We start from the raw sequence: 57,671 nt of genomic DNA, 5'->3' as shown, positions 1-57,671 counted from the left end.
CGGTTTTTCGACATGATGCCCCGCAATTCAGTGTCCGCCACGCATGCCCGCGCAGACTCCCAGCCGCTGACGTTTCGAAGTCGACGTCCTGCAACGCCTCCGCCTGTTTGATCTTTCAGCCGTTTCCGGCATCGCTTCGCGTTGCGCGTCCGTCCGGCGTTCCCGCGGCGCCTGCCGCGCGCACGGTACGCAACGCGCCCGTGCGGCGTCTCGATCCTGATAGAATTCGGCGATGACCTACCAAGTTCTGGCCCGCAAATGGCGCCCCCGTGATTTTTCGTCCCTCGTCGGACAGGATCATGTCGTCCGCGCATTGACCCACGCGCTCGACCAGCAGCGCCTGCACCACGCCTATCTGTTTACCGGCACGCGCGGCGTGGGGAAGACCACCTTGTCGCGGATCCTTGCGAAGGCGCTCAATTGCGAGACCGGCATCACGTCGCAGCCGTGCGGCGTGTGCCGGGCGTGTCGCGAGATCGATGCCGGACGTTTTGTCGACTACGTCGAGATGGATGCCGCGTCCAATCGCGGCGTCGACGAAATGGCCGCGCTGCTCGAGCGGGCGATCTACGCGCCGGTGGATGCGCGCTTCAAGGTCTATATGATCGATGAAGTGCACATGCTGACGAACCACGCTTTCAACGCGATGTTGAAGACGCTCGAAGAGCCGCCCGCGCACGTCAAGTTCATCCTGGCGACCACGGACCCGCAGAAAATTCCGGTCACCGTGCTGTCCCGATGTCTGCAGTTCAATCTCAAGCAGATGCCCGCGGGCGACATCGTCGGTCATCTCGACAAGGTGCTGCGCGCCGAAGGGATCGATTTCGAGCCGCAGGCCTTGCGTCTGCTCTCGCGCGCGGCCGACGGCAGCATGCGCGATGCGCTGTCGCTGACCGACCAGGCGATCGCCTATGCAGCGGGCGCGGTGAACGAGGAAGCCGTGCGAGGCATGCTGGGGGCGATCGATCAGCATTACCTGATGCGCCTGCTCGATGGCATCGTCGCCGGCGACGGCGCCATGGTGCTGGCCGTGGCCGACGAGATGACATCGCGCAGCCTGTCGTTCTCGATGGCGCTCCAGGATCTCGCGCAGTTGTTGAACCGGATCGGCTGGGCGCAGTTCGCGCCGGCGTCGGTGCTCGAGGAATGGCCGGAGGCGGCGGAAATCCGCCGCTTCGCGCACAGCCTGAGCGCCGAACAGGTGCAGCTGTATTATCAGATTGCGACGATCGGGCGGAGCGAGCTTGGTCTGGCCCCCGATGAGTACGCGGGCTTCACGATGACGCTGCTGCGGATGCTGGCGTTTCGCCCGTTGACGGGCGCGAGCCCGGTGGGCGGGGGTGAGCTGCAACGCTTGCCGACGCCGACGCCGACGCCGACGGTCGTGCCGACGCCGACGCCGACGGTCGTGCCGACGCCGCGGGCTATGCCGGCCGTGGCGCCCGCCGCATTGTCGGACGCGTCCCCGTTCAACGCGCCGACCGCGGCGCTTCCCGCTGCCGCCCACGCTGGCGCGGCGCGTTCCGTTCCTCGAGGGTCACCTTCGCAAGCCGGGGCGCCACCGCCTGCTGCGCGCTCCGACGCGCCAGTGCCCGCCGTGCGCTCCGATGTGCGCTCCGATGCGCGGTCTTTCGCCGGGAGTCCGAACGTACCGGCGGACGTATCGGCGCCCGCGGCGCGCGCCGGCGCCGCGGCACGGGACAGCGACGACGCAGCGCTGCTCGATGCCTTCGGCGATCCGTTCGAAGATTCGTTCGCCGCTGCCGCCGCCGTGTCGCCAACCGCCCGGGCGCCTGCTCTCACGCCGGCGGCGTCGCCTTCGTCGGTTCCGGCAGCGGACCGGCCTTTCGCAGAAGACGCGCGGGCCTCGACAGGCACGGGCGCGAACACCTCGCCCGCGCGGACCGGGCCGGCGGACTTGCCGTCACGCGCTTCCGAGGAAGTGACCCAGACGGCGCAGGCCACGCGGAGCACGCCCTCGGTCGACGATGCGCCGGCGCGCGCCAGTTCGCCGGCGCGCGCGGCGCTGGAAGCGCTGGGCGCGCTGCGTGGCGGCGCCGCCAAAATGGCGTCCGCGCGCGCGCCGGCCCCGGGCGGTGTACGCGGGCGTGCGGCGGTATCCGGCGCAGCGCCGGCGCTCGCGTCGCCAGGTTCGGCGAATGCGCCGCGCCCGGCTCCGGGGGGGCGGCCGGGTAGCCCGGCACCCCAAGCGGCGGTAACGGCCGATGACATGCCCGCCTGGGACAATGCGCCCTGGGAGGATGATGGCGCTGCGGCATTTCTGTCGTCCGCGCACCCGATGCCGGACAGGTCGGGCGCAGCGTCGGGCGCCGCAGCGCCCGACGCGCCGTCGGGTCGCCGAGGCGGTGCATTATCCGCCGCGCGCGATGACGGTGTCGGTTTCGAAACGCCGCGACCGGTCCTGCCACCGATGCCCGACGCCGTGAGTCTGAGCGGGGTAGGCTTCGATGAAGACTGGCCCGCGCTGGCCGCGCGGCTCGATGTGAAGGGACTCGCGCAGCAGCTCGCGTTTCAGAGCGAACTCGTGTCGCTCGACGGCGCCTGCCTGTCGTTGCGCATCCCGATGGCGCAACTGGCCAGCGGTCCGCACGTCGAGAAGGTCGTCGCAGCGCTTGGCGAAACGCTTGGCCGGCCGGTGGAATTGCGTATCGAGATCGGCAAGGCCGAGCGCACGGCTGCCGTGCTCGAAGCGGCGCGCAAGGCCGAGCGGCAATGGCACGCGGAGCAGTCGATCCACAGCGACCCTTTCGTGCAGGCTCTGCTCAAGGAGTTCGACGCCGCGATCCTCCCAGGCTCGATCCAGCCGCTGGCCGCTGCGTTGGGCGCCATCGCGGACACATCCCCGGGAACCGCCACCGGTTTCCCGGCAACACCCCAATCCCATACCGAATCCAGGAGTCGATGACATGATGAAGGGCCAAATCGCCGGGCTGATGAAGCAGGCGCAGCAGATGCAGGAAAACGTCAAGAAAATGCAGGAGAAGCTGGCCGCCTCCGAAGTGACCGGCGAATCCGGCGCGGGTTTGGTCACGGTGCTCATGACCGGCGACCATACCGCGCGACGCGTGACGATCGACCCCAGCCTGGTCGCCGAAGACCGCGACATGCTGGAGGATCTGATCGTCGCCGCGTTCAACGACGCCAAACGCAAGGCCGATGAACTGTCGCAGCAGATGATGGGCGGCGTCACCGGCGGCATGCCCATGCCGCCGGGCTTCAAGCTGCCGTTCTGAGCGACCTTGCCACCGGTGTCCGACACGCGTGCGCGCCGCCGCGCCAGTTCTCTTTCGCTGAAAATGCCATGAAGCCGCCCTCCGCCCTGTCTTTATTGGTCGACGCATTGCGGGTGCTGCCGGGCGTCGGTCCGAAATCCGCGCAACGCATGGCCTATCACCTGATGCAGCATGACCGCGAGGGTGCCGAGCGGCTCGGCGGGGCGCTGCTGGGCGCCACGCGCCGGCTGCGGCACTGCGAGCGCTGCAACACCTTTACGGAAGCCGAAGTCTGCGAGATGTGTCTGGACGAGGAACGCGACCCGTCGCTGCTATGCGTCGTCGAGACGCCGGCCGACCAGATCATGCTGGAGCAGACGCTGACCTACCGGGGGCTGTACTTCGTTCTGATGGGACGCCTCAGTCCGCTCGACGGCATCGGTCCGCGCGAGATCCACTTCGACAAATTGCTGCAGCGTGCCACCGACGGCGTGGTGCGCGAAGTCATGCTGGCGACCAACTTCACCAACGAAGGCGAGGCGACCGCGCATTATCTCGGGCAGACGCTGAAAGCCCGGGGGCTGGTGGTGACCCGGCTCGCGCGGGGCGTACCCGCAGGCGGCGAGCTGGAGTACGTCGATGCCGGCACGATCGCGCGGGCGGTGCTGGATCGTCGCACGGTGTGAAGGGATGGCACACCCGGCATGAAGGGAATGTCGCGGGACAGGCCATCCGGCGCCGTCGTGAGATGCCCGCGCGAAGCGCGGTCGTGAAGCGGTGTCGTAGCGCGCGCCGAATCGCGCGCGATGCACGCCGGCGTGCCCCGCAACCTCGGTTACAATCGTCCCCATGCATATATTGCTGAGCAACGACGATGGCTACCTCGCGCCCGGGCTGGCAGCGCTGCACGACGCGCTGACGCCACTGGGCACCGTGAGCGTCGTCGCCCCTGAAAAAAATTGCAGCGGTGCGTCGAATTCCCTGACGTTGTCGCGGCCCCTGACCGTCTCCACGGCGGCGAACGGCTTCCATTTCGTCAACGGCACGCCGACGGACTGCGTGCATATCGCCTTGACCGGTTTGCTGGAGCGTCGGCCCGATCTCGTCGTGTCCGGCATCAACAACGGGCAGAACATGGGGGAGGACACCCTGTACTCGGGAACGGTGGCTGCCGCGACCGAGGGCTTTCTGTTCGGCGTGCCCGCGTTCGCGTTTTCGCTGGTCGATGCGGGCTGGGAACACCTCGACGCAGCGGCGCAGGTCGCCGCCGCGCTGATCGGCCATTTCGCGAGCGCGCCGCTGGCCGGGCCATTGCTGCTCAATGTCAATATCCCGAATCGCGCGGCCGGGGAGCATCGTGCCTGCCGCGTGACCCGGCTCGGCAAGCGGCATCCGTCGCAGCCGGCGATCCGGCAGACCGATCCCCGCGGCCGGCCGATCTACTGGATCGGCGCGGCGGGCGAGGCGAGCGACGCCACGGCGGGAACGGATTTTCATGCGGTCGCGCAGGGGCATGTATCGATGACGCCGCTGCAACTGGACTTGACGCACACGCGGCAATTGCCGGTCCTGCAGGCATGGGCGGCGGGCCTGGAGCACGTCGCATGAGTGCCGGGCCGGTCAAGCGTTTTCCGTTGACCCTGTCGGATCTCGAAAAGGATCCGGCGCTGCCGCGGCAGGCGGGCGGGGCCGGGCGGGGAGGAGCGAAGGTCGCTGGAACGGCGCCCCTCGGCCGCGGACCCGTGTCCGTGCGCGCCGCCCCCGCCGGCACCAGCGCGACGGCGGGGGCGGCGCCAGGATATGGCGCGCCGCGCGCCGCGCCCGCCCGGCCGATCCTGGGGGCGCATCTGACATTGACGTCGGACCGGGTACGCGAACGGATGGTCGAGCGGGTCAGGGCGGCGGGCGTGCGCAATGAGCGCGTGCTGGCGGCGCTGCGCGCGGTGCCGCGGCACGGTTTCGTCGATGCCGCGCTCGCGCCGCAGGCGTACGAGGAAGCGGCGCTGCCGATCGGCCATCGCCAGACGATTTCCAAGCCCGGCGTCGTCGCGAAGATGATCGAGATCGCCTTGAATGGCCGCGCCTCGCTGCGCCGCGTGCTGGAAGTGGGCACGGGATGCGGCTATCAGGCGGCGGTGCTGGGCCGCGTGGCCGAAGAAGTATTCTCGATAGAACGCATCAAGCCGTTGCATGAACGTGCGAAGCGCAATCTGCGGCCGCTGCGGGCGCCGAACATCCGTCTGCATTATGGCGACGGAAGGTTGGGCCTGCCGGCGAGCGCCCCCTTCGACGCCATCATCGTCGCGGCCGCCGGGCTCGACATTCCGCCGGCGCTTGCCGAGCAGCTGGCGATAGGTGGACGGTTGATCGCGCCGGTGGGCGGCGATTCGCAAGTACTGACGCTGGTCGAACGGATCTCCGCCCATCAGTGGCGAGAGACCGTGCTGGACCGCGTTTTTTTTGTTCCTTTGAAATCCGGAGTGATCTGATACCGATGAGTACGCTGATAAGAGACGGCGGCCGCTCCCTGTGGCCGAATTTTCAGCGTGGCGCGTGCGTGCTGGCGCTGTCTGCGCTGAGCGCGTGCGCGTCGCGGATGGACGGGGCGCCGGTGGTCGATCGCTCGAGCGCCGCACCCGGGTTCGCCAGCATGGCGCCCGCCGACCAGCCGCCCGGCCCGCCGCCGCCAGGGTTCTACCGCGTGAAGCCGGGCGACACGCTGTACCGCGTCGCCCTCGAAAACGGCCAGAACTATCGTGACATCACGAACTGGAACAACCTGACGAATCCGAACCAGATCGAGGTCGGGCAACTGTTGCGGGTCGCACCGCCGGGCGCGAATCCGCCAATGAATTCGCCGTTCGTGTCCAGCACGCCGGTGGGTGGCGCGCCCGTGCAGACCGCGCCGCTGGGCGCTCAGCCGGGTCCCGCGAGCCCAAGCGGTTACGTGTCGCCGTACGCGAGCGCGCCGGGTCCCGCGCCGACGACGGGCGCGCCTTATCCCTCGCCCTATGCGCCGCCGCCGCCGGGCTCGCTGGCGGCGGACGGGGCGGCGGCGGGCTTGACGCCGGCCGCGCCGGCGCCTGCGTACGCACCGCCGCCGTCCGCGCCGTCCTCCTCGACGCCGCCGGTGGCAAGCGGCCCCGTGACCTTTATCTGGCCGGTTCGCGGGCAGATCGTCCGCCAATTCAACGGCAGCACGAGCAAGGGCATCGACATCGCCGGCACGGCCGGAACACCGATCGTCGCGGCCGCCGCCGGCCGCGTGCTGTACGCCGGCAACAGCCTGCGCGGGTACGGCAATCTGATTATCATCAAGCATGACAACACCTTCCTGACCGCCTACGGCCATAACCGCAGCCTGCTGGTCAAGGAAAACGACGTGGTGACGAAGGGTCAGGCGATCGCCGAAATGGGCGACACGCAGGCGGACCGCGTAATGCTGCATTTCGAAGTCCGCCAGGACACCAAGCCTGTCGACCCGATGAAGTTTCTGCCGTCTCAATAAGGGACCGTCATGCCGAAATCGAAACGTCCGACGATCGGCCGGCCCGCCCCACCGGACGCAGCGTCGGCCGGGAAGGAGGAGGGGACGGCGGAAGACGTTTCGGCAGGCGGGAATCGACGGCGCGGGTCCCGTCCTGCGGCGGGGTCAAACGGCAGCGCGTCGCCGGTGCAGGATCGCGGCGCGTTGCCGGCAGGGGTCCCGCCGGCATTTCCGACGGAGGCCGAAGACGAGGCGGATGGGGCGGCCGACGCTGAAGCCGATGAGATCGATGAGATCGATGAAGCCGATGACGAGGCCAAGGGGGTCCACGACAGCCTCGCTGCGGAGAACGGTGAACAGGGCGCCGCCGCGCGGGAGCGTACGGCGTCCGGGCGCCCGGTTTCCGCCGAGGCGTCATCCGACCCGGGCGAGTTCCGGACGCTGCTGCATGCCGAGCTGACCGCCGACACGATCCAGCACTATCTGAATCGCATCAGCGTCAAGCCCCTGCTCAGCGTCGAAGAGGAGCAGCACTATGCGCGGCAGGCGCGTGCCGGGGAATTCGCGGCGCGGCAGATGATGATCGAGCGCAACCTGCGTCTCGTCGTCAGCATCGCCAAGGCATACTCGAACCGGGGCGTGCCGTTGCTCGACGTGATCGCCGAGGGCAATCTCGGATTGATGCACGCGATCGAGAAATTCGAGCCGGAACGGGGTTTCCGGTTTTCGACCTATGCGACCTGGTGGATCCGCCAGAGCATCGAGCGCGCGATCATGAACCAGGCGCGCACCGTGCGGCTGCCGGTGCACGTGATCCGAGAATTGAATCAGGTCTTGCGCGCGAAGCGCCATCTGGAGAAGAGCGCGCTGGCCGAAAACGCGGGCGAACGCCGCGACGCGAGTGCCGACGATATCGCCCATCTGACCGGCAAGACGGCGGAAGAAGTGACCGATATCCTGGCGCTCAACGAACACACCACCTCGCTCGATGCGCCGCTCGACCTGGATCCCGGCAGCAGCCTGCTCGACCTGCTGTCCGACGACCAGACGCACGCGCCCGATGCCGAAGTCCAGCATCGCGAAATCGAGGTGCTGACGCGGGTCTGGCTGTCGCGGCTGTCGGACAAGCACCGCTACGTCGTCGAGCGGCGCTTCGGTTTGAACAATCTGGAACCGGCGACGCTCGAACAGCTCGCCGAAGACATGCGCCTGACCCGCGAGCGGGTGCGGCAGATCCAGCAGGAAGCCCTGCTGCGGCTCAAACGGTATTTCGCGTCGAATGGCGTGGGCAAGGATTCGGTATTGTGAGCGAGGCGATGAATTCAGTGCTGGTGTTCGACATCGAAACGGTCCCCGACGTGGCCGGGTTGCGCCGGCTTGGCGATATCGATGCCGCGTTGAGCGACGAAGCGGTCGCCGAGCTGGCGTTCGCCGCACGGCGCGAGAAAACGGGATCCGATTTCCTGCAACATCATCTGCAGCGCATCGTGGCGATTTCCTGCGTGTATCGGGATCGCGAAGGGTTTCGGGTGCGCTCGCTCGGCCAGCCCGATGATCGCGAAGGTGCGCTGATCCAGTCGTTCTTCAAGGTCATCGAGCGCTACGCGCCCCAACTGGTGTCCTGGAACGGCGGCGGCTTCGATCTGCCGGTCCTGCATTACCGTGCCCTGATCCATGGCGTCAGCGCGCCGCGCTATTGGGACATGGGACAGGTCGATCGCGAATTCAAATTCAACAACTACATCAGCCGCTATCACACGCGTCATACGGATCTGATGGACCTGCTGGCACTGTATCAGCCGCGCGCCAGCGCGCCGCTCGACGCGCTGGCCAAACTCTGCGGTTTCCCCGGCAAGATGGGGATGGATGGCGCGCAGGTCTGGCCGGCCTATCGCGACGGCAGGATCGACGAAATCCGCAATTACTGCGAGACCGACGTCGTCAATACGTACCTGATGTACTGCCGTTTCCAATTGATGCGCGGCGACCTCTCGGCACCGGAATACGAGGAAGAGATCGGCATCGTCAAGGCCGCGCTTGCCGAGAAACCCGAGCCGCACTGGCAGGATTACCTCGGCGGCTTCGACAACGTCGCCTGATCGCTCGCGATTGCACTACAATCTCGGCTTTCGCCAGCTGTCAGGACATTTTCGTGGCCCCATCCTCACCAAGCACCCGTCTTCCCACCGTGATCGATATCGATTCGCTCGACATGGACGCCCGCGGCGTGGGCCGCCTGCGCGAGGAGGACGGCAGCGCCGGCAAGGTCATCTTCGTCGAGGGGGCGCTGCCGGGGGAACGGGTCGAATATTCGAGCTACCGTAAAAAACCGTCGTACGAGCAGGCCACTCTCGGCGCGATCCTGCGCAGGAGCGTGCTGCGCACCACGCCGCGCTGCCCGTACTTCGGTGTGTGCGGGGGATGCTCGATGCAGCATCTGGACGTGCGGGCGCAGATCGCAGTCAAGCAACGCGTGCTCGAGGACGATCTGGCGCATATCGGCAAACTGCGTCCCGAGACCGTGTTCCGCCCGATCCACGGTCCTGCATGGGGGTATCGATACCGTGCGCGCCTGAGTGTGCGTCTGGTGAAGAAAAAGGGCGGTGTGCTGGTCGGTTTTCACGAGCGCAAGAGCGCCTTCGTCGCCGACATGCGCAGTTGCGAGGTCCTGCCGCCCGCGATCTCGGCGATGCTGGTGCCGCTGCGACATCTGGTCGAGAGCCTGTCGATCCGCGAGCGTCTGCCGCAGATCGAACTGGCGATCGGCAGCACCGTGACCGCGATGGTCCTGCGCGTGATGGACCCGATCACCGAGGCGGATGGCGTGCTCCTGCGCGCGTTCGCCGACGAACATCGCGTCCAGTTCTGGCTGCAGGCGAAGGGTCCGGACACGGTCGTGCAGTTCTATCCGGACGCGTCGGATCCTGCCGCGCAGCTCGACTATCGGCTGCCCGAATTCGACATTCGGATGCCGTTCCGGCCGACGGATTTCACCCAGGTGAATCACGCGATCAATCAGGTGCTGGTGTCGCGGGCGCTCGGGTTGCTCGCGCCCACCCGGGAGGATCGCGTCGTCGATCTGTTCTGCGGCCTGGGCAATTTCACGCTGCCGCTGGCGCGCCGCTGCCGCGAGGTGTTCGGCATCGAGGGCAGCGAGACGCTGGTCAGCCGCGCGCTGGACAACGCCCGCGCGAATGGCGTGGACGCCCATACCGGTTTCGCCTGCCGCAACCTGTTCGAGATGACCGCCGCAGACTGGCGCGCCCTCGGGCCGTTCGACAAGGCCCTGATCGACCCGCCGCGGGAAGGGGCGCATGCGCTCGCCCAGGTGCTGGCGGAGCTCGCCGCCGCCGGGGACACCGTCTTTCTGCCGCGCCGCATCGTCTACGTGTCGTGCAACCCGGCGACGCTGGCGCGCGACGCCGGCATCCTCGTGAACGGAGCCGGCTACCGGCTGTGCGGCGCGGGAGTGGTGAACATGTTCCCGCAGACCTCCCACGTCGAATCGATCGCGCTGTTCGAGCGCGACGCGTCCCCCCAGGGCGTCATCCAGACCGCCTGAACGCTGTTCGACCGCATGAAAAAAGCCTGCCTCCCGAAGGAGCGCAGGCTTTTTTCATGCGCCTCCCCACGGCGGGGAGGCGGGCGCCGGATCAGTTCCGGTTGCCACCGAAAATGCCGAGCAGGCTCAACAGGCTCGTGAAGACGTTGTAGACGTCCAGATAGATCGCGAGCGTGGCGGTCACGTAGTTCGTTTCGCCGCCGTTGACCACACGCTGCACGTCGACCAGCATGAAGGCGGAAAAGATCACGATCGCGAGTACCGACACGGTCAGCATCATCGCCGGCATCTGCAGGAAGATGTTGGCCACCGAGGCGAGGATCAGCACCAGCACGCCCATGAACAACCACCGGCCGAGCCCGCTGAAGTCGCGCTTCGAAACCGTGGCGATCGTCGCCATCGACGCGAAGATCACGCCGGTGCCGCCGAAGGCCATCATGATGAGCGACGCCCCGTTCGAGAAGCCCAGGATCATGCCGATCAGGCGCGACAGCATCAGCCCCATGAAGAACGTGAAGGCGAGCAGCAGGAGCACGCCGATGCCGCTGTCCTTGAAGCGCTCGATCGCGAACATCAGACCGAAGGCGACCGCGAAGAACAGCAGCAGGCTCATGCCCGGGCTCGTCGCCGCGAACATCGAGAAGCCGCTTACCACCCCCAGCCAGGCACCGAACACGGTCGGCACCATCGACAGGGCCAGCAGCCAGTAGGTATTGCGCAGCACGCGGTTGCGCACAGCCACGGTTGTCGCCTGACCACTGCGGCCAAAACCGACGCTACGGAAATCGCTCATTGTCATTTCTCCTTGCACACGTTACCGGGCCCGCGCGGCCATCGTACGGATGACGACGCGCGCCCCACACTCAGATCATAACCGGCCGGAAGGCCGGGTCGCGGGGAAATTCTTTGATGCTTACAATGCTGTAAGGTTTCCACCAAATGATACCTCTGAACGTGCTATAATGCCAGACTCATTTTAGCGACCTAACCCCTTCATTTCTTGGAGTTTTCATGGCAATCGAGCGTACTCTGTCCATTATCAAGCCGGACGCGGTGGCGAAAAACGTGATCGGGCAGATCTACAGCCGTTTCGAAGGCGCGGGCCTGAAGATCGCCGCTGCACGGATCGCGCAACTGTCGCGCGCCGACGCGGAGAAATTCTACGCGGTGCACAGCGCCCGCCCGTTCTTCAAGGATCTGGTTGATTTCATGATCTCCGGCCCGGTCGCGATCCAGGTTCTGGAAGGCGAGAACGCCATTGCGAAGCATCGCGACCTGATGGGCGCGACGGATCCGAAGAAGGCTGAAAAAGGCACGATCCGCGCCGATTTCGCCGACAGCATCGACGCCAACGCGGTGCACGGTTCCGATGCCGCCGAAACGGCACAGACCGAGATCGCCTTCTTCTTCCCGGAAATCAACATCTACTCGCGTTGATCGCACGTCGGTCGCCGGCGCGGCATTTTGACGCGCCAGCGACCGCGACAGCCAGCCGAGCACACCGCGCGCCGGTGGCGACCACGGGGTCCCATCGGTCGCGTCCCCGGCAACGGGGTGGTATTGACACATATTGATCACACGGTGATCACGCCGCCTGTGCGTTCTTTCTCCGGCACGACTCCCCGCGCGGCGCGATCCGCGGGGGGAGACGGCGAAAGGCGATCCAGGCGGCGCCTCAGGAAGACGGACGGAATGGCAGGTTGGAAAGTCGTCGGTCGATCCTGGTGGTAGTGGCGCCGTACGCGCGCGCCGGCAGGATCCATTGCATAGACCTCTTTTACCTCACAGGTGAGTGGATGACCCAAGACACCTTCGTCAACCTGCTCGATTTCGATGTCGCCGGACTGGTCGCGTACTGCGACTCGCTCGGCGAAAAATCCTTTCGCGCGAAACAACTGCAACGCTGGATTCACCAATCCGGCGAAGCCGATTTCGAAAAAATGACCGATCTCGCGAAGTCGTTGCGCGGCAAGCTTGCCACGCGCGCGCGGGTCGGCGTGCCGCCGGTCGCGAGCGATCACGTCTCGGCGGACGGCACGCGCAAGTGGCTGATCGACGTCGGAGCCGGCAACGCGGTCGAAACGGTGTTCATTCCCGAAGCGCGCCGCGGCACGTTGTGCATCTCGTCGCAGGCGGGCTGCGCGGTAAATTGCCGGTTCTGCTCGACGGGCAAACAGGGGTTCAACCGCAATCTGTCGACCGGCGAGATCATCGGCCAGCTCTGGATGGCCGAATTCGCGATCCGCCGCGCCCGTTCGGCGGCGCTCGCCACGGGCGCGAAGGCCGGCGAGCCTGCCACCGGGGACGGCGTCGCGCCAGCGGAGCAGCGGGCGGTGACCAACGTCGTGATGATGGGCATGGGCGAGCCCTTGCTGAATTTCGACAACGTCGTCGCGGCGATGCGCCTGATGCTCGACGACAATGCCTATGGCTTGTCGCGGCGCCGGGTCACCCTGTCGACCTCCGGCGTCGTGCCGATGATGGACCGTCTGGCGGCCGAGTTGCCGGTCGCGCTCGCGGTATCGCTGCACGCGCCGAACGACCGCCTGCGCGACGAGTTGGTGCCGTTGAACAAAAAGTATCCGCTGCGTGAACTGATGGCCGCATGCGAGCGCTACCTGCTGGTCGCGCCACGGGAATTCATCACGTTCGAATACTGCATGCTCGATGGCGTCAACGATACGGAGGCGCATGCGCGTGAACTGCTCGCCGTCACGCGTGACGTGCCCTGCAAGTTCAATCTGATCCCGTTCAATCCTTTCCCCGATTCCGGCCTGAAACGCTCCCGTAACGAACGGATCAGGCGTTTTTCCGAGATATTGCTCGAGGCGGGTGTCGTGACGACGGTGCGCAAGACGCGCGGCGACGACATCGACGCCGCTTGCGGGCAGCTCGCGGGCGCGGTGCAGGATCGTACGCGTCTGGCCGAACGCAGCCGGATCGTGCCGATTATGGAAGTGCATCCGGTATGATGCGCTTCGCGGGGCTGGCGACGGCGTTCGCGTTGGCGGCCTGCGCGCTGCCGCCGGCGGAGGAGAATGGGGACGCGGAGCAGCGGCGGGAGCGGGCGCAGCGGCACGGTCGTCTGGCGCTGGCCTATCTGTCGCATCGGCGTCCCGGCATCGCCCGCGAGGAAGCCGCCGCCGCGCTGGCGCTGGCGCCCGGAGATCCGGAGGCCCTGCATGCGGCGGCATTGGTCGAGCTGGCTGCGGGGCGTCTGCCGGCGGCATTGCCGTATCTGGCCGCGGCGGCGCGGGAAGCGATGGCCATGCCCGGATGGCGTGACGATCCGCGGGCCGGAGCGATCCTGTCCAATTATTCGGTCGCGCTGTGCGATGCCGGCCGGATCGGCGAGGCGCGGCGCTGGCGGGAACGCGCGGCCGCGGTTGACCGGGCGGCCGCCGGGACGGGGCGGAACCGGGCGCCGGGATGGTGCGGGGCGGACAGGGCAACGCACGAGGAAGCGGATGGGGGAAGTTGACGCAGGCCATGCGACGAATGCTGCCGCACGCGTGGGAAAGGCTTCAGGATGCCGCCACTGTCCTGAAGGCATGGGGCAGGGCGCGTGACAAAGTTGAACCAGGACCTTGGTATGAACAAGAGCAAAGATGAGGGCATGTCGCCGGCTCCAGGCGCAAGCGGGCGCGATGCCGTTCAGGGGGGCGCCTCGGCTCACCCGGCCGTCGCCGTCGGGGCGCGACTCGCGGCGGTGCGGACCGAGAAGGGGCGTTCGATCGACGAGATGGCCTCGCGCCTGAAAGTGCCGCCCGCCAAGGTCGCGGCCCTGGAGGCGGGAGACCTGTCGCAATTGCATGACGCCGCTTTCGCGGTGGGTCTGGTGCGCAGCTACGCCAAGGTCCTCGGCATCGAGCCCGATCCGCTGACCGACGCGTTGCGCGGCGTGCGCCGGCAGGCACCCGACCTTGCCTTGCCGGGCTCGTCGACGAAGCCCACGAATATGCGCCGCGCCAACGTGCCGCTCAGTTGGAGCACCCGCCGCTCGGATCGTCGGTCCTGGCTCTGGGGCGGCATCGCGGCGGCGATCGTGCTGATCCTGCTGGTGGTCTGGCGCGTGGGGAACGAACCCAATGGCTGGCTGCAGCGCTTCAAGGGCGGGGCGCCGGGCGCCGACGGTATCGCCGCCGGTGGCGAGACGGCTTCCGGTTCGGTGGTCTCGGCCCTGCCGCCGGTGACGGGGTCCGGGAGCGGTGTGAACGGTGCGAGCGACACGGTCACGGCGGCGCTGGCCGGTCCGACGACGGCAGTGCCGGAGGCGGGCTCCACGGCGGCTGCGACGCTCGCCGCGGTGTCGTCCTCGAACGGCAGCGCTCCGGGATTCGCGCCGGACGGGGTCGCCAGCGGCACCGCAGGCGCGGCGGCCGGTTCGGCGCCGGTCGCGCAGGGCATGTCGCGGATGACGATCCGCGTCAACCAGAACACGTGGATGAGCATCAAGGGTGCCGACGGGCGCAGCGCCTTCTCCGGCGTCGTGCGCGCCGGCCAGTCGGAGACGGTCGACGTGCCGCGTCCCATGCGTCTGGTGGTGGGAAACATGACCGGGGTCGACGCGATCGAACAGGATGGGCAGGCGGTGGACCTGAAGCGTTTCGCTGGTGGCGGCAAGAACGTCGCCCGGTTCTCCCTGCCTTGAACGGCGCCGCGCTGCGCGGGACGCGTGGCGCCTCGTGTGGCGGCCGCGCCCTGCATCCGCACGCGCGAGTGCGCGACGCGCGATAATGCGAGCCGTGCCCCGCAGCGGCGCACGGTGGTTTTCCATACAACGTCATGCCAATAGGCCCTACGCAAATGCAGCTCGAACATGATCTCGTCTTTGGCGGTCCTGCGCCGCGGCGCCAGTCCATACCGGTGGACGTGCGCTGGGGCGAGAACGTCGTCACGGTGGGTGGCGGCGCGCCGGTGCGCGTGCAGTCGATGACGAACACGGACACGGTCGATGCGATCGGCACGGCCATCCAGGTCAAGGAACTTGCCCAGGCCGGTTCCGAAATGGTGCGCATCACGGTCAACACGCCCGAAGCGGCGGCCGAGGTGCCGGCGATCCGCGAGCAACTCGACCGCATGGGCGTCGACGTCCCGCTGGTCGGCGATTTCCACTACAACGGCCATATCCTGCTGAACCAGTTTCCCGACTGCGCGGCGGCCTTGTCGAAATACCGGATCAACCCCGGCAACGTCGGCTACGGCGCGAAGCGCGACACCCAGTATTCGCAGATGATCGAGGCCGCCTGTCGTTACGACAAGCCGGTGCGGATCGGCGTCAACTGGGGCAGTCTCGATCAGGACCTGCTCGCGCGCATGATGGACGAGAACGCGCAGCGTCCGACGCCATGGGACGCGAAGCGCGTGATGTACGAGGCGCTGATCAGCTCCGCGGTGGGGTCCGCGGAGCGCGCGGTGGCGCTGGGTCTGCCGGCGAACCGCATCATCCTGTCGTGCAAGGTCAGCGACGTGCAGGACCTGGTGGCCGTCTACACCGAACTCGGCCGGCGGTGCGATTACGCGCTGCACCTGGGTCTGACGGAGGCCGGCATGGGTTCGAAGGGTATCGTCGCCTCGACCGCGGCGCTTGCAGTGCTGCTGCAGCGCGGCATCGGCGACACGATTCGCGTGTCGCTGACGCCGGAGCCGGGCGGCGCGCGTACGGGCGAGGTGGTGGTCGCCCAGGAGATCCTGCAAACGATGGGGCTGCGCTCCTTCACCCCGATGGTCATCGCCTGCCCGGGTTGCGGACGGACCACCAGCACCGTGTTCCAGGAACTGGCGTCGAAGATCCAGGATTACCTGCGCGCGCAGATGCCGTTGTGGCGCGATACCTATCCGGGCGTCGAGGACATGGACGTGGCCGTCATGGGCTGCATCGTCAACGGGCCGGGCGAGTCGAAGCACGCGAACATCGGCATCAGCCTGCCGGGTTCCGGTGAATCGCCCGCCGCGCCGGTGTTCATCGACGGCGAAAAGGTCAAGACCTTGCGGGGCGATCGCATCGCCGAGGAATTCCAGCAGATCGTCAGTGATTACGTTGCCCGCCGCTATGGCCGCGCGGCCTAGAACCGAGAAGTCATGTCCGAACAGAAGAAGAAAATCGAGCGCCTGACGGGCGTCAAGGGAATGAACGACATCCTGCCGGCGGATGCGCCGCTGTGGGAGTTTTTCGAGGCGACGGTCCGCTCGCTGCTGAAGTCCTACGGGTATCAGAACATCCGCACGCCGATCGTCGAACATACCCAGCTCTTCACGCGCGGAATCGGCGAAGTGACCGACATCGTCGAGAAGGAAATGTACAGCTTCACCGACGCGTTGAACGGGGAAAAGCTGACGCTGCGCCCGGAAAACACCGCGGCCGTGGTACGCGCATCGATCGAGCACAATCTGCTCTATGACGGTCCGAAGCGTCTCTGGTACGTCGGCCCGATGTTCCGTCACGAACGCCCGCAGCGCGGCCGTTACCGGCAGTTCCACCAGGTGGGCGTCGAAGCCCTGGGTTTCGCCGGACCGGACGCCGATGCCGAAATCATCATGATGTGCCAACGGCTCTGGGACGACCTCGGCCTGACCGGCATCCGGCTGGAGATCAATTCGCTCGGGCAGGCCGACGAGCGCGCCGCGCACCGGCGGGAACTGATCGCCTATCTGGAGCAACACGCCGACCGGCTCGACGAGGACGGCAAACGCCGCCTGCATACCAATCCGCTGCGTGTGCTGGACACGAAGAATCCGGCGATGCAGGAACTCGTCGACAACGCGCCGCGGCTGCTGGACTTCCTGGGCGAGGCGTCGCTGGCGCATTTCGAGGGATTACAGCGGCTGTTGCGCGAGAACAATATTCCGCACAAGATCAACCCGCGGCTGGTACGCGGCCTGGACTATTACAATCTGACCGTCTTCGAGTGGGTGACGGATCAACTCGGATCGCAGGGCACGGTCGCCGGCGGGGGGCGCTATGACCCGCTCGTCGAGCAGCTGGGTGGCAAGCCGGCGCCGTCGTGCGGCTGGGCGATGGGCGTGGAGCGCATCCTGGAGTTGTTGAAGGACGCACAGCGCGTCCCCGAGCCGGACGGCTGCGACATCTACGTCGTGCATCAGGGCGAGCCGGCGCGCATCCGCGCCTTCATCGCCGCGGAACGTCTGCGGGATGCGGGCCTCGATGTGATCCTGCATTGCAGCGCCGATGGCGGCCCGGCGAGCTTCAAATCACAAATGAAGCGCGCGGATGCGAGCGGCGCCGCCTATGCGGTTATCATTGGCGACGACGAAGTGGCCGCGGACAACGCCACCGTCAAGCCGCTGCGCGGCGCGCAGGCGGGCGATGCCGATGCCGCCGGTGCCAGCCAGCAGCAGAGCGTCGCATTCGATGCGCTCGCCGAGCATCTGATCGAACGCATGACGGCCTGAGCGCGCGGGGCGCGTTTCCGGCGCGGCGGTACTGCCGGCGGAACGCGGGCCCCCTGCGCCGGGCGAGGCAAACGAAATACGGGACAAGATGAGTTATCACGAAGAACAAGAGACACTCGACAGCCTGAAGGCCTGGTGGTCGAACTGGGGCAACGCGCTCACCTGGGTGCTGCTGGCAATCCTGCTCGTGCTGGCGGGCTGGAGCGGCTGGAATTACTGGCAACGGCGTCAGACGACCGAGGCCGCGCTGCTGTACGAGCAGTTCCAGCAGGCGGCGACAGCGAGTGATCTCGCGCACGTCAAGCGCGTCGCGGCCGATATGGAGCAGTCTTTTGCGCGCACGCCGTACGCGCAGATGAGCGCCCTGGGCGCGGCCACCGCGCTGTATCGCAGCGGCGACGCGGCGGGCGCGAAAGCGCAACTGCAATGGACGATCGATCACGCTTCCGACGATGCATACCGCGAAATCGCCCGGATCCGTCTGGCCGGCGTGCTGCTTGACGAGAAAGCCTACGATGCCGGTCTCAAGCTGGTGGATGCGACGCGCCAGGACCCGTTCGCCGCGCTGCGCGCGGACCGGCGCGGCGATTTGCTGGCCGCGGCCGGCAAGCCGGACGATGCGCGCCGCGCTTACCAGGATGCGTTGAAGCAACTGGCGGCAGCGGATACGCCCGCGCACGATCTGATTCAGTTCAAGCTCGACGCGCTGGGCGGCTAGCCCGCCCGAACGGCCTGTTCCCGGCGGTTCCGGCTTGCGCGCCGGTGTCGTCGCGGGACCGGCGGCGTGCCTTGCCGGCACCCTCACTCACCGCTTTCCCGTTTCTTCTCGCGGAGTACATCGAATAATGCTGCACCTCAAGACCCCCTCACTCCGTCGTGTCGGTCGCACGATGGTCTTGGCCTCTTTGGTCGCGGTCCTGGGCGCCTGTTCGGCGACGAAGGATATCCGCCGCGTACCGACGCCGCTGACCGATATCAAGCCGGTGCTCGAGGTGAAGCAGGCCTGGAAGGCCAGCGTCGGCAAGGGCGGCCGCTACCTGTTCCAGCCCGCGGTCGCCGACGGCGCGGTGTTCGCGGCGGGCGCCAACGGCTCGGTGGGCAAGTTCGACGCACAGACCGGCAAGACCCTCTGGAAGATCAAGATCGGCTCGGATCTGTCGGCAGGCGTGGGCACCGACGGCAAGCTGTCGGCGGTCGGTTCGGTCGATGGCACGCTGTTCGTGCTCGACGCCGACGGCAAGGTGTCATGGAAAGCCAACGTCAGCGGCGAGATCCTGTCCGCGCCGCTGGTGGGCAACGGTTTCGTCATCGTGCGCACCGTCGATGGCCGGGTGACGGCGTTCGACGCGCAGACCGGGGAACAGAAATGGGTCTTCCGCAACCGGGCGGTGCCGCTGAACCTGCGCACCACGCTCGGTCTGACCTTCGCCGGCACCAATGCCGTGCTGGCCGGCTTTCCCGGTGGCGCGCTGGCCGCGATCAGCCTCGCGAACGGCGACGCATTCTGGCAGTCGCCGGTGTCCTTCCCGCAGGGCGTGACGGAAGTCGAGCGTATCAACGATGTATCGGGAACGCCGCAGCTCGTCGGCCGTCTCGCCTGTGCCGGCACCTTCCAGGGAAAGATCGGATGTTTCGACGTCGAATCCGGACAACCGGTGTGGGCGCATGCGTTCTCCACGTATAGCGGCGTCGCGGAAGACGATCAGACCGTGGTCGCCGCCGACGACTGGTCGGTCGTCAAGGCGTTCGATGCGAACAGCGGCAAACAGCTGTGGGAGAACACGCAGCTCAAGAGCCGCGATCTGAATCGTCCGGTGCTGCTCGGCCGCACGGTGGTCGTTGGCGATTACCAGGGTTTCGTGCATTTCCTGTCGCGCGACACCGGCGAGTTCGTCGCCCGCATGAAGACCGACAAGAGCCCCATCACCGCGCCGGCGGTGGTGGCCGGCCCCTCTCTCGTCGTCCAGACCAAGGACGGCGACCTGTACGCTTTCCAGCCCCAGTAAGGCTGGTGTTGACGCCAACGGCCGGCGCTCCCTGCCGGCCGTCGTCGTTTTGAGAACAGTATTATGAAACCCGTGATAACGCTCGTCGGGCGTCCCAATGTCGGTAAATCGACCCTATTCAATCGTCTGACGCGTTCGCGCGACGCGCTCGTGGCGGACCTGCCCGGCCTGACCCGGGACCGTCACTACGGCGAGGGACGGGCGGGTTCGCGTCCGTATCTGGTCGTCGACACGGGCGGTTTCGAGCCGGTGGCGAAAGAAGGCATCCTCTACGAAATGGCGCGCCAGACGCGCCAGGCGGTCGAGGAGTCCGACGTCATCATCTTCCTGGTCGACGGCCGGCTCGGCCTGGCCCCGCAGGATGCGGCGATCGCGTCCTACCTGCGCAAGACCGGGCGCCCCGTGTTCCTGGTCGTGAACAAGGCCGAAGGCATGCGCTATGGCGCGGTGGCCGCCGAGTTCTACGAACTGGGGCTGGGTGACCCGCGGGCGATTTCGTCCGCGCACGGCGACGGCGTGACCGAGTTGATCGAGGAGGCGCTGGAAAAAGCCTACGCGGGCCGCCCCGAGGAGGACGAGGATGCAGCCGCGCGCGGCACGAAGATCGCGATCGTCGGGCGGCCCAACGTCGGCAAGTCGACGCTGGTCAATACGCTGCTGGGCGAAGAGCGGGTGATCGCGTTCGACATGCCGGGTACCACGCGCGATTCGATCTACATCGACTTCGAACGCAAGGGCCGGCCCTACACGCTCATCGACACCGCCGGCATTCGCAAGCGCGGCAAGGTCTTCGAGGCCATCGAGAAGTTTTCGGTGATCAAGACGCTGCAGGCGGTGTCCGATGCGAACGTCGTGATCCTGCTGCTCGATGCCCGCCAGGACATCAGCGAGCAGGATGCGCACATCGCGGGTTTCATCGTCGAGCAGGGCCGTGCGCTGGTGGTGGGCGTGAACAAGTGGGACGGGCTCGACGAGCATGTGCGCGAGCGCGCGAAGGCCGATCTGGCGCGCAAGCTGCGCTTTCTGGGCTTCGCGAAGAACTTCTTCGTCTCGGCGACCGAAAAGACCGGCATCGGCCCGCTGATGCGCGCGGTCGACGAAGCGTATGCGGCAGCGATGGCGAAGCTGCCCACGCCCAAGCTTACCCGCGCGCTGATCGAGGCCGTCGAACACCAGCAGCCGCGCCGCAAGGGGCCCGTGCGGCCGAAGCTGCGCTATGCGCACCAGGGCGGTCAGAATCCGCCGATCATCATCGTTCACGGCAATGCGCTGGACGCAATCACCGATTCGTACAAACGCTATCTCGAGGGCCGATTCCGTGAAACTTTCGGCCTCGTCGGCACTCCATTGAGAATCGAGTTCCGTTCGGGCGACAACCCCTACGATCCGAAGAACTGAGACAAATCGAAGCACCGGCACCTGCCTGTTCGGAGAATAAAATCAGATATAGTGTCTAAGACTGGTCACACAAATCCTCTGGCCGTTACCACCTTCTAAACCCCGAAAACAACAGGGAGTCTGCTATGAGTCAAAACAACAAAGGGCAACTGCTTCAGGACCCATTCCTCAATGCGCTGCGCAAGGAACATGTACCGGTCTCCATCTATCTGGTCAATGGCATCAAACTGCAGGGACAGATCGAATCGTTCGATCAGTATGTGATTCTGCTGCGCAACACCGTGACCCAGATGGTCTACAAGCATGCCATTTCGACCGTTGTGCCGGCGCGCGCCGTGACGCTGCCGCCGCCCGAACCGCGTAACGACTAATTCCACCGTTGGGCGGCCGTTTGCACCGTTTGCGGCGCCGCTCACTTCAGAAGTGATAATTTGACACGCGCAGCACTTGTGAATGTGGATTTCGGCAAGGCCGATTTCCAGGCCAGCCTCGAAGAACTGGGCCTGCTCGCCACCAGCGCGGGCGCCGAGCCCGTCGTGACCCTGTCCGGCCGACGCGCCAGTCCCGACGCCAAGCTTTTCATCGGCAGCGGCAAGGCCGAAGAACTGCGCGCCGAGATCATGGCCCAGGGCGTGGATCTGGTCATCTTCAATCATCCGCTTTCCCCGGCGCAACAGCGCAATCTCGAACAGGTGCTGGAGACGCGCGTGATCGACCGGGTCAGCCTGATCCTGGACATCTTCGCCCAACGCGCGAAAAGCGCCGAAGGCAAGCTGCAGGTCGAACTCGCGCAACTTCAATATCTGTCGACGCGGCTGGTGCGGGCCTGGACTCACCTCGAGCGCCAGAAGGGCGGCATCGGCCTGCGCGGTCCCGGCGAAACCCAGCTCGAAACCGACCGCCGTTTGTTGGGAGAACGGGTCAAGTACTTGCGTGGGCGCCAGCACAAGCTGGCGAAGCAGCAGGGCACGCAGCGACGCGCCCGCGAGCGCAGCCAGACGTTTTCGGTATCCTTGGTGGGCTACACGAACGCCGGGAAATCCACGCTCTTCAATGCGATGACGAAGGCGCAGAGTTATGCGGCCGACCAGCTGTTCGCCACCCTCGACACCACCTCGCGGCGTGTGTACCTCGGCGACGCCGGCACCATCGTGCTGTCGGATACCGTGGGTTTCATCCGCGACTTGCCGCACGCCCTGATCGCGGCGTTTCGCGCGACCCTGCAGGAGACCGCGCATGCCGACCTCCTGCTGCATGTCGTCGACGCGTCCAATCCCGCCCGGCTGGAGCAGTCCGCCCAGGTCAACAAGGTCTTGCGCGAAATCGGCGCCGACAAGGTGCCCCAGCTGCTGGTCTGGAACAAGATCGACGCGGCGCCTGAACTGAATGACGTTAAGGTAGTCGAAAGGAATGAGTATGGTAATATTTCCCGCGTTTTCGTCAGTGCGCGGGAGGGCCGCGGTCTCGACGGGCTGCGCGGCGCCATTGCCGAGGCCGTCATCGCCCGGGACATGGGCGAGGAACCGGGCAAGTCGGACGGGGACGCGACGCCCGATCCGCGCGACCTCCCGGAAGTTCCATCGGTCGGCGACGATCCGCAACGCTAGATTCGCGCTCCCGCATTGACCTTTTCACGTTTGACGTCACCCGATGCGCATGGACAGGTGCCGCGCCCCCCGGCCGCGCACGGGTCGCGAATGGCGCCATGGATTTCGCGTTCGGCGCGCGGTTCGTCTCTGGACGGCGGCACGATGTCGATCCCTTTCGTTACAGCAATAACCGGCTGCTTCATGGTGAAAAATCATAAATTCGGTACCGTATGGCAGCGCGCCCTGGCGGTCTTTTCGCTGAACGATCCGGGATGGGGTCGCGGCGCGGGCAAGGATGGCGAATCCGGCACCCCGGGCAAAGAGCACGACAAGGGCGAACGCGCCGGCGAGCGTCCCGCCCGAAACGAGCAGAACCGTCCGCCCAATGGCGGCCGCGAGGGCGGCGGGCCGCCGGACCTCGACGAGCTGTGGCGCGATTTCAACCAGCGCTTGAACCGGCTGTTCAACCGCAAGGGCGGCGGCAGCGGGGGCAAGCCTTCGCTCGACGGCGGTGGCCCGTCCCGGCGCGCCGGGACGATCGGCGCGCTGGTGCTGCTCTGCCTCGCCGTGCTGGTCTGGCTGTGCAGCGGCATCTATATCGTGCAGGAAGGGCAGGCTGGCGTCGTACTGCGCTTTGGCCGCTACGTCTACACGACGCCGGCCGGCATTCAGTGGCGCGCTCCCTATCCGTTCGAGGCGAACGAGATCGTCAACATGTCGCAGGTGCGCTCGATCGAGATCGGCCGTAACGGCACGATCCGCGAGACGAATCTGAAGGATTCGTCGATGCTGACGTCCGATGGCAACATCATCGACGTGCGGTTCGCCGTGCAGTACCGCATCAAGGATGCGTCGGACTTCCTGTTCAACAACGCCGACGCCGAGGCGAACGTCGCGCAGGCGGCGGAGACCGCGGTGCGGGAGATCGTCGGCAAGAGCAAGATGGATTACGTGCTGTATGAAGGGCGCGAGCAGGTCGCGATCGAATTGGCGGCCTCGATCCAGCGCATTCTCGATGCGTACGCGACCGGCATCCTGGTGACCAGCGTGACGATGCAGAACGTGCAGCCGCCCGAGCAGGTACAGGCCGCCTTCGACGATGCGGTGAAAGCGGGCCAGGATCGCGAGCGGCAGAAGAACGAAGCGCAGGCCTATGCGAACGATGTCGTGCCGCGCGCGCGCGGTACCGCGGCGCGGATGCTGGAGGAAGCGCAGGGCTACAAGGCACGCATCGTCGCGCAGGCCGAGGGCGACGCCGCGCGCTTCGACGCGGTGCAGGCGGAATACGCAAAGGCGCCCGCCGTCACCCGCGAGCGTATGTACCTGGATACGATGCAGCAGATCTATTCGAAGTCGTCGAAGGTACTGGTCGACAGCAAGGCCAACAACAGCATGCTGTATCTGCCGCTCGACAAGCTGCTCGCGCAAACCGCACAGCCGGGACCGGCGCCGCGCGACCGTGCGCCGGCCGCCGCCGCGCCCGCCGACGGCGCGTCCGATGCAGCCGTGAGCGACAACGATCTGGCCGCCGCGCGCGCGAGCGCCGGCGTCGACCCCCTGCGTTCGCGCAGCCTGTTCCGCAGCCGCGGACGCAGCGAAGAACTGCAAGACATACGATAAGGTGACGATCAGATGAACCGGATTATTGCTGCGATCGTCGCACTCGTCGTGGTCCTGACGATTGCGTCATCGATGTTTTTCGTGGTCGATCAGCGACGCTTTGCGATCGTCTTCGGTCTGGGCGCGGTCAAGAAGGTGATCAGCGAGCCGGGCCTGTATTTCAAGCTGCCGCCGCCGTTCGAACGGGTCGTCTCGATCGACAAGCGCATCCAGACGATCGATAACGCCGAGCCGGACCGCTACATCACCGCCGAGAAGAAGAACCTGCTGGTCGATCTGTTCGTCAAGTGGCGCGTCGCCGACCCGCGCAAGTACTTCATCTCCTTCAAGGGCGACGGTTCGCTCGCGGAAGACCGGCTCAAGCAGATCATCCGCGCGGCGCTGAACGAGGAGTTCGCCAAGCGCACGGTGAACGAAGTCGTGTCCAACGAACGGGAAGTCGTCATGCAGGCAGTGCAGCGCAAGGTCGCGCGCGACGCAGCGGCGATCGGCATCGCCATCGTCGATGTGCGGCTCAAACGTGTCGATCTGCTGGCGGAAATCAGCGAATCGGTCTACCGTCGCATGGAAGCGGAACGCAAGCAGGTCGCCAATCAATTGCGTTCGACCGGTGCGGCGGAAGCCGAGCAGATCCGGGCCGATGCCGACCGGCAGCGGGAAGTGCTCTTGTCGGCGGCCTACAAGCAGACCCAGCAGGTGATGGGCGACGCCGATGCGCAGGCATCGGCGACCTATGCGGGAGCGTTCGGCCGCGATCCGTCGTTCTACGAGTTCTACAAGAGCCTGGAAGCCTACCGCGCATCGTTCCGCAGCCGCAGCGACGTCATCGTCGCCGACCCGAACAGTGCGTTCTTCAAGTATCTGCGCGCCCCCGATGGCGCTCCCGCGCGGACGGCGCCCGCGACGCGCTGACGGTTCCTGCCGATGGGACCCGCTGATGGCGCGTTCCGCATCGATTCTCGTGCGGATTCGCCCCAAAGCGTGTAAGTTTCCGTAGAATTGCGACCTGTTTCGCGACGGGCGCGGCGCCAGGCCGGGAGGGCGCACGCGCGCTTCGCGCCGGTTCACTGCCCGACAGGCGCAAAAAACCGGTGCCGTCGATCTCGCTTCGTTCCCATCGCTGCCAGACCACCGCACTGGATTGAAAGGATATCGACAATGTCGATTTGGTTGTTACCCGAGAGCATCGCCGACGTGCTGCCATCGGAAGCGCGCAAGAGCGAGAATCTGCGCCGCGCGTTGCTGGACCGTTTCCGGGTCTATGGCTACGAGATGGTCATGCCGCCGCTCCTCGAATATCTGGAGTCGTTGCTGGCCGGCGGAGGCGAGGATCTCGGGCTACGCACGTTCAAGCTGGTCGATCAGTTGTCGGGCCGCACGATGGGGGTGCGCGCCGATATCACGCCGCAGGTGTCGCGCATCGACGCGCACTTGCTCAACCGCCCCGGCGTGACGCGTCTGTGCTATGCGGGCAGCGTGCTGGAGACGCGTCCGCGCGGATTGCACGCCACGCGTGAGCCGTATCAGATCGGCGCCGAGTTGTACGGACACGGCGGCATCGAGGCGGATCTGGAGATCCAGCAATTGCTGCTCGACAGCGTCGCGCTGGTGGGCTTGCGGGATGTGCGGCTGGATCTGGGTCACGCCGGTATCCTGAGTGCCTTGTTCGAATGGGCACCGGCGGCCGCGGTGCATGCCTACGAGATCTTCAGCGCGCTTGCCGGCAAGGACGTGCCACGGCTGCACGACGTCACGGCATCGCTGGCGCCGCAGGCCCGCGACGCGTTGCGCGCGCTGCCCACGCTCTATGGCGAACGTGAGGTGCTCGAGCGGGCGCGCCATGTCCTGCCCCCGCTGCCGGCGATCGGCCGCGCGCTCGACGACCTGGATTGCCTGGCCGCGCAGGCCGTGTTGCCCGCCCCGGGCGCCCGGGGCGGCGAAGTCGCGCAGGTGCAGTTCGACCTCGCCGATCTGGGCGGCTCCTACCAGTATCACACCGGGGTGATCTTTTCGGCCTACGTCGCGGGCGTGCCGAACGCGATCGCCCGGGGCGGACGTTACGACCGGATTGGCCGGCTGTTCGGCCGTGACCGGCCGGCGATCGGTTTTTCGCTCGATCTGCGCGAACTGGCCCGCATCTCGCCGGTCGAGGCGCGTTCGAGCGCGATCTTCGCACCGTGGACACGCGATGCGGCGTTGTCGGCGCGCATCGCGGCGTTGCGTGATGCGGGCGAGATCGTGATCCAGGCGCTGCCCGGGCATCCGCACGATCTCGATGAATTCGCATGCGACCGCGAACTCGTCGCGCGCGATGGGGAGTGGATCCTCGTCGCGCGCCAAATTATCTAAGGTTCCCGCGACGCGGGTAGAATACGTTTTTAACCAGGCCAGAAAACAACATGTCCGGTAACGCATCGAACCAGGGGCGGAACGTCGTCGTCGTCGGCACCCAGTGGGGTGACGAAGGCAAAGGCAAGATCGTCGATTGGCTGACCGATCACGCGAAAGGCGTCGTTCGCTTCCAGGGCGGGCACAATGCAGGCCACACGCTGATCATCGGCGGCAAGAAAACCATCCTCCGGCTGATTCCCTCGGGGATCATGCGCGCGGAAGTCGCCTGCTACATCGGCAACGGCGTGGTGCTGTCGCCCGAGGCGCTGTTCAAGGAAATCGGCGAGCTGGAAGCCGCGGGCCTGAACGTGCGCGAGCGGCTGTTCATCTCCGAAGCCTGCACGCTGATCCTGCCCTCGCACGTGGCGATCGACCAGGCGCGCGAGCGCCGCCGCGGCGTCGACAAGATCGGTACGACGGGGCGGGGCATCGGTCCGGCGTACGAGGACAAGATCGGTCGTCGCGGCCTGCGGGTACAGGACCTGTTCGACCGCGCGCACTTCGCCGAACGTCTTGCCGAAGTGCTCGAATACCATAATTTCCAGCTGACCCAGTACCTGGGCGCGCCGGCGGTGGATTTCCAGGAAACGCTGGACACGCTGCTGGGCTTCGCCGAACGGCTCGCGCCGATGTGCGCCGACGTGTCGTCGCGGCTCGCGGCGGAAAATGCGCGCGGCGGCAGCCTGCTGTTCGAGGGCGCGCAGGGCACCCTGCTCGACGTCGACCACGGCACCTATCCGTTCGTCACGAGCAGCAACTGCGTCGCGGGTGCGGCGTCGGCGGGGGCGGGCGTCGGTCCGCAGAAGCTCCATTATGTGCTGGGCATCACGAAGGCCTATTGCACGCGCGTGGGCAGCGGCCCGTTCCCGAGCGAACTGTACGATGCGGACAATGCCGCGCGTCAGGACCCGGTCGGACTGACGCTGGCGACGGTCGGCAAGGAGTTCGGTTCGGTGACCGGACGCCCGCGGCGTACCGGCTGGCTCGACGTCGCCGCATTGAAGCGCTCGATTCAGATCAATGGCATCTCGGGTCTGTGTCTGACCAAGCTGGATGTGCTCGACGGGCTGGAGACGGTGTCGCTGTGCGTGGGCTATACGGTGGCGGGCAAGGCGCTGGACCTGCTGCCGCGCGGTGCGGCGGCGGTGGCCGCGTGCGAGCCGATCTACGAAGTGTTCCCCGGCTGGCAGACCAGCACCGTGGGCATCCAGCAATGGGATGCGCTGCCGGAGAATGCGCAGAACTATTTGCGCCGCGTCGAGGCGCTCGCGGGCGTGCCGATCCACATGATCTCGACCGGTCCCGACCGCGACGAGACCATCCTGCTGCACCACCCGTTCGCAGCCTGAAGAACTTCTCGAAAAATCGTTCTCATGAATGTTCCGAAGACCGACGACCAGCATCTGTGGGTGAGCTGGGATGCGTATCACCGGCTGATCGAACGCCTGGCCCTGCAGATTCACGAATCGGGCTGGAAGTTCGATTTCATCCTGTGTCTGGCCCGGGGCGGTCTGCGGGTGGGCGACCAATTGTCGCGTATCTATGACCTGCCGCTCGCGATCCTGGCGACCAGTTCCTACCGTGAGGCGGCGGGCACCCGTCAGGGGTCGCTCGACATCGCCCGTTACATCACGATGACGCGCGGCGACCTGTCGGGCAATGTCCTGCTGGTCGACGACCTGGTGGATTCGGGCGTGACGCTCGCCCGCGTGCAGCAGCATCTCGCGGAGCGCTTTCCGGCGATTACCGCGGTGCGCTCCGCGGTGCTCTGGTACAAGGGCTGTTCGGTCACGCGGCCGGACTACCACGTCGAGCATCTGCCGCTGAATCCATGGATTCACCAGCCGTTCGAGGAATGGGACGCCGTGCGCCCGCACAATCTCGCGTCGTGGATCAAACGCGGCAAGAGCGGCGAGGCGAAGCGCGCCGAAGCAATGCGTGGCGAAGCCGACGACGGTGCGGACGCGGCGACTCGCGTGCCGGCCCCCGCGGCACCGCACCTGCCGGACGCCGCGGCGCCGGCATCGGCCCCGGCGATACGCACGGACGAAACCGCATCCTGATGGCACGCGTCATCGTCCGCCGGGCCGGGGGCGATGAACCGAGTTCACTCCTTTCTTTTTCAGGCTGACCTTGGCTACTACGCACCCGGCACATCCGCATTCCGCGAAACAGTCCCCAACGGCGCTGGTGACGGCGGCGATCGGCATCGTCTTCGGCGATATCGGCACCAGCCCGCTGTACGCGATGAAGGAAGCGTTCAGCCCGGGCCACGGCATCACGTTCAGCGAGGGCTCGATCATCGGTGTGGTATCGCTGCTGTTCTGGGCGATCGTGCTGGTCGTCGCGGTCAAGTACGTGCTGTTCGTGATGCGTGCCGACAACAACGGCGAAGGCGGCGCGCTGGCACTGATGGTGTTGTCGCTGCGCAATGTACGCCGGGGCGGGCGCTTCGCGCAGACGCTGGTGATGCTCGGGCTCTTCGGCGCATGCATGTTCTACGGGGATGCGGTGATCACGCCGGCGATGTCGGTGATGTCGGCCGTCGAAGGGCTGAAAATCGCCGCGCCGCAGCTCGGCGGCTATGTGCTGCCGATCACCCTGGTCGTCCTGATCCTGCTGTTCTGGCTGCAAAAGCGGGGTACCGAATCGGTGGGCAGGCTGTTCGGTCCGGTCATGCTGCTCTGGTTCATCACGCTGGCGGTCTTGGGCGTGTATCACATCATCGCTTCACCGATCATCATCGAGGCGGTCAACCCGATCCACGCGATCCGCTTCATCTCGCGGCATGCATTGCAGGCGTATATCGTCCTCGGCTCGGTCTTCCTGGTGCTGACGGGCGCCGAGGCGCTGTACGCGGACATGGGACATTTTGGCGCACGGCCGATCCGCATCGGCTGGTACGCGATCGTGATGCCGGCGCTGGTCCTGAACTATTTCGGGCAGGGCGCCTTGCTGATCCGGGACCCGACGGCGATTCAGAACCCGTTCTTCCTGATGGCGCCGGACTGGGCGACGCTGCCGCTGGTGCTGCTGGCGACGGCCGCGGCGGTCATCGCCTCGCAGGCGGTGATCTCCGGCGCGTTTTCGCTGACGAGTCAGGCGATCCAGCTGGGCTACGTGCCGCGCATGAAGATCCAGCACACCTCGGCCAGCGCGATCGGCCAGATCTACATTCCGCTGGTCAACTGGCTGCTGCTCGCGATCATCGTCTGCATCGTGCTCGGTTTCAAGAGTTCCGACAATCTCGCCGCGGCCTACGGCATCGCCGTGACGACGACGATGGTGATCACGACGATGCTGGTCGGGGTCGTGATGCTGCGGGTCTGGAAGTGGAAGAAACGTTTGGTGATTCCCATCATCGCGCTGTTCATGGTGATCGATCTCGCTTTCTTCGGCGCCAATCTGATCAAGATCGAGGAGGGCGGCTGGCTGCCGCTGGGCGTGGGTGCGGGCCTGTTCTTCCTGCTCACCACCTGGTCCAAGGGGCGGCAGATCGTCAAACAGCGCACCGCCGTCGACGGCATCGCGCTGCAGCCGTTCCTGAAAAGCCTGCTCGCGCATCCGCCGCACCGTGTCTCGGGCACCGCGATCTATCTGACCGGTAGCGAGTCGCTGGTGCCGGTCAGTCTGCTGCACAATCTCAAGCACAACAAGATCCTGCATGAACGCACGATCTTCATGACCTTTCTCACGCGTGACGTGCCGTATATCGACGATGCGAAGCGCTTCCAGGTCAAATCGTTCGATGGCGGCCTGTTCCTCGTGAAAGCCGTCTACGGTTTCAACGAGACGCCGGACGTCGATGGCGTGCTGGACTATCTCGGCCGCGAACACGACATGGCGTTCGAGCTGATGGACACCTCGTTCTTCCTCGCGCGCGAGACCGTGGTGCCCACGCAATTGCCCGGCATGTCGGTATGGCGCGAACGGGTATTCGCCTGGATGCACCAGAACGCCGCGAAGCCGACCGATTTCTTCAGCATTCCGGCAAACCGCGTCGTCGAGCTCGGCACGAAGATCGAAATCTGAACGCGACGTGGCGCGACATGGCGCGATGCAACGCGGTGCGCCAAGCACGGCGCAGGGCTGCCTGCTATCCTGATTTCCTGAGGCGCCCCCGCTTTCTGGGGGCGCGACGATTTCCTGGAGATTTTGTGAAAGCCATCATCCTGCGCACGCCCGGCGGCCTCGCCAACCTGACGCCCACCAGTCTGTCCGACCCGGGTGCGCCGAAAGCGAACGAGATCCGCGTGCGGCTGCATGCCAGCTCGCTCAACTACCATGATTACGGTGTCGTCACCCGTCCCGACTGGCCTTTCGACCGCCGCATTCCGATGTCGGACGGCGCGGGCGAGGTCGAGGCGGTGGGTGCCGACGTCACCGATTTCACGCCGGGCGACGCGGTGGTTTCATGCTTCTTTCCGACATGGCACGACGGGCCCGCGCGCCTCGGCGATTTCGCGACCGTTCCGGGCGACGGCATCGACGGCTACGCACGCGAGATCGTGACCTTGCCGGCGACCCACTTCACCCCCGCACCGAAAGGTTTCACGCACGAGGAAGCCGCGACGCTGACGACCGCCGGCCTCACGGCCTGGCGCGCGCTGGTCGTCGAGGGCGATATCAAGGCCGGTGACACGGTGCTGGTGCTGGGTACGGGCGGCGTATCGATCTTCGCGCTGCAATTGGCGAAAAGCATGGGCGCCACCGTGATCGTCACGTCGTCGTCCGACGAGAAGCTCGCCCGCGCGCGCGCGCTCGGTGCCGACCACACGATCAACTATCGCACCCATGCGGACTGGGGCAGGCGCGCGAGCGACCTCGCCGGCGGTACGGGCGTGGATCATGTGATCGAGGTCGGCGGACCGGGCACGCTGCCGCAGTCGATCGCCGCGGTGCGCGTGGGTGGCCGCATCGCGCTGATCGGCGTGCTGACCGGACGCGGCGGCGAGGTGCCGACGGCCGCGCTGATGGTGAAGCAGGCGCGTCTGCAAGGTTTGATCGTGGGCAGCCGGCGCGAGCAGCAGGACTTCGTGCGTGCGATCGACACGCTCGGCCTGAAGCCGGTGATCGATCGCACGTTCGGTCTCGACGAAATGCCCGAAGCGTTCCGCTACCAGGAAAGCGGCGCGCACTTCGGCAAGATCTGCCTGAGTTTCTAGATGCGCTTCCGGATGCGCTCCTAGGCGCGCCTATTTACGCCTGAGTTTGGCGAACGCGGCGGCCATCGCGTTATCGGCCGCGACGGGGGCGCTCTGGCGGGATGGCGCCCGGGATCCCGAACGCTCGGCACCACCGGCGCGGCCCCGGTCCCGGCCGGTACCGCCGGCATGGCCTCCCGCGCCGCCGCCGGCAGCACCGATCTCGTCGTCCAGACGCATCGTCAGCGCGACGCGCTGGCGCTTCAGGTCGACTTCCATCACTTTCACCTGCACCACATCGCCGGCCTTCACGACTTCGTGCGGGTCGCGCACGAAACGCGTCGACATCGCCGAGACGTGCACCAGCCCGTCCTGATGGACGCCGATATCGATGAAGGCGCCGAACGCGGCGACGTTCGTGACGACGCCCTCCAGGATCATTCCCGCCTCCAGGTCCGAGACCTTTTCGACCCCTTCGCGAAACGCGGCGGTCTTGAATTCCGGCCGCGGGTCGCGCCCGGGCTTTTCCAGCTCGGCGAGGATGTCGCGCACCGTGGGCAGTCCGAAGCGTTCGTCGACGAACTCGCGCGGCGAGATCGACGCGAGCAGGTCGCGATTGCCCAGCAACTCCCCGGCGGTGCGCCCGATCTTCGCGAGCATCCGCTCGACCACGGGATAGGCCTCGGGATGCACCGCGCAGCCGTCGAGCGGGTTCTTGCCGGCATTGATGCGCAGGAAACCGGCCGCCTGCTCGAAGGTCTTGTCGCCCAGGCGCGGCACCTTGCGCAGCGCCGCGCGCGAGGGGAAGGGGCCGTTGGCGTCCCGATAATCGACGATATTGCGCGCGAGCACGCCGTTCAGACCGGAGACGCGCGCGAGCAGCGCGGCGGATGCGGTGTTGACGTCGACGCCCACGGCGTTCACGCAATCCTCCACCACCGCGTCCAGCGAGCGGGCCAGCTCGCGCTGGTTGACGTCGTGCTGATACTGGCCGACGCCGATCGCCTTGGGATCGATCTTGACCAGTTCGGCGAGCGGGTCCTGCAGGCGGCGCGCGATCGAGACGGCGCCGCGCAGCGACACGTCGAGTTCCGGAAACTCCTTCGCGGCGAATTCCGAGGCGGAATAGATCGACGCGCCGGCTTCCGAGACGACGATTTTCGTCAGTTTCAGTTCCGGGTGACGCTGCATCAGGTCCGCGGCGAGCTTGTCGGTCTCGCGCGACGCGGTGCCGTTGCCGATGCTGATCAACTCGGCGCCGGTCGCCTGCGCGATGCGGGCCAGGCGCGCGATCGATCCGTCCCAGTCGCGGCGTGGCTCGTGCGGGTAGATGGTATCGGTGGCCAGCAGCTTGCCGGTGCGATCCACCGCCGCCACCTTGACGCCGGTGCGGATGCCCGGGTCGAGCCCGAGCACCGCCTTCGGGCCGGCCGGGGCGGCGAGCAGCAGGTCCTTCAGGTTGCGCGCGAACACAATGATCGCGTCGCCTTCGGCGGTATCGCGCAGCCGTCCCAGCAGTTCGTTTTCCAGATACGGCTGTACCTTGACGCGCCAGCTCCAGCGGCAGACGTCCGCCAGCCATTTGTCGCCCGGGCGCCCCTGCGCGGCGATGCCGAACTGCTGGGCGATGGTCTGTTCGCAGGGGTGGGGCGATTGCTGGTCGAGCGCCTCGCCCAGCCCGAGCTTGACGACCACGGTCCCTAGATTGCGCGCGCGAAACAACGCAAGGGCCCGGTGCGAGGGAAGCGTCGCGATGCCTTCGGCGTAATCGTAGTAGTCGCGGAACTTCTCGTCTTCGTCGCCTTCGCGTCCTGCGACGACCTTCGCGGTGACGATGCCGCGCTGCCACAGGTCCGCGCGCAGCCGGGCGAGCAGTTCGGCGGTCTCGCCGAAGCGCTCCGAGAGGATGTCGCGGGCGCCGTCGAGCGCCGCCTTGACGTCGGCCACGCCTTTGTCGGCCGAGACGTAGGCGAGCGCCTCCGTGGCCGGGTCGCGGCGCGGGTCGCCGAGCAACTGTTCGGCCAGCGGTTCGAGCCCGGCCTCGCGGGCGATCTGCGCACGGGTGCGCCGTTTGGGTTTGTACGGCAGATAGAGATCTTCGAGCGTCTGCTTGCTGTCCGCCGCGTCGATCGCGGCGCGCAGGGCGTCGTCGAGCTTGCCTTGCTCGGCGATGCTCGACAGGATCGCCGCGCGCCGGCTTTCGAGTTCGCGCAGGTAGATCAGCCGTTCCTCGAGGTTGCGCAATTGGGTGTCGTCGAGGTTGCCGGTCACTTCCTTGCGATAGCGGGCGATGAACGGCACGGTGGCGCCTTCGTCCAGCAGGCCGACGGCCGCGGCCACCTGGCGGGTCTGCACGCCGAGCTCGGTGGCGATGCGTTGTACGATCTTCAGGTTTGCGGTATCCGGCATGGGGGCTCGCGGCTTCGATGGTTCGTGAACCGGGCATTTTGCCACAAAGCGCGCGCGCGTCCGAACGCGTTCCCGGTGCGCTTCTGTCCGCGACGGGCCCTGTCCGATCGCCATCTGCCATGCGCCGCGGGGGCGGTGCGATGGTAGAATCCGGGCATGCCGACCGCCTCCTTTCCCCTCCGTTTTCCGTCCCGCATCGTCGCGACGATATCTGCGCCGCGCCACCTCGCCGGTGCGCTTTCGACCGCCGTGCTTCCAGCCGTTGCGCCGCGTGCGTGGCGCCTTGCCCGGGTCGCAGTGCCGCGCGCCGCGCTGCTCGGCGTGACGAGCCTGCTGCTGGTGTCGGCGACGGCATTCGCGCAATCCTCGCCGCCGGCGGACTCCCCCGGCGCGGTGTCGGGCGGGCAGGCCGCAGCGCCTGATGTCGCCGGCACGCAGGCGATGCGTTTGCCGGCGTCGCCTGGTTCGCCCGCACTATCCGATGCCGCGTCCGATGCCGCGCCCGGTGCCGTGGGCGGCGACGCGACGCCAGCCGGTCCGCCGTTGAGCGACGAGGAATACACGGAACGCGCCCACGCGCACGATGCGCAGCAAAAGACGCTGGATGAACGCACCGCGCGCATGAACTACGCGTACGCGGTGGCGCAGCACAATTGCTATGCGCATTTTTTCGTCAACCATTGCCTGACGGTGGCGCGCGATACGATGCGGGTGGAAAAAGGCCAGGTCCGCACCGAGCAGCTGGCGCTGTCCGCCGAGCGGCGCAGCGATCGCGCGCGGCAGCGCGAGACGCGCGCCGAAGAAAAGCGGGTGCAGACCGCCGCCGATGCGCCGCAACGCGCGGCGAACGAGGCGCGCAACCGGGCCGCCTTCGCGGCGAAGCAGCAGCAACATCAGCTCGACCTGGCCAAACGTGGCCAGGATGGGGCCGAGCAGCGCCAGCGTGCGGCGAATGCCGCGGCGTACCGGCAGAAACAGGCGGCGCACCAGCAGGCGCTCGACCAGGCGAACCGCAACGCCGACGCGGACGCGGCGAAGCGGGCCGAGAACGTGCACCGTTACGAACAGAAGCAAAGCGACGCGGCGGATCGCCAGCGCGATCTGGACGCGCGCCGGCGCAAGGCGCAGGAGCGGGCGAACAAGTCCGCGCCGCCGCCCGCGAGCGCGCCGGCAGCCCGGCCACAGCCATGACCGCGGCGACGCGCGCGGCGAATGCGGCGAATGCGGCGGGCATGACGGCCGCGCGCGACGCCCGGCCGAGCGCCGCGCGCGTTGCCGAGTTGGAGTCGCTGTTCGACACGCGCGGCCCGCTCGCCCGCAATATTCCGGGTTACCGGCCGCGCGAGTCGCAATTGCGCATGGCGCTTGCGGTCGCCGCGGCGATCGCGGCGAGCACGCCGGTGGATAACGGGCGGTTCGCGTTGCGGCAGACGGGCGCGCCGGCGGACGACGGCGCGCAGGCGTCGCCGCTCGACCCGGACGCGCCGGGAGGCGACGGCGGCAATACGCTGATCGTCGAAGCCGGCACCGGCACCGGCAAGACCTATGCGTATCTCGTGCCGGCGATGCTGTGGGGCGGCAAGGTCATCGTGTCCACCGGCACCAAGCATCTGCAGGACCAGTTGTTCCAGCGCGACGTGCCGACGGTGCGCGACGCGCTGGGCGTGCCGGTCACGGTGGCGATGCTCAAGGGACGCGCGAATTATCTCTGCTACTACTATCTGGAAAAAGCCGCGACCGGCGCGCGCCTGCCGTCGCGGCAGGATGCCAGTCACCTGTCGGAGATCGTGCGTTTCGCGAAAATGACCCGTACCGGCGACAGGGCGGAACTGGCAAGCGTGCCGGAAACGGCGCCGGTGTGGTCGCTGGTCACATCGACCCGGGAAAACTGTCTCGGCCAGGAATGCCCGCATTACAAGGAGTGTTTCGTGATGCAGGCGCGTCGCGAGGCGCAGCAGGCCGACGTGGTGGTGGTCAACCATCACCTGTTCTTCGCCGACATTCTGTTGCGCGACACCGGCATGGCGGAATTGCTGCCGATGGCCAACACCGTGATCTTCGACGAGGCGCACCAGTTGCCAGAGACGGCGACCCTGTTCTTCGGCGAAACGGTGTCCACCGGGCAGTTGCTCGAACTCGCGCGCGACACGGTGGCGGAAGGCCTCGCCCATGCCCGCGACGCCGTCGACTGGCGCGACGTGGGGGCGGTACTGGAGCGTGCGACGCGCGACGTGCGACTGGCGTTCCGGCAGGACATCGTGCGGTTGTCGATCGCGCAACTGGACGACGATCATCCGTTTCATGAAGCGCTCGACAACGTCGAGGCGGCGCTGGAGACGGTCGGCAAGATGCTGGGCAAGCAGGCCGAGCGCGCCGAATCGCTGGCAAATTGCCTCAAGCGCGCCCGCGAATTGCAGGACGGACTGGCGCGCTGGCGCGAGGGGGCCTATGCGGAGCCGCCCGCGCTGGTCGACGCACTGGCCGCGCCGGCCGACACCGACGCCGGCACGTCCGCCGGTCCGGCGGGTGTGGCGAGTGCAGCGAGTGCAGCGGGTGCAGCGGGTGCAGCGGCGATGGCCGGCCGCCGCGACATCGACAGCGTACGCTGGATCGAGGTGTTCACGCATTCGGTGCAACTGCACCAGACGCCGCTGTCGGTGGCGCCCATTTTCGCGAAGCAGCGCGCCGGGATTCCGCGCGCCTGGATCTTCACCTCGGCCACGCTCTCGGTGAAAAACGATTTCACCCATTACGCGGCGCAGATGGGCCTGTCCGCCGAACGCTCGATGACGCTGCCGAGTCCCTTCGATTATCCGCGTCAGGGCCTGCTCTACGTGCCGCGCAACATGCCGCAGCCCTCGGCGCCGAATTTCACCGATGCGGTACTCGACGCGGCGTTGCCGGCCATCGAGGCGGCGGGCGGGCGTTGCTTCCTGCTCTGCACCACGTTGCGCGCGGTCGAGCGGATGTCGGTACGGCTGCGCGAGACGATCGCCGCGCGCGGCTGGGATTTTCCGCTGCTGGTACAGGGCGAGGCCAGCCGCACCGAGTTGCTCGACCGCTTCCGCCACTATGGCAACGCGATCCTGATCGGTAGTCAGAGCTTCTGGGAAGGCGTCGACGTGCGCGGCGACGCCTTGTCGCTCGTCGTCATCGACAAGCTGCCGTTCGCGCCGCCCGACGACCCGGTGCTGGCGGCACGCCTGGACGCGCTGACGAAAAAGGGGTTGAGCCCGTTCGCCGCGCATCAGTTGCCGCAGGCGGTGATCACGCTGAAGCAGGGCGCCGGGCGTTTGATCCGCGCGGAGACCGACCGCGGCGTGCTGATGATCTGCGACCCGCGCCTGACCGACAAGCCTTACGGCCGACGCATCTGGCAGAGCCTGCCGCCTTTCACGCGCACGCGCGAGATCGATACGGTGACCGCGTTTCTACATCCGGATCCGGCCGTCGCGTCGACGGCGGACGACGCCCAGGACGCCTGAAACACGGCGCACGCTCCAAGAGGACCGACATGCCGACGACCTTCGATCTCATCATCCGCCGCGCGTCGCTGGACGGCGCGTTGCCGGAGGGGACTCCCCGCGCTCACGCGGCGCCGGACGGCGGGGATGCGGTGGCGGTGGACATCGGCATCCGCGGCGGGTGCTTCGCGGCCATCGAAACACGTCTGGATGCCAGCGCCGCGGAGGAAATCGACGGTGCCGGGTGTCTGCTTGCACCGCCCTTCGTCGACGCGCACTTCCACATGGACTCCACGCTCTCCTATGGATTGCCGCGGGTCAATGTGTCCGGCACGCTGCTCGAGGGCATCGCGCTGTGGGGCGAACTCAAACCCGATCTGACCCAGGAGGCGCTCGTTGCGCGTGCGCTGACCTATTGCGACTGGGCGGTGGCGCGGGGCGTGCTCGCGATCCGCTCGCATGTCGATATCTCGGACCCGCGGCTGCTGGCGGTCGAGGCCCTGCTGGACGTGCGGCGCCGCGTGGCGCCCTATCTCGACCTGCAACTGGTCGCCTTTCCGCAGGACGGAGTATTGCGCAGCCCGGGCGCCTTCGAGAATCTGCAAAAGGCCGTGGCGATGGGTGTGGACGTCGTCGGCGGCATTCCGCATGGCGAGCGGACCATGGCCGACGGCGCCGCGTCGGTGCGCCTGCTGTGCGAGTTCGCCGCCGAGCGCGGCGTACGCGTGGACATGCATTGCGACGAGTCGGACGACCCGCTGTCGCGGCATATCGAAACGCTGGCGGCGGAGACGCAGCGCCTGGGCATGCAGGGGCGGGTGACGGGTTCGCATCTGACGTCGATGCACTCGATGGACAACTACTACGTCAGCAAGCTGATCCCGTTGATCGCGGAGTCGGGCGTGGCGGCGATCGCCAATCCGCTGATCAACATCACGCTGCAGGGGCGCGCCGATGCCTATCCGAAGCGGCGCGGGATGACGCGCGTGCCGGAGTTGCTGGCGGCGGGCGTCGCGGTCGCTTTCGGGCAGGACTGCGTGATGGACCCGTGGTACAGCCTGGGATCCGGGGACATGCTGGAGGTCGCGCACATGGGCCTGCACGTCGCGCAAATGACCGGCGTGGAAGCGATGCGCGCGGCGTTCGACGCGGTCACGACGACGCCCGCGCGTATCCTCGGCCTGAACAGCCGTGGCATCGCGGTGGGAGCGCCGGCGGATTGCGTGCTGCTGGATGCGCGGGACCGGATCGAGGCGATCCGGTTGCGGGCCGCGCGGCTGGCGGTGATCCGGCGGGGCCGTATCCTCAGCCGCATGCCGCGCGCCGTGGCGGCCCTTTCTTTGCCGGGGCGGCCCGTCGAAGTCGATTTCCGCCTGCCGCGCTGACGCGGTGCAGCGAGCGGACCCCGGCGCTTATCCGCGGACGACTCCGCGGGATGGCCGCGGTGCCGCCCGCATGGGCGGCGACTCGAATTACCCGATCCGCATTACCCGATCCGCATTACCAGATCTGATACCAGGGCTTGCTGACCGCGTTGGCGCGCCGTCCGGTCACGTAATAGCTGGCCGGGAAGGTGGCCGCGAGCACGCGCTGCGTGTCGTCCGCCAGACGCGTTTCGCCCAGCGCGCGGTACGACTGCACCATCACCTCGAGCGCGTCCTCGGTCGCCGGCGCGCCCTGATAGTTCTGCAACGCCGTTTGCGCGCGGTTGACCGCCGCGACGTAGGCGCCGCGCTTGTAGTAGTACTGCGCCGAGTGCACCTCGTGCGTCGCGAGCGCGTTCACGATGTAGCGCATCCGTTGGGCCGAGTCCTGCGCGTAGCGGCTTTGCGGGAAGTGGTCGACAACCTGCTTGAACGCATCGTACGAATCGTGCAGCGCCTTCGGGTCCCGGTCGGCGAGATCCTGGCCGCTGAAGCGCCCGAACAGGCCGAGATCGTCGTTGAAGTTGATCAGGCCCTTCATGTAGTAGGCGTAATCGACGTTCGGGTGATCCGGGTGCAGCTTGATGAAGCGGTCGACGGCCTGGTTGGCGGCGTCCGTGTCGTTGTCGCGATAGTCGCAATAGGCGACGTTGAGCTGCGCTTGCTGTGCAAACCGACCGAAGGGATCGCGTCCCTCCAGCGTCTCGTAATACTTCGCGCACTTGCCCCAGTCACCGTTATCGAGGGCATCCTTCGCCTCCGAGTATAATTTGTCGGTGTGCCAGGTTGCGGTTTCGTCGGATTTCTCCGGCAAGCCACCACAACCGGCCAATATTGCCGCCGCAGTGGTCAGTGCCACTATTCTCAAAGTATTCAGGGCTCGCATTTCCTCGCCTACGTAATGACCCGATCAGCCGCCGATTATAGCCCAACGCCCGTCCCCTCCGATCCAATTACCGGCAATGCCGAAGAGTTGGATGCGCTGTTCACCGATGACGACCTGCTCGACGCAGGCGAAAGCCCCGTATCGCCGCCTTCCGCACCCTTGCCGGGAACCGGCCGCAGACCGCTGAACGAACCGCTCGAACCGCTCGAACCGTTGCGCGGCCATGTCCCCGCGGCGCTCGCGGGCGAACGCCTGGACAAGGTGCTCGCCCGATTGTTTCCGGATTTTTCACGCGGCCGCTTGCAGACCTGGCTGGAAGCGGGGCGCGTGACGATCGACGGCGTGGTCGCCAGGCCGCGTCAGGGCGCCGCCGCCGATGCGTTGCTGGTGGTCGTGCCGCAGCATGCGCCCGAGACGCTCGCCTTCACCGCGGAGCCGGTGCCGCTCGACATCGTCTACGAGGACGCCGCGCTGGTCGTGATCAACAAGCCGGCCGGACTGGTCGTGCATCCGGGCGCGGGCAACTGGACCGGCACGCTGCTCAACGGCCTGCTGTACCACTACGGCGAGCAGGCGTCGTCGTTGCCGCGCGCAGGCATCGTGCACCGGCTCGACAAGGAGACGTCGGGGTTGATGGTGGTGGCGCGCACGCTGACCGCGCAGACCGATCTGGTGCGCCAGCTGCAGGCGCGCACGGTGAAGCGCCGTTATGTCTGCGCGGTATGGGGCAATCCGCCGTCGCACGGCACCATCGATGCGCCGATCGGCCGCGATCCGCGCGACCGGATGAAGATGGCGGTGGTGCACGGCAATGCCGGCAAGGCCGCGCGCACGCATTTCGAAACGGTCTCGACCGGACGGCTCGGCGAGCGCGCGGTGGCCGCGCTGCACTGCGATCTGGAAACCGGCCGCACGCACCAGATCCGGGTGCACTGCCGTCATATCGGTCATCCGCTGGTGGGCGATCCGGTATACGGCGGACCGACGCGCACGACCGCGGCGCCGGCCGCGCCGAGCGGTTTCGCGCGGCAGGCCCTGCACGCGTTCGAACTGGGCCTGCGCCATCCCGATAGCGGCGAAATGTTGAGCTGGCGCGCCCCGGCGCCGGCGGACCTGCTGCGGCTCGCGGCGCAGGCGGAGCTCGATCTCGGTATCGGCGGCGATGATGGCGTCGACGACGACCTGGACGGCGACGACCACGACGTCGGCGACGACGACGCGACCCATGTCGGCGCTGACGATGCGACGTATGACGAACTCGACAACGAACTCGGTGCGGCGGCAGACGGCAAGCCCCCTGCGCGTCGGGAAGACAAGCCATGAGCCACGGCGCCGCCGTCGTGCACGATGCGACCTGACGCCGCGGGAAACCCGCCCGCCGCCGGGCACGAGCGCGGACAGGACGGACAGGACGGACCGGACGGATCCGCAGCCCGGGAAACGCTGCCGGTGCTGACGCCCGACTGGCCCGCTTTGCCGAACGTGAGCGCCTGCGTGACGACGCGTCACGGCGGTTGCAGCGCCGCGCCGTTTGGTGCTGCGCCGTTTGGTGCCGATGCCGGTGCCGGTGCGGGCGGGGGCCTGAATCTCGGGTTTCACACCGGCGACGATCCGCACGCCGTTGCGACCAACCGCGCTCGGGTGCAGGCGCACGTGGGCGGCCGGACGATCGCCTGGCTGGACCAGGTGCACGGCACGGACGTGATCGACGCCGCCGTCGCCGCGACGGCGCCCGTGCCGCCGCGCGCGGACGCCCTGGTCACCGATCGCGCCGATGTGGTGTGCGCGATCATGGTGGCGGATTGCCTCCCCGTACTGCTCGGCGACCGGGACGGGCGGGCGGTGGGGGCCGCGCACGCAGGTTGGCGCGGCTTGTGCGGCGGGGTCATCGAACGCACGGTCGAGGCCATGGCGCGGCTGACGCGGGGGGCGCCGTTGCAGGCCTACCTGGGGCCTGCGATCGGCCCGCTGGCGTTCGAGGTCGGCGCGGAAGTGCGTGCGGCCTTTCTGGACGCGGCGCCGCCCGAAGAGCGGGAGGCGAGCATGGCGGCTTTCGTCGCGCTTCCCGTTGCGCATTCCGTTGCGCATTCCGTCACGACGGGCGCCGTCGTTCACCCCCCGAAATTCCGGGCGGATCTGGCCGCGCTGGCGCGGCTCCGGCTGCTGCGCGCGGGTGTCGCGGCCAGCGCGATCCACGGCGGGAACGCCTGTACGTGGACGGACGCGGATCGCTTCTTTTCCTATCGCCGCGACGGCCGCACGGGCCGTTTCGCGGCGCTGATCTGGCGGGAATCGTCTGCGGGAAAACCATGAGACGGAAAAAATCTCCGGTGCCCCGGCATCTGGGATGATGAAGAAGCGGCCGTTCCTGCGGCATCAACAGCTTTGCAAAAGGAGACAAAATGTCTGGACGCGTCGCCTATGTGACAGGCGGTATGGGCGGCATCGGTACCGCGATCTGTCAACGTCTGCACCAGTCGGGGTTCACCGTGGTGGCCGGGTGCGGGCCGAGTTCGCCACGCCGCGACAAATGGCTTGCGACGCAGCGGGAACTGGGTTTCGAGTTCATCCCGTCGGAGGGCAATGTCGGCGACTGGAACTCCACGAAGGCGGCATTCGATCGCATCCGTCAGGAAGTCGGCGACGTCGTGGTGCTGATCAACAACGCCGGCATCACCCGCGACGTGGTGTTTCGCAAGATGACGCGCGATGACTGGAGCGCGGTCATCGATACGAATCTGACCAGTCTGTTCAACGTGACCAAGCAGGTCATCGAGCCGATGGTGCAGCGCGGTTGGGGGCGCATCATCAATATCTCGTCGGTGAACGGACAGAAGGGACAGTTCGGGCAGACCAATTATTCGACGGCGAAGGCCGGCATCCACGGTTTTACGATGTCGCTCGCGCAGGAGGTCGCCAACTATGGGGTGACCGTCAACACGGTATCGCCGGGCTATATCGGTACCGACATGGTGCGTTCGATCCGGCCCGATGCGCTGGAGAAGATGGTCGAGACGATCCCGGTGCGGCGCCTGGGCTCGCCCGACGAGATCGCCAGCATCGTCAACTGGCTCGCGTCCGACGAAGCGGGCTTCGCCACCGGCGCGGATTTCTCGCTCAACGGCGGCCTGCACATGGGGTGAACCGGGGTGGAGCGGGGGAGGCTGCGGTACGTGCCCGGGCCGACCCCGCCACCCGTCGCGCGACTATCCGCTATAATGCGCGGTTGTTCTTCCATCGCTTCTTCTCGGCTCTGCCCGGACCCGCTCCCACCATGTCCCAAAACCTCTCCGCTGCCGTGCCCAAGGTCGGTTTCGTTTCGCTCGGTTGCCCCAAGGCGCTGGTCGATTCCGAACAGATCATCACCCAGTTGCGCGCCGAGGGATATCAGATCGCCGGAAACTACGCGGGCGCGGACCTGGTCGTCGTCAACACCTGCGGTTTCATCGACGAGGCGGTGCAGGAGAGTCTCGACGCGATCGGCGAAGCGCTCGCGGAAAACGGCAAGGTCATCGTCACCGGATGCCTGGGTGCGAAAACGAGCGCCGACGGGTCGAACCTGATCACCGACGTGCACCCGCGCGTGCTGGCGGTGACCGGCCCGCACGCGATGGGCGAGGTGATGCAGGCGGTACACAATTACCTGCCGCGTCCCCACGACCCCTTCATGGACCTGGTGCCGGCCGCGGGGGTGAAGCTCACGCCGCGCCACTACGCGTATCTGAAGATTTCCGAGGGGTGCAATCACCGCTGCACCTTCTGCATCATCCCGTCGATGCGCGGCGACCTGGTATCGCGACCGATCGGCGAAGTGATGCTGGAAGCGGAGAATCTCTTCAAGTCGGGCGTCAAGGAACTGCTGGTGATCTCGCAGGACACCAGCGCGTACGGTGTCGACGTGAAGTTCCGCACGGGCTTCTGGCAGGGGCGGCCGATCCGCACGCGCATGACCGAACTGGCGACGGCGCTGGGCGAGTTGGCGCAGCAATACGGCGGCTGGGTGCGGCTGCATTACGTCTATCCCTACCCGCACGTCGACGAGATCATTCCGTTGATGGCCGAGGGCAAGATCCTGCCTTATCTGGATGTGCCGTTGCAGCATGCACACCCGGACGTGCTGCGGCGCATGAAGCGCCCGGGCAATCCGGAGCGCACGCTGGAGCGCATTCGCCAATGGCGCGAGGTCTGTCCCGAGCTGACGGTGCGCAGCACCTTCATCGCCGGCTTTCCCGGCGAGACCGAGGAAGAATTCCAGACCCTGCTCGATTTCATCGAAGTCGCGCAGATCGACCGCGTGGGGTGCTTCGCCTATTCGCCGGTCGAGGGCGCGACCGCCAACGACCTGCCCGGCGCCTTGCCCGACGACGTGCGCGAGGAGCGGCGCGCGCGCTTCATGGCCGTGGCGGAGCGTGTCTCGGCCGAAAGGTTGAAGCGCCGGGTGGGCCGCGTGGTGCGGGTGCTGGTCGACGAGGTGACGGCGAACGGCGGCGTGGGCCGCTCGGCCGCGGATGCGCCCGAGATCGACGGCGTGGTGTATATCGAGCCGCCGGCCAAGGCTTCCAAGCGCTACAAGGCGGGAGACTTCGTGTCGGTGCGCATCACCGGCGCCGACGGACACGACCTGTGGGGCGAAGTCTGATCCGGGGCGATCACTTCGCCGGCGCGTCGTTTTCCGGCAGCGCCGGGCGGAAATTCGGGTTGATCGGCCGGTTCATCGGCCCTGGCACCGGCGTCACCTTGAGCGTCGGCCCCTTGTCGCCGGGCACGGTCACCACGTCGTAGGAAATGTCGCCGGTGCAGGTGCGCGCGATCCAGCGCTGCGGCGCCGGGTCGCGCGGGTCGGCCGCGCCGTCCGGATGCTGGATGTTGTCCACTCGCTCGCAGCCGGAACGGGTCGCCGCATCGAGGCGAATCATGTTCTCGGCCGAAGCGCGCGCGGGCGTCAGATCGGGCGCCTTCTCGCGCGTGAAGGGAATGTGGAAGCTGCTGCATGCCGCGCAGGACAGCAGCAGGGCGGCGGCGCCCAGATGCGACACGCGGCGCGTGGCGGACTTCGCGTACATCGACAAAGACATCGAGGATTTCCTGTAGAACGTCGAGAGGGCGATGATACCCCCTGGGGGCGACGCCGCCGTCGCGTTGTCGCTCCCGGTAACATCCGCGGGGTATCGCGGCATCGGGCCAGGCCCGACCAGCAGCCGTCGTCGGCCGGTGCCGCTATACTAGCGGGCAGTCGCGCCGACGCGCATCGCACCGCGCGGCGCCCAACCAAGGAACCCGTTTGACCTCATTCGATCGCGCATCGCGGCCCCGTTCCGGGCGGCGTCCGGGCAAAGGGCGCTGGGCTGGACTGTGGCTGGCCGCCATGGCCGGATCCGCGCTCGCTGTGACGCCGGTATTCGCGCAGGACGGCCCGCCCGACGCGGCGCCGGTCGCCGCGCCGCAGGCCGGCGGCGAGGCGGCTCCGCATGCGCCGCTGTCGCCGGACCCGGCGTTCGCGCGCTACCCCGAGTATCGCGGCACGCTGGGTGGCCGCCGCATCGTCCTGCGCATCGGCGTCAAGCCGGACGACCCCGAGGGATTGAATGGCGAGTATGCGTTTCTCGCCGGCGACGGCGACGCCCGGCCCGGCGCGGTGATCCTGATCGCGGGCGCGCGCGACGGCGAGACCCTCACGCTCGAGGAGTCGGACGATGGCGTGCGCATCAGCGGTCAATGGGTGGGCCTGTACGCGGCCGACGGCAGCCTGTCGGGCGAGCGCATGAACAACGACGAATCGGTCTCGACGCCGTTCGATCTCCGGCCGGTGCCCGGGACCGCGCGCGCCGACGACGCCTCCAGCACAGACATGCAATCCGGCCAGGGGCGCGCGCGCCCGGCCAATAGCCAAGGACGGCCATGAGCGCACTCCCAGCAGACACAGAACATTTGCAGACCCGGTTGTTGCACGAGGACGTGGGCCTCGCATCGGGCTTCGTGGCCTTTCCCACGCCGGTGTACCGCGCGTCGACCGTGGTCTTTCCCGATCTGGCGACGCTGCGCGATTTCGATCTGCACAGCGACGATCAGTGGCGCTATGGCCTGCACCAGACGCCGACCTCGGCGACGCTCGCGCGCCGGCTGGCGATGATCGAGGGCGGCGAATTCTGCCTGCTGCAGCCCTCGGGACTCGCGGCGATATCGAACGTCTATTTCGCGCTGGTGAAGCAGGGCGACGACGTGCTGGTGCCGGACAATGCCTATCAGCCGAATCGCGATCACGGCGACTGGCTGGCGCGTGATTTCGGCATCACGGTGCGGTATTACGATCCGATGATCGGCGCGGGCATCCGCGATCTGATCCAGCCCAACACGCGCCTGATCTGGATCGAGGCGCCCGGTTCGGTGACGATGGAGGTGCCCGACGTGCCGGCGATCACCGCCGTGGCCCGCGAAGCGGGCGCGGTCACCGCAATCGACAATACGTATTCGGCCGGCCTGGGATTCAAACCCTTCGATCATGGCTGCGACATATCGATGCAGGCGCTGACGAAATACCAGTCGGGCGGCAGCGACGTATTGATGGGCGCGTTGATCACGCGCGACGCGGCCCTGCATGCCAGATTGAAGCTGGCGCGCATGCGGCTGGGCCTGGGGGTGTCGCAGGACGATTGTTCGCTGGTGCTGCGCAGCCTGGCGACGCTGGCATTGCGTTACGGCGCGCACGACCGCGCGGCGCTGGGACTGGCCACCTGGCTCAAGCTGCGCCCGGAAGTCAGCGCGGTGCTGCATCCGGGGCTGCCCGATTGCCCCGGTCACGCCTGCTGGCGCCGCGATTTCAGTCACGCGGGCGGCCTGTTCTCGGTGGTGTTCAACGAGACCTACACGCCCGGGCAGATCGATGCCTTCGTCGAGGGCCTGCGGCTGTTCAAGATCGGTTTCAGTTGGGGCGGCGCGTATAGTCTTGCCGTGCCGTACGCACTCGATGGCACGATGCGCACCGCGCGCGCCTGGGAGCACAAGGGCACCCTCGTGCGTTTCTTCGTCGGCCTGGAGAGCGACGAGGACCTGCGCGCGGATCTCGAACAGAGCCTGGTGAAGCACCTGGGCGCCTGAGCGGTCGCCCGCACCGGCGTGGTTCGTCGCACCGGTGCCGCGTGGCGCCGCGTGCGTCGGCGCCGATCGTGCGACGCCGACGCCCTTGCGTTCCCGTCAGAACAGCCGCAGCAGGCCGTCCAGGCCGACATGATCGAATGCCACGCTCGCGCCGGCCCGCACGACGGGCTTCGCGCGAAAGGCGACCGACAGGCCCGCCACGCGCATCATCGGCAGATCGTTCGAACCGTCGCCCATGGCGATCGCCTGCCGCCCGTCGATGCCCAGCGCCTTGCAGGCGGTGAGGACATGCCGCGCCTTGACCTCGCCGTCGACGATCTCGCCCAGCACGCGGCCCGTCAGCTTGCCGCCGACGATTTCCAGCGTATTCGCATGCGCCTCCTCGATGCCGAGCCGCGCCTTGAGCCGGCGTGTGAAGAATGTAAAGCCCCCCGATACCAGCAGCGTCGCGAGCCCGGCGTCGCGCACGCCGGCAAGCATCGTTTCCGCGCCGGGCGAGAGACGCACGCGCGCGTCGTAGACCTGTTCGAGTACGCTGGCGTCCAGGCCCGCCAGCAGGGCGACACGGCGGCGCAGACTTTCTCGGAAATCGCCGATCTCGCCGCGCATCGCGGCTTCGGTGATCGCACTGACCTCGGCCTTCAACCCGCAGAAGTCGGCGATCTCGTCGATGCACTCGATGGTGATCAGCGTCGAATCCATGTCCATCGCCAGCAGACCGAAATCCGCGAGCCGCAACGGCGGCAGATAGGCGTGGTCCAGTGCGTGGGCCGCGCAATAATGCGCCACGGCCTCCCGCTGTTCGAGCGGCGCGGCGATCAGCCGGCAGGCGGTGGCGTCGATTTCGACCAGCGAGGTCGCGCCCGAGAGGCGGCGCAGTTGGTCCAGATGCTCGTCGGCGATCGGAACGAGGCTTTGCAGGGTGAGGTTGGTGGCGGCGGTCATGGGGTGGCGGTGCGGGAAATGACGCGGCGACCGGCGCTGCGGCCGGTCCGTGACGTGGCGAAGCCCGTATTGTAAGCGCTCGGCCGTGCCCTGCATGCCGCTCAGGCGGCCGGCGCGCCCAGGGCTTCCGAAATTTCGATGAGGTTCAGGTCCGGATCGCGAATGTAGATGGAGCGCAGTTTGCCCGTCGCCCCGTTTCGCTCGACCGGGCCCTCGACGATCGGCCAGCCGCAATGGCCCAGGTGGGTGATGACCTCGTCGAGCGGCACGCTGGCGATGAAGCACAGGTCGAGCGCGCCCGGCGCCGGCAAGTGGGCGTGGGGCGACACCTCGGCGCCGCGCACATGCAGATTGATCTTCTGCGCGCCGAAATGGAAGGCGACGCGGCCTTCGCCGAATGTTTCGAGCCGCATCTGCATGACGAACGTATAGAAACGTTTCGTGGCGTCGAGATCCACGCAGGTCAGGACGAGATGATCGAGGTGTTCGATGAAGGGCATGATGGTTTCCCGAAAAAAGCGAGCGGTGGCATGACCTGCGCGGTTGCCTCGGATAAGCCCGGGCGGTATGGCGGCGAGGTTCTGGGCATGCTCCGTGCTAGTTACTCCGTGCTGGTTACGCAGCATTACTCGAACTGCACTGCATGTATCGCCGTATTCCCACTTCGCTCGGAAAGGCACCGACACCACCGGCTCTCCAGACCATGCGCAAGGTACACACCGACATTTTCGTGCTCGCCCCGGCATCCGTCGCCACGTTGGCGGATGGCGATACCTCCGACGCGTCGATCGCCGCGTCACTGCCTTTTCCGGACGCTGCGTCGGCCCCGGCGTCACCGTCCGACGCCGTTGCCCTGGCCGAGCCTGTCCAGGAAATCCGCCCCGGCTACGCGATGCATTTCGTCGATGGCGACTTGCCGACCCTGCATGCGGCGCTGCTCGACGTCCTGTCGCAGACGATGGGCGTGCGCAATGCCGCCACCCATGCCACGCTTCATGCGCTGCCGATCAGTCATGAGGCGCTGTACGCAGTGATGCAGGGCGATATCCTGCGTTTTTCACTATGCCAGGACACGATCTCCCTGCAGCTTTCCCTGACCCCGTTCACCGACGCCGACGGCCGCCTCGCCGGCGTCATCCTGATGTCGCAGCCTTGCGACGACGCCAAGGCAACCGGATCGGGTTCCGGCGGGCAGCAAACCGACGCTCCGGTCCCGCATGCCCAGACGATGACGCTGCACCCCGGCGAATCGGCGGTCGAGCGCATGCGTCGCGAACTGCTCGCGATAGTGTCGCACGAACTGCGTTCGCCCTTGTCCTCGATCCGCAGCTGGACGCATGTCCTGCGACAATCGCTGGAGGCCTCCCACTTGCCACCGGCGGCGCTGCCCCAGGCGGACCGCGCACTGGCCGGCATTACGGCGGGTGTCGAGCGGCAGGTCGAAATGGTCGATACCCTGATCGACGCGGCGCGGGTTCTCGCCGGCGACGTACATCTGCGCTATGCCACGTTCCGTCTCGGCGACACGGTGGAGGCGACGCTGCGCACCCTGGCGCCGGAACTGGAAAAAAAGCAGTTGACGGTCGAACGTATCGTGATTGCACCGCGGGCCGACGCCGATGCTGGCGGTGAGGGCGCGGGCGTGCAGGCAGCCGAACAGGAAACCGTCACCGCCTTCACCGCGCCGGATCGCCGTCGTGGCGTTCCCGCTTCCCTGCCCGACTGGCAGACGGTAACGGGCGACGTCGAGCGTGTCACGCAGATCGTGTCCCAGTTGCTTGGCAACGCGATCAAGTTCAGCACCGCTGGCGGGGTCATTCGCGTGCGGGTGCAGACGGCGCAACGTCCGCAGCGCGAGGTCGCAGACCCCGACGCGGGCCGGTCGATCGCGCGGCTGCCGGATGTGCCGGGCGGCGCGTTCGTCGCCTTGAGCGTCGAGGACGATGGCGTGGGCATCGCGCCGGCTCTGCTGCCCGGCATTTTTCGCACGTTCGCGCAGGTCGACCAGTCCACGACGCGTCGCAGCGACGGTTTCGGCCTTGGCCTGCCGGTCGCGCGACAACTGGCCGAACTGCACGGCGGCGAACTGCTGGCGCAAAGCGAGGGCGAATCCCACGGCGCCCGTTTCACGCTGACGCTGCCGACACTGGGCGAGCATCGTGCCGCCGCTGCCCGGCACGTGGCGCCGACGCAGGCCTTCCCCTCGCTCGCCGGCATAGCGGTCATGGTGATCGACGATCAGCAAGAGGTACGCGAATCGCTCACGGCGGTGCTGGAACAAAGCGGCGCCGAGGTCCTGGCGGCGGAATCGGGACGCGATGCGATCGCCCAGCTCGAGGCCCGCGGTCCGCAGCACGAGCCCGACATCCTGATCTGCGATATCGCGATGCCGGACGAGGACGGCTATGTGACGCTTCTGCGCATTCGCCAGTGGGAGGAGAATCGCGGGGTCGAGCCGCAGGAACGGCTGGCCGCCATTGCGGTGACGGCGTTCGCGCAGCGGGAGGACCGCGACCGGGCGCTGTCGCGCGGTTATGCGCTGCACTTCTCGAAACCGGTCGATCCGACGCGTTTGCTGGGCGCCGTCGCCGCGCTTGCCGGAAAATGAATCGTTCACTCTGAGGAAACGCGCATGGCCAGCAGTCAAGGCGGCAGGGAAAAGGCGGCGGCATCGGGCGAAAAGGCGGTGGCACCCGTGAAAAAGGCCAGGGCACCGGGCAAAAAAGGCCTCGCACCGGTCGCCGATAACGGCACGCCGCACATGATCTGGAAGGGCGCCGTGAGCTTCGGGCTGGTGCATGTCCCGGTACGGCTCTATCCCGCCACCGCGCACGTCGGGGTCGGATTCGATCTGCTCGACCGGCGCACGTTCGATCCGATCGGCTATCGCAAGATCAACAAGGCGACCGGCGAGGAAGTGGCGAAGGAAGACATCGTGCGCGGCATCGAACACCGCAAAGGCGAATACGTGGTGCTATCGGACGAGGAGATCCGTGCCGCGAACGTCGCGTCGACCCAGACGGTGGAGATTCTCGCCTTCGTCAATGCGGCGGAGATATCGTTCCTGTACCTCGACACCCCGTATTTCCTCGCGCCCGACAAGGGCGGCGACAAGGTCTACGCGCTGCTGCGCGAGGCCTTGCGACGGGCCGGCAAGATCGGCGTGGCAAATGTCGTGATGCATGGCAAGCAGCATCTCGCGGCGCTGGTGCCGTCGGGGCCGGTCCTGGCGCTCAATACCCTGCGCTGGGCCAGCGAGGTGCGCGATCCCGCCGCCCTGACGCTGCCGCCGGAAGACGTCGGCCGGGCAGGGGTCACCGCAAAGGAGGTGGACATGGCGCTGCGGCTGGTCGAGGAGATGAGCAGTGCATGGGAGCCCGCGCAATACCACGACACCTTCCATGACGACATCCTGGCCCTGGTTGCGCGCAAGGTAAAAGCGGGCAAGACGCATGCGCTCGAAACACCGGAGCCACCCGCGGCGGCGAGCCGGGACAACGTCGTCGACCTGAGCGAACTGTTGCGCCGCAGTCTCGGCGCGCGCGCGCCCGCGACGCCGGTTCGCGCAAAAAAGACGAAGCGCGACACCGAGAGCGAGGCGAAGGGCGCATCCGCATGACACCGTGCACGCGCCACGCAGCCGCGCAGACGCAATATTGCTATGATGTACGATGCCGTACGCGCCACCGAGCGTCAAAACGCAGGTTTTGTGGCAGGGTGCGCTTCCGCCATCTCGTCTTCCGATACTGCATGACCGAATTGCTAACCCGTCTCAAAAATGACACCGCCGACGCGCACGAGGCGCTCGAGCGCGCGCTCGATCTGGCCCGTCCGGAAATGGCGCGTCCTGCCTATGTCGCGTTGCTGGAAGGATTTCGCGGTTTCGTCGCGCCGTGGGAGGCGCGTCTGGCTGTCGCTTTGCCCGAACGGCTGGGCGATTTCGCGCGCGAGCGGGAGAAGACGCCGCTGCTGGATGCGGACCTGCGCCATTTGAGCGGCGGCGCCTGCGATCCCGCGGCGCTGCCCGTTTGCACGGCGCTGCCGGCGCTCGACACGTTGCCGCGTGCATTGGGTTCGATGTACGTCATGGAGGGTTCGACGCTCGGCGGACGTTTCATCGGCCCGGCGATGGCGCGCCGCTTTGGCTTGTCCGAGCACCTGGGGTATGGGTATTTCGATCCCTACCGCGAGCATACCGGCAGCATGTGGAACGCCTTCAAGGTGCGCATGGCGGAAGAGGTGGCACCGGAACAGGCCGCCGCCGCGGTCGCCGCCGCTCGCGAAACTTTCGCCGCGCTGCATGTCTGGCTCGCGCCGCGGGCGCGGGCATGAGAATACGATGAAATCGCTGACAGGACAGGCGGACACGGTCGCGGCGCACACGCCGCGCGCTTCGATCGCATCGATCGCCTACAACACCTTGCCGGTTCCCGCGCTGGATGCGTGCGACCAGGAACCGATCCGCGTGCCGGGCGCGATCCAGCCGCACGGCTATCTGGTCGCGCTGGATGCGGACCTGCGCGTCGTGCAGACATCGGCCAACGTCGGCGAGCTGACCGGCGAGGCGGCGGAGGCACTGCTCGGGCGGCATGTCGAAACGCTGATCGGCGCGGCGGGCGCGCGCGTGGTCGCGGAAGTCCTGGAAACGGTCGCCGTCGAGGACAAGCCGCTGTACATCGGTCGCGTGGCCTGGACGCGTGGCAACGGCACCCGGCTCGCGGCGGATGCCGATGGCGACATGACGTTCGGCGAGGGCGCGCAGGCGGCGCAACGCCCGCGCGGCGAGCGCATGCTGGATATGCTGCTGCACTCGCACGCCGGCGTGCTGTTGCTCGAGATCGAACCGACCGCCCATGTCGGCAATGTCTTCAGCCCGATCTACGCGCTGGTCCGCACCTTCGTCCAGCGGCTGGAAGACGCCGATACCTTGCAGCAACTGCTCGATCTGGCGGCACGCGAGGTGCGCAGGATCACCGGCTACGGCCGCGTGCTGGTCTATCGTTTCGACGAGGACGGCCATGGCCAGGTGCTGGCCGAGGATCGCGATCCGGAGTACGCGTCGTATCTCGATCATTTCTTCCCGGCGGCGGACATCCCGAAGCAGGCGCGCGAGCTGTATCTGCTCAATCACATCCGCCTCATCGCCGATGCCGCCTACGTTCCCGCGCCGTTGATTCCCGCCCATCATCCGGAAACCGGTGCGCCGACCGATCTGTCCTATGCCGCGCTGCGCAGCGTCTCGCCCGTGCATCTCGAGTACATGCGCAATATGGGTACCGCGAGTTCGATGTCGATCTCGATCGTCGTACGCGGCAAACTCTGGGGCCTGATCTCCTGCCACCATGCCAGCGCGCGGCAGGTTGGCTTCGAAGCGCGCGCCGCGTGCGAGCACCTCTGCGAAGTGCTGTCGTTGCAGGTCGCGGCGAAAGAGGAGAGCGCCGAGGCGGGATACCGGCTCGGACTGCGCAAGATGCTGGTCGAATTGATTTCTGCGATGTCCGATCGCGACGATTTCACCACCAGCATCGTGTCCTCGCCGGTGGCGCTGTTGCGCTTCATGTCCGCGCACGGGGCGGCCGTCGTGTACGCCGGGCGGATCGTCACCGTCGGCGTCACGCCGGATACCGCCGTGATCCAGCGCATCGTCGACTACATCGCCACATCGTCGAGCCGCGACGTATTCCACACGGATACGATGTCGGAACTGTTGTCGTGGGAAGAGGGGGATGACGTACCGGACTGGGCCGCCTCGGCCAGCGGCGTGCTGGCTGTGCAGATCTCGAAGATCCATCGTCATTTCGTCCTGTGGTTCCGGCCCGAGGTGGTGCGCACCATCGCCTGGGCGGGCGACCCGCGCAAGGTGGTCGTCGCGGCCGACACCGACGCCGCCGCCGACACTGCGGCGAACGCCTGCACGCCGGCGTCCGCGGGGAATCTGCGGGTTTCGCCGCGCGAGAGTTTCGAGACCTGGCGGCAGACGGTGCGGCACCGCTCGCGGCGCTGGCACGACAGCGAAATCAACATCGCGCTGGATTTCCGCACGTCGATCCTGGGTATCGTCCTGCGTCGCGCAGAGGAAATGGCGCAGCTCGCGGCCGAACTCGGGCGCGTCAACAAGGAGCTGGAGGCTTTTTCGTACTCGGTCTCGCACGACCTACGCGCGCCGCTGCGGCATATCGTCGGCTATGGCGACTTGCTGCGCGAGCAGGAGATCGACCGGTTGTCGGAGCGTGGCGCGCGTTTTCTGCAGAACATCGTGGATTCGGCGAAACTCGCCGGCACGCTGGTGGACGATCTGCTGTCGTTCTCGCAGATGGGACGCGCCGCGCTGCGGCCCGCGCCGGTCAGCGTGCGGGCCATGGTCGACGCGGTGATTCGCGAACTCGAAGCGGAAAACCCGGGACGCGCCATCACGTGGCAGATCGGTCCGTTGCCGACGGTGACGGGCGATGCCGCCTTCCTGATACTGGCGGTTCGCAATCTGCTGTCGAATGCGGTCAAGTACTCGAAGACGCGCGCACAGGCGACGATCGCGATCGAGGCGCGCGAAACGGCTCGCGAGCATATCGTGTCGATCCGCGACAATGGGGTGGGATTCAACATGCGCTATGTCGGCAAGCTCTTCGGGGTGTTCCAGCGCTTGCATCGGGCGGACGAGTTCGAAGGTACCGGCATCGGCCTCGCCAATGTACGGCGTATCATCGAACGACACGATGGCCGCACCTGGGCCGAAGGCGAGCCGGACAAGGGCGCGACATTCTTTTTCTCGATGCCGAAGGTGCCTGCCGTGTCGGCGCCTTCGGCCCGGCCTCTCGCGTAGCGTTGCGGTACATGCCCCCAGCCGACCTTTCCATGTCATCTTCCCATTCCGGCCGTTCCATGCTCAAACCGATTCTTCTCGTCGAAGACAACCCGAGCGACCTGGAGCTGACGCTCGTCGCGCTCGAGCGCAGCCAGCTCGCCAACCAGGTCGTGGTCACGCGCGATGGCGTCGAGGCGATCGAATACCTGAGCGCGGCGGGCAACTGGGCGGGGCGGCCCGCGGGGCATCCCGCGGTCATCCTGCTCGACCTGAAGCTGCCGAGGATCGACGGCCTGGAGGTGCTGGAACATATCCGCACCACCCCCGAGCTGAAGAGCATTCCCGTGGTCATGCTGACCTCCTCGAGGGAGGAGCAGGATCTGGTGCGCAGCTATGAGCTGGGCGTGAACGCCTATGTCGTGAAACCGGTGGTCTTCAAGGAATTCGTCGACGCGATTTCCGATCTCGGCATGTTCTGGGCCATGCTCAACGAGCCGCCGCCCGGCTCGGCGCGCGTCGAGCGCAAACCCAGTCTCGGGTGAGGGCGCGACGGTGACGCAACGGCTGAGGGTCTTGCTCGTCGAGGACAGTCCGCTCGACGCGGAACTGACGCTCGCGCGTCTGGACGCCGCGGGTTTCGTCTACGATGTCACGACCGTCGACAATGCCGCCGATTTCTCCGCGCAGCTGGCGCAGACCGAATTCGATATCGTGCTCGCGGATTTCGTGCTGCCGTCGTTCTCGGGCAGCGAGGCGCTGGCGCTCGCCCGCGCGTTTTCCTCGGAACTGCCTTTCGTGGTCGTCTCCGGCGTGCTGGGCGAGGAGCATGCGGTCGACATGCTCAAGCAGGGCGCGACCGACTACGTTCTCAAACAGCGCTTGCAGCGCCTGCCGCCGGTGGTGCGCCGTGCGCTGACCGAACGCGACGAACGCCGTCACCGCATCCAGGCGGAACGGCAGCTGCGCGAGACTGAAACGCAGTTCGGGATGGTGATCGATGCACTGCGGGACTATGCGGTGATGACGCTGGACGTCGACGGTCGGGTACGCACCTGGAACGCCGCGTCGCAGGGCATTCTCGGCTATGCGGCGCACGAGGTGCTCGGCCGCAGCGCGGACTTCCTGTTGTCCGCGGACGATCGCGCGCAAGGGGTCTTCGCGCACGAGCTGTCGCAGGCGCAACGCGCCGGCAGCTGCGGCGACGACCGCTGGCTGGTGTGCCAGGACGGACGGACCTTTTTCGGCTCCGGGGTCACCACGGCGATGCGCGACGAACAGGGCGCGCTGACCGGTTTCTCGAAAATCATCCGCGACACCACCGAGGCGCGCGTCGCCGCGGACGCGCTGCGTCTGGCGAAGGAGCAGGCCGAGACGGCGAACCGCGCGAAGGACCATTTTCTCGCCGTGCTGTCGCATGAGCTGCGTACCCCCCTCACGCCCATTCTCGCCGCGGTCCGGCTCATCCAGCTCAAGACACGCCTGCCGCAGGATTTGCAGCACACGCTGGAGGTGATCCGCCGCAATGTGGAACTCGAGGCCCGACTGATCGATGACCTGCTCGACCTCACCAGCATCGCGCGCGGCAAGCTGAGTCTGAATTTCGCGCAGGTCAACCTCGCGACCCTGCTCGACAGCGCGGTCGACATGTCGTCGGTCGACATCGATGCGAAGCGGCTGCATATCGATACCCGCCTGCGGGCGCGCGACACGACGGTCATGGGCGACGCCGCGCGGCTGCAGCAGATCCTCTGGAACATCGTCAAGAACGCCGTGAAATTCACGCCGAGCGATGGCGCGATCCGCATCGAAATGCACAATCCCGATCCGGTGCATATCGCCGTCAGCGTCACCGATACCGGCATCGGCATCGACGCCGCCGCGCTGTCGCGGATCTTCTCGGCGTTCGAACAGGCGGATGCGTCGATCGGCCCGGCGTTCGGCGGCCTCGGGCTGGGCCTCGCGATCGCGCACACGCTGGCGCTCAAGCACGACGGGACGATCGAAGCGACGAGCGCGGGCCGCGGCCGCGGCGCCTGTTTCACGCTGACCCTGCCGCTGGTCGAGGCGGCGCCGCTGACGGGCGACGCGCCGGCGGCGAGCGTGGTCGACCCGGCCGCCAGCCGCGCACTGAACGTCCTGCTCGTCGAGGACAACGTGCATACGTCGATGGCAATGGCCCAGTTGCTCGAGGTGTTCGGCCATCGCGTCGCGGTTGCCGCGAGCGTGGGCGCGGCGCGCGTGCTGACCGACGCCGATCGCTACGATGTCCTGATCAGCGACATCGGCCTGCCCGACGGCAGCGGGCTCGACGTGGTGCGGTACTGGAACGGCGTGCAGGACGGCGCGCCGTCCATCGCGATCACGGGCTACGGCATGGAAGAAGACATCCGCCGCAGTCGCGATGCGGGTTTCGCGAACCATATTACAAAACCGGTAAACTTCGACCGGCTCGAAGCCTTGCTGGACGTGATCGCGCAAAGTCCCGCTGCCCGCGAAAAACGCGTGCCCCCGACCGAATAGTACGCTTGTCCTGCCTGCAAACGCGATCGACGGGCGGATGCCGCCCCGCGTTCGGGATCAACGGCATGAAAATTGCATGGACTGCGCGCACTATTAGCGGAGGGGATGGGAATGAAAAACAGGCCGGCACAGGACACACCCGTGGCACGACGCTCGGGCGGCAGACTGGCATTGAAGATTCTGGCGTGGGTCGTCGGCGTGCTGCTGATCTTGATCGTCGCGGTAGCGCTTTTCGTGGCGTTCTTCGACTGGAACCGGGCGCGTCCCTGGATCAATCACAAGG

At 67.0% G+C, this 57,671-nt stretch carries 49 protein-coding genes and 1 pseudogene (1 of these 50 cut by a window edge); 43 read left to right on the top strand and 7 right to left on the bottom strand.

What is annotated here, in order from left to right:
* Positions 1–232 precede the first annotated feature (232 nt).
* The 9 genes from dnaX to rlmD all read left to right on the top strand — a co-directional run bounded on the left by dnaX (position 233) and on the right by rlmD (position 10,282).
* On the top strand, positions 233–2,926 hold the full coding sequence (gene dnaX / locus OVY01_RS12795) for a DNA polymerase III subunit gamma/tau (RefSeq protein ID WP_267847977.1): 2,694 nt from the start codon (positions 233–235) through the stop codon (positions 2,924–2,926).
* Position 2,927: 1 nt separating this feature from the next.
* Positions 2,928–3,254, top strand: coding sequence for a YbaB/EbfC family nucleoid-associated protein (locus tag OVY01_RS12790; RefSeq protein WP_267847976.1), 327 nt, complete (start codon positions 2,928–2,930; stop codon positions 3,252–3,254).
* Positions 3,255–3,322: 68 nt separating this feature from the next.
* Entirely contained in the window at positions 3,323–3,919 is a 597-nt protein-coding gene (gene recR, locus OVY01_RS12785) for a recombination mediator RecR (RefSeq protein WP_267847975.1), read from the top strand.
* Between the two features lie 163 nt (positions 3,920–4,082).
* Entirely contained in the window at positions 4,083–4,841 is a 759-nt protein-coding gene (gene surE / locus OVY01_RS12780) for a 5'/3'-nucleotidase SurE (protein ID WP_267847974.1), read from the top strand.
* On the top strand, positions 4,838–5,722 hold the full coding sequence (locus OVY01_RS12775; protein ID WP_267847973.1) for a protein-L-isoaspartate(D-aspartate) O-methyltransferase: 885 nt from the start codon (positions 4,838–4,840) through the stop codon (positions 5,720–5,722). Before surE ends, OVY01_RS12775 begins: the two co-directional genes overlap by 4 nt.
* Positions 5,723–5,727: 5 nt before the next feature.
* Positions 5,728–6,741: a peptidoglycan DD-metalloendopeptidase family protein gene (locus OVY01_RS12770; protein WP_267847972.1), complete on the top strand. Its 1,014-nt coding sequence runs from the start codon at positions 5,728–5,730 to the stop codon at positions 6,739–6,741.
* Between the two features lie 264 nt (positions 6,742–7,005).
* Positions 7,006–8,028: an RNA polymerase sigma factor RpoS gene (rpoS, locus tag OVY01_RS12765; RefSeq protein WP_432422243.1), complete on the top strand. Its 1,023-nt coding sequence runs from the start codon at positions 7,006–7,008 to the stop codon at positions 8,026–8,028.
* Between the two features lie 8 nt (positions 8,029–8,036).
* Complete coding sequence (locus OVY01_RS12760) at positions 8,037–8,819, top strand: 3'-5' exonuclease (protein WP_267848079.1); 783 nt, start codon at positions 8,037–8,039, stop codon at positions 8,817–8,819.
* A gap of 47 nt (positions 8,820–8,866) precedes the next feature.
* Positions 8,867–10,282, top strand: coding sequence for a 23S rRNA (uracil(1939)-C(5))-methyltransferase RlmD (rlmD, locus tag OVY01_RS12755; RefSeq protein ID WP_267848078.1), 1,416 nt, complete (start codon positions 8,867–8,869; stop codon positions 10,280–10,282).
* Between the two features lie 91 nt (positions 10,283–10,373).
* Here the strand turns inward: rlmD and OVY01_RS12750 are convergent, their stop codons facing one another.
* Positions 10,374–11,075, bottom strand: coding sequence for a Bax inhibitor-1/YccA family protein (locus tag OVY01_RS12750; protein WP_267847970.1), 702 nt, complete (start codon positions 11,073–11,075; stop codon positions 10,374–10,376).
* Between the two features lie 218 nt (positions 11,076–11,293).
* Here OVY01_RS12750 and ndk point away from each other — a divergent pair, with 218 nt between their 5' ends.
* From ndk to hflX, 11 genes are all read left to right on the top strand, one after another.
* Entirely contained in the window at positions 11,294–11,719 is a 426-nt protein-coding gene (ndk, locus tag OVY01_RS12745; protein ID WP_267847969.1) for a nucleoside-diphosphate kinase, read from the top strand.
* Between the two features lie 359 nt (positions 11,720–12,078).
* Positions 12,079–13,254 carry a dual-specificity RNA methyltransferase RlmN gene (gene rlmN, locus OVY01_RS12740; protein ID WP_267847968.1) on the top strand — a complete coding sequence of 392 codons (1,176 nt, stop codon included), beginning with the start codon at positions 12,079–12,081 and terminating at the stop codon, positions 13,252–13,254.
* Entirely contained in the window at positions 13,251–13,763 is a 513-nt protein-coding gene (locus OVY01_RS12735; RefSeq protein WP_267847967.1) for a hypothetical protein, read from the top strand. Before rlmN ends, OVY01_RS12735 begins: the two co-directional genes overlap by 4 nt.
* Positions 13,764–13,874: 111 nt before the next feature.
* Positions 13,875–14,933, top strand: a complete 1,059-nt coding sequence (locus tag OVY01_RS12730; protein WP_267847966.1) for a helix-turn-helix domain-containing protein — start codon at positions 13,875–13,877, stop codon at positions 14,931–14,933.
* A gap of 155 nt (positions 14,934–15,088) precedes the next feature.
* On the top strand, positions 15,089–16,351 hold the full coding sequence (gene ispG / locus OVY01_RS12725) for a flavodoxin-dependent (E)-4-hydroxy-3-methylbut-2-enyl-diphosphate synthase (protein WP_267847965.1): 1,263 nt from the start codon (positions 15,089–15,091) through the stop codon (positions 16,349–16,351).
* A 12-nt stretch (positions 16,352–16,363) separates the two neighbouring features.
* Entirely contained in the window at positions 16,364–17,695 is a 1,332-nt protein-coding gene (gene hisS, locus OVY01_RS12720) for a histidine--tRNA ligase (RefSeq protein ID WP_267847964.1), read from the top strand.
* Positions 17,696–17,783: 88 nt separating this feature from the next.
* Positions 17,784–18,413: a tetratricopeptide repeat protein gene (locus OVY01_RS12715; protein ID WP_267847963.1), complete on the top strand. Its 630-nt coding sequence runs from the start codon at positions 17,784–17,786 to the stop codon at positions 18,411–18,413.
* Positions 18,414–18,585: 172 nt separating this feature from the next.
* Positions 18,586–19,701, top strand: coding sequence for an outer membrane protein assembly factor BamB (gene bamB / locus OVY01_RS12710; protein WP_432422239.1), 1,116 nt, complete (start codon positions 18,586–18,588; stop codon positions 19,699–19,701).
* A 63-nt stretch (positions 19,702–19,764) separates the two neighbouring features.
* Positions 19,765–21,099 carry a ribosome biogenesis GTPase Der gene (gene der / locus OVY01_RS12705; RefSeq protein WP_267847961.1) on the top strand — a complete coding sequence of 445 codons (1,335 nt, stop codon included), beginning with the start codon at positions 19,765–19,767 and terminating at the stop codon, positions 21,097–21,099.
* 125 nt (positions 21,100–21,224) lie between these two features.
* Complete coding sequence (gene hfq / locus OVY01_RS12700; protein WP_267847960.1) at positions 21,225–21,470, top strand: RNA chaperone Hfq; 246 nt, start codon at positions 21,225–21,227, stop codon at positions 21,468–21,470.
* Positions 21,471–21,530: 60 nt separating this feature from the next.
* The gene (gene hflX / locus OVY01_RS12695) at positions 21,531–22,706 is read left to right on the top strand and encodes a GTPase HflX (protein ID WP_267847959.1); all 1,176 of its coding nucleotides are present in this window, start codon (positions 21,531–21,533) and stop codon (positions 22,704–22,706) included.
* Here the strand turns inward: hflX and OVY01_RS12690 are convergent.
* On the bottom strand, positions 22,703–22,891 hold the full coding sequence (locus OVY01_RS12690; RefSeq protein ID WP_267847958.1) for a hypothetical protein: 189 nt from the start codon (positions 22,889–22,891) through the stop codon (positions 22,703–22,705). The two genes, hflX and OVY01_RS12690, sit on opposite strands and share 4 nt — an antisense overlap.
* Here OVY01_RS12690 and hflK point away from each other — a divergent pair.
* From hflK to OVY01_RS12655, 7 genes and pseudogenes are all read left to right on the top strand, one after another.
* Positions 22,890–24,308: an FtsH protease activity modulator HflK gene (hflK, locus tag OVY01_RS12685; protein WP_267847957.1), complete on the top strand. Its 1,419-nt coding sequence runs from the start codon at positions 22,890–22,892 to the stop codon at positions 24,306–24,308. The genes OVY01_RS12690 and hflK overlap by 2 nt on opposite strands.
* 12 nt (positions 24,309–24,320) lie before the next feature.
* A complete protein-coding gene (hflC, locus tag OVY01_RS12680; protein ID WP_267847956.1) occupies positions 24,321–25,220 on the top strand; it encodes a protease modulator HflC in 900 nt (299 codons plus the stop codon).
* Positions 25,221–25,466: 246 nt separating this feature from the next.
* The gene (locus OVY01_RS12675; protein ID WP_267847955.1) at positions 25,467–26,657 is read left to right on the top strand and encodes an ATP phosphoribosyltransferase regulatory subunit; all 1,191 of its coding nucleotides are present in this window, start codon (positions 25,467–25,469) and stop codon (positions 26,655–26,657) included.
* Between the two features lie 50 nt (positions 26,658–26,707).
* Positions 26,708–28,048: an adenylosuccinate synthase gene (locus OVY01_RS12670; protein ID WP_267847954.1), complete on the top strand. Its 1,341-nt coding sequence runs from the start codon at positions 26,708–26,710 to the stop codon at positions 28,046–28,048.
* A gap of 24 nt (positions 28,049–28,072) precedes the next feature.
* Positions 28,073–28,609, top strand: a pseudogene (locus tag OVY01_RS12665) (phosphoribosyltransferase); the annotation flags it as partial.
* 223 nt (positions 28,610–28,832) lie between these two features.
* The gene (locus OVY01_RS12660) at positions 28,833–30,731 is read left to right on the top strand and encodes a potassium transporter Kup (protein ID WP_432422238.1); all 1,899 of its coding nucleotides are present in this window, start codon (positions 28,833–28,835) and stop codon (positions 30,729–30,731) included.
* Between the two features lie 125 nt (positions 30,732–30,856).
* Complete coding sequence (locus OVY01_RS12655; protein WP_267847953.1) at positions 30,857–31,864, top strand: zinc-dependent alcohol dehydrogenase family protein; 1,008 nt, start codon at positions 30,857–30,859, stop codon at positions 31,862–31,864.
* A gap of 30 nt (positions 31,865–31,894) precedes the next feature.
* On the opposite strand, the gene OVY01_RS12650 is transcribed toward OVY01_RS12655, so the two are convergent.
* A complete protein-coding gene (locus tag OVY01_RS12650; RefSeq protein ID WP_267847952.1) occupies positions 31,895–34,252 on the bottom strand; it encodes a Tex family protein in 2,358 nt (785 codons plus the stop codon).
* 156 nt (positions 34,253–34,408) lie between these two features.
* On the opposite strand from OVY01_RS12650, the gene OVY01_RS12645 reads away from it, so the two are divergent.
* Genes OVY01_RS12645 through OVY01_RS12635 form a run of 3 tightly spaced genes read left to right on the top strand, consistent with a single transcriptional unit; the run spans position 34,409 to position 39,101 of the window.
* Positions 34,409–35,443, top strand: a complete 1,035-nt coding sequence (locus OVY01_RS12645; protein WP_267847951.1) for a hypothetical protein — start codon at positions 34,409–34,411, stop codon at positions 35,441–35,443.
* Positions 35,440–37,737 (top strand): DNA repair helicase YoaA, encoded by a 2,298-nt coding sequence (gene yoaA / locus OVY01_RS12640; protein ID WP_432422237.1) that lies wholly within the window; start codon positions 35,440–35,442, stop codon positions 37,735–37,737. The genes OVY01_RS12645 and yoaA overlap by 4 nt, the downstream gene beginning before the upstream one ends.
* A 29-nt stretch (positions 37,738–37,766) precedes the next feature.
* Entirely contained in the window at positions 37,767–39,101 is a 1,335-nt protein-coding gene (locus tag OVY01_RS12635; RefSeq protein WP_267847950.1) for an amidohydrolase family protein, read from the top strand.
* 115 nt (positions 39,102–39,216) lie between these two features.
* Here the strand turns inward: OVY01_RS12635 and OVY01_RS12630 are convergent, their stop codons facing one another.
* Positions 39,217–40,026, bottom strand: coding sequence for an outer membrane protein assembly factor BamD (locus OVY01_RS12630; protein WP_267847949.1), 810 nt, complete (start codon positions 40,024–40,026; stop codon positions 39,217–39,219).
* 15 nt (positions 40,027–40,041) lie between these two features.
* On the opposite strand from OVY01_RS12630, the gene OVY01_RS12625 reads away from it, so the two are divergent.
* From OVY01_RS12625 to rimO, 4 genes are all read left to right on the top strand, one after another.
* Entirely contained in the window at positions 40,042–41,349 is a 1,308-nt protein-coding gene (locus OVY01_RS12625) for an RluA family pseudouridine synthase (RefSeq protein WP_267847948.1), read from the top strand.
* A gap of 24 nt (positions 41,350–41,373) precedes the next feature.
* Positions 41,374–42,339, top strand: a complete 966-nt coding sequence (pgeF, locus tag OVY01_RS12620; protein ID WP_267847947.1) for a peptidoglycan editing factor PgeF — start codon at positions 41,374–41,376, stop codon at positions 42,337–42,339.
* A gap of 89 nt (positions 42,340–42,428) precedes the next feature.
* Positions 42,429–43,169, top strand: a complete 741-nt coding sequence (locus OVY01_RS12615) for a 3-ketoacyl-ACP reductase (RefSeq protein ID WP_267847946.1) — start codon at positions 42,429–42,431, stop codon at positions 43,167–43,169.
* Positions 43,170–43,300: 131 nt separating this feature from the next.
* Positions 43,301–44,665, top strand: coding sequence for a 30S ribosomal protein S12 methylthiotransferase RimO (gene rimO, locus OVY01_RS12610; protein ID WP_267847945.1), 1,365 nt, complete (start codon positions 43,301–43,303; stop codon positions 44,663–44,665).
* 10 nt (positions 44,666–44,675) lie between these two features.
* On the opposite strand, the gene OVY01_RS12605 is transcribed toward rimO, so the two are convergent.
* Entirely contained in the window at positions 44,676–45,101 is a 426-nt protein-coding gene (locus OVY01_RS12605; protein WP_267847944.1) for a hypothetical protein, read from the bottom strand.
* Between the two features lie 206 nt (positions 45,102–45,307).
* Between OVY01_RS12605 and OVY01_RS12600 the strand changes: the two genes are divergently transcribed.
* On the top strand, positions 45,308–45,928 hold the full coding sequence (locus OVY01_RS12600; protein WP_267847943.1) for a hypothetical protein: 621 nt from the start codon (positions 45,308–45,310) through the stop codon (positions 45,926–45,928).
* On the top strand, positions 45,925–47,121 hold the full coding sequence (locus OVY01_RS12595; RefSeq protein WP_267847942.1) for a cystathionine beta-lyase: 1,197 nt from the start codon (positions 45,925–45,927) through the stop codon (positions 47,119–47,121). Before OVY01_RS12600 ends, OVY01_RS12595 begins: the two co-directional genes overlap by 4 nt.
* A 96-nt stretch (positions 47,122–47,217) precedes the next feature.
* Here OVY01_RS12595 and serB read toward each other — a convergent pair whose 3' ends face one another.
* Both serB and OVY01_RS12585 read right to left on the bottom strand, forming a co-directional pair.
* Positions 47,218–48,066, bottom strand: a complete 849-nt coding sequence (serB, locus tag OVY01_RS12590) for a phosphoserine phosphatase SerB (protein ID WP_267847941.1) — start codon at positions 48,064–48,066, stop codon at positions 47,218–47,220.
* Between the two features lie 101 nt (positions 48,067–48,167).
* The gene (locus OVY01_RS12585; RefSeq protein ID WP_267847940.1) at positions 48,168–48,566 is read right to left on the bottom strand and encodes a VOC family protein; all 399 of its coding nucleotides are present in this window, start codon (positions 48,564–48,566) and stop codon (positions 48,168–48,170) included.
* 203 nt (positions 48,567–48,769) lie between these two features.
* Between OVY01_RS12585 and OVY01_RS12580 the strand changes: the two genes are divergently transcribed.
* The 7 genes from OVY01_RS12580 to OVY01_RS12550 all read left to right on the top strand — a co-directional run.
* A complete protein-coding gene (locus OVY01_RS12580) occupies positions 48,770–50,674 on the top strand; it encodes an ATP-binding response regulator (RefSeq protein ID WP_267847939.1) in 1,905 nt (634 codons plus the stop codon).
* Between the two features lie 153 nt (positions 50,675–50,827).
* A complete protein-coding gene (gene ku / locus OVY01_RS12575; RefSeq protein WP_267848075.1) occupies positions 50,828–51,685 on the top strand; it encodes a non-homologous end joining protein Ku in 858 nt (285 codons plus the stop codon).
* A gap of 131 nt (positions 51,686–51,816) precedes the next feature.
* Positions 51,817–52,398: a biliverdin-producing heme oxygenase gene (locus tag OVY01_RS12570; protein WP_267847938.1), complete on the top strand. Its 582-nt coding sequence runs from the start codon at positions 51,817–51,819 to the stop codon at positions 52,396–52,398.
* A 7-nt stretch (positions 52,399–52,405) separates the two neighbouring features.
* Entirely contained in the window at positions 52,406–54,886 is a 2,481-nt protein-coding gene (locus OVY01_RS12565; protein ID WP_267847937.1) for an ATP-binding protein, read from the top strand.
* A gap of 59 nt (positions 54,887–54,945) precedes the next feature.
* Positions 54,946–55,410 carry a response regulator gene (locus OVY01_RS12560; protein WP_267848074.1) on the top strand — a complete coding sequence of 155 codons (465 nt, stop codon included), beginning with the start codon at positions 54,946–54,948 and terminating at the stop codon, positions 55,408–55,410.
* A gap of 10 nt (positions 55,411–55,420) precedes the next feature.
* Complete coding sequence (locus tag OVY01_RS12555; RefSeq protein WP_267847936.1) at positions 55,421–57,388, top strand: hybrid sensor histidine kinase/response regulator; 1,968 nt, start codon at positions 55,421–55,423, stop codon at positions 57,386–57,388.
* Between the two features lie 105 nt (positions 57,389–57,493).
* Positions 57,494–57,671, top strand: the 5' end (the start) of a protein-coding gene (locus OVY01_RS12550; protein WP_432422236.1) for an AsmA family protein. It continues 2,204 nt past the right edge of the window; the window shows 178 of its 2,382 coding nt (coding positions 1–178); it begins with the start codon at positions 57,494–57,496; its stop codon lies off the right edge, out of view.

The organism is Robbsia betulipollinis, from assembly GCF_026624755.1.
In the GTDB taxonomy this organism is placed as follows: Bacteria; Pseudomonadota; Gammaproteobacteria; order Burkholderiales; family Burkholderiaceae; genus Robbsia; species Robbsia betulipollinis.
This window is presented reverse-complemented; position numbering and strand designations above follow the sequence as displayed.

Bases quoted from the DNA above. Each gene is read 5' to 3' on its own strand.
- dnaX (WP_267847977.1), top strand. From the start codon at position 233: ATGACCTACCAAGTTCTGGCCCGCAAATGGCGCCCCCGTGATTTTTCG.
- OVY01_RS12790 (WP_267847976.1), top strand. From the start codon at position 2,928: ATGATGAAGGGCCAAATCGCCGGGCTGATGAAGCAGGCGCAGCAGATG.
- recR (WP_267847975.1), top strand. From the start codon at position 3,323: ATGAAGCCGCCCTCCGCCCTGTCTTTATTGGTCGACGCATTGCGGGTG.
- surE (WP_267847974.1), top strand. From the start codon at position 4,083: ATGCATATATTGCTGAGCAACGACGATGGCTACCTCGCGCCCGGGCTG.
- OVY01_RS12775 (WP_267847973.1), top strand. From the start codon at position 4,838: ATGAGTGCCGGGCCGGTCAAGCGTTTTCCGTTGACCCTGTCGGATCTC.
- OVY01_RS12770 (WP_267847972.1), top strand. From the start codon at position 5,728: ATGAGTACGCTGATAAGAGACGGCGGCCGCTCCCTGTGGCCGAATTTT.
- OVY01_RS12760 (WP_267848079.1), top strand. From the start codon at position 8,037: ATGAATTCAGTGCTGGTGTTCGACATCGAAACGGTCCCCGACGTGGCC.
- OVY01_RS12750 (WP_267847970.1), bottom strand. From the start codon at position 11,075: ATGAGCGATTTCCGTAGCGTCGGTTTTGGCCGCAGTGGTCAGGCGACA.
- ndk (WP_267847969.1), top strand. From the start codon at position 11,294: ATGGCAATCGAGCGTACTCTGTCCATTATCAAGCCGGACGCGGTGGCG.
- rlmN (WP_267847968.1), top strand. From the start codon at position 12,079: ATGACCCAAGACACCTTCGTCAACCTGCTCGATTTCGATGTCGCCGGA.
- OVY01_RS12735 (WP_267847967.1), top strand. From the start codon at position 13,251: ATGATGCGCTTCGCGGGGCTGGCGACGGCGTTCGCGTTGGCGGCCTGC.
- OVY01_RS12730 (WP_267847966.1), top strand. From the start codon at position 13,875: ATGAACAAGAGCAAAGATGAGGGCATGTCGCCGGCTCCAGGCGCAAGC.
- ispG (WP_267847965.1), top strand. From the start codon at position 15,089: ATGCAGCTCGAACATGATCTCGTCTTTGGCGGTCCTGCGCCGCGGCGC.
- hisS (WP_267847964.1), top strand. From the start codon at position 16,364: ATGTCCGAACAGAAGAAGAAAATCGAGCGCCTGACGGGCGTCAAGGGA.
- OVY01_RS12715 (WP_267847963.1), top strand. From the start codon at position 17,784: ATGAGTTATCACGAAGAACAAGAGACACTCGACAGCCTGAAGGCCTGG.
- bamB (WP_432422239.1), top strand. From the start codon at position 18,586: ATGGTCTTGGCCTCTTTGGTCGCGGTCCTGGGCGCCTGTTCGGCGACG.
- der (WP_267847961.1), top strand. From the start codon at position 19,765: ATGAAACCCGTGATAACGCTCGTCGGGCGTCCCAATGTCGGTAAATCG.
- hfq (WP_267847960.1), top strand. From the start codon at position 21,225: ATGAGTCAAAACAACAAAGGGCAACTGCTTCAGGACCCATTCCTCAAT.
- hflK (WP_267847957.1), top strand. From the start codon at position 22,890: ATGGTGAAAAATCATAAATTCGGTACCGTATGGCAGCGCGCCCTGGCG.
- OVY01_RS12690 (WP_267847958.1), bottom strand. From the start codon at position 22,891: ATGAAGCAGCCGGTTATTGCTGTAACGAAAGGGATCGACATCGTGCCG.
- hflC (WP_267847956.1), top strand. From the start codon at position 24,321: ATGAACCGGATTATTGCTGCGATCGTCGCACTCGTCGTGGTCCTGACG.
- OVY01_RS12675 (WP_267847955.1), top strand. From the start codon at position 25,467: ATGTCGATTTGGTTGTTACCCGAGAGCATCGCCGACGTGCTGCCATCG.
- OVY01_RS12670 (WP_267847954.1), top strand. From the start codon at position 26,708: ATGTCCGGTAACGCATCGAACCAGGGGCGGAACGTCGTCGTCGTCGGC.
- OVY01_RS12650 (WP_267847952.1), bottom strand. From the start codon at position 34,252: ATGCCGGATACCGCAAACCTGAAGATCGTACAACGCATCGCCACCGAG.
- OVY01_RS12645 (WP_267847951.1), top strand. From the start codon at position 34,409: ATGCCGACCGCCTCCTTTCCCCTCCGTTTTCCGTCCCGCATCGTCGCG.
- yoaA (WP_432422237.1), top strand. From the start codon at position 35,440: ATGACCGCGGCGACGCGCGCGGCGAATGCGGCGAATGCGGCGGGCATG.
- OVY01_RS12635 (WP_267847950.1), top strand. From the start codon at position 37,767: ATGCCGACGACCTTCGATCTCATCATCCGCCGCGCGTCGCTGGACGGC.
- OVY01_RS12630 (WP_267847949.1), bottom strand. From the start codon at position 40,026: ATGCGAGCCCTGAATACTTTGAGAATAGTGGCACTGACCACTGCGGCG.
- OVY01_RS12625 (WP_267847948.1), top strand. From the start codon at position 40,042: ATGACCCGATCAGCCGCCGATTATAGCCCAACGCCCGTCCCCTCCGAT.
- pgeF (WP_267847947.1), top strand. From the start codon at position 41,374: ATGCGACCTGACGCCGCGGGAAACCCGCCCGCCGCCGGGCACGAGCGC.
- OVY01_RS12615 (WP_267847946.1), top strand. From the start codon at position 42,429: ATGTCTGGACGCGTCGCCTATGTGACAGGCGGTATGGGCGGCATCGGT.
- rimO (WP_267847945.1), top strand. From the start codon at position 43,301: ATGTCCCAAAACCTCTCCGCTGCCGTGCCCAAGGTCGGTTTCGTTTCG.
- OVY01_RS12605 (WP_267847944.1), bottom strand. From the start codon at position 45,101: ATGTCTTTGTCGATGTACGCGAAGTCCGCCACGCGCCGCGTGTCGCAT.
- OVY01_RS12595 (WP_267847942.1), top strand. From the start codon at position 45,925: ATGAGCGCACTCCCAGCAGACACAGAACATTTGCAGACCCGGTTGTTG.
- serB (WP_267847941.1), bottom strand. From the start codon at position 48,066: ATGACCGCCGCCACCAACCTCACCCTGCAAAGCCTCGTTCCGATCGCC.
- OVY01_RS12585 (WP_267847940.1), bottom strand. From the start codon at position 48,566: ATGCCCTTCATCGAACACCTCGATCATCTCGTCCTGACCTGCGTGGAT.
- OVY01_RS12580 (WP_267847939.1), top strand. From the start codon at position 48,770: ATGCGCAAGGTACACACCGACATTTTCGTGCTCGCCCCGGCATCCGTC.
- ku (WP_267848075.1), top strand. From the start codon at position 50,828: ATGATCTGGAAGGGCGCCGTGAGCTTCGGGCTGGTGCATGTCCCGGTA.
- OVY01_RS12570 (WP_267847938.1), top strand. From the start codon at position 51,817: ATGACCGAATTGCTAACCCGTCTCAAAAATGACACCGCCGACGCGCAC.
- OVY01_RS12565 (WP_267847937.1), top strand. From the start codon at position 52,406: ATGAAATCGCTGACAGGACAGGCGGACACGGTCGCGGCGCACACGCCG.
- OVY01_RS12560 (WP_267848074.1), top strand. From the start codon at position 54,946: ATGCTCAAACCGATTCTTCTCGTCGAAGACAACCCGAGCGACCTGGAG.